Genomic DNA, 57,671 nt, shown 5'->3' with positions numbered 1-57,671 from the left:
GCATACTATTTCGTCTTTCATCATTATTATATTTCACAAAAAAGTATGCATCGTGTCCTTGAAAATAATGAGGTATCGTTGCTTCCAACAAAAAACCGAAAGAGAGCCATGTTGAAACATGCTCTCCCTTTCCTTTAATAATACATTTAGTGAAAGAATGTTCCTCTGCTAGTTCGTCAATTGTCTGTATAATACTTTCAACATTTCCTGTATAGTGATCTACCCGAATACGCTTATTAAAATAATCTAAAACGCCTTCTACTGTATAACAATTCGTCTGTTCTCTAAAAGATTCATAGTATTTCATTTTTTCACCTCACACCAATCTAGTAATGTACATGCAATAATTTTTGCGGCAGCTATCATTTTATCAACTTCTATATATTCGTTTGGATAGTGTGCTACTTTCGTCTCTCCTGGACCAAATACTATTGTTGGTACGTTTGCAATTTGTGTAAATAAACCTCCATCAGTCCCCCACGGAGATGCTTCAATAATTGGTTCGTTCCCTTCGATTTCAACAAAGTTGTGATGAAGTGTTGTAATGAGTTCATGATTCTCTTCTAATTCACCAGGAACCCATCTCGCTCCAAACCACTCTACTTCTACTGGATTTTCAACAAACCAATTGTCCACATCATTTAATTCAACAATCCAATTCTCAAACTCTTCTTTTGCCGCCTCTATAGTCTCATTCGGCGCAACACCGCATCTTCCTTCTAAAATTAATTCATCTGGAACAGAACTTGGCCAACTCCCTCCTTCAATTTTCCCAATGTTAATTGGAATTGGAATCGGAATCCCTTTAAATAACGGATCTGTAATTCGACTATTTCTTTTCTCCTCTAGCTTTCTTACATGTTCTATAACAAACATACTTTTTTCAATTGCACTAACCCCTTCATAACGCGTTCCACCGTGTGCAGCTTTCCCTTTTACACGTAAACGAAACCACATGGAACCTTGTTGTTTCGGGAAAAACTTCATATTAGTAGGCTCTGGAATAATGACACCATCTGCCTTATATCCTCGTAATATAGTTGCTAATGTCCCTGCTCCGCCACTTTCCTCTTCTATTACACTTTGAAAATAGATGTCTCCTTTTAATTCAATGCTAGATTCAATAATCGCTTCCATCGCAAGCATGAGTGCGACATTTCCACCTTTCATATCCGTCGTTCCACGGCCATATATACGATTTCCTATCTTCTCACCGCTATAAGGATGATGTTCCCACTGATTCACATCCCCTTCTGGAACTACATCAATATGCCCATTTAATATCATAGATTTCCCGTCGCCACTTCCTTTTAAAGTTGCTACAATATTTGGGCTATCTGAAAAACTTGTACGGGGTGATACAAAATAAGGATGATCTTTCATTTTAGAAAAAGAAGGCTCCCATATATCGAGGTCTAAACCTAATTCACGTAATTTTTCAATTACAATCGCCTGCGCACCGCTTTCATCACCAGATACGCTCTTTTCTTGAATTAATCGTTTTAAAAATTTCACACTTTCCTCTTCATGGCTCTCAATATAATCACAAACTTGCTTTTTTAATTGCTCCATATATTACATCTCCCTTCATTCAATTACTAGTAAGTTAGAACTAATTTGAAAATCAGCTTCTGTATGTCGTTTTATATCTTCTACTGTGTATGGGCTCATTAATTCTTGTAATATAAGTCCACTCGGAGTTACCTCCATGACCGCCATATCAGTAATAATTAAATCTACACATTTCTTTGAAGTTAATGGCAATGTACACTCTGAAATAATTTTTGCATTTCCGTACTTATCAACATGATTCATCACAACAACGACCCGCTTCGCTTTTTGTGCTAAATCCATTGCTCCACCAATACCTGGAACACGTTTTCCAGGTACAATCCAGTTTGCTAAATCACCGTTTTCACTTACTTGTAATGAACCAAGAATCGTTATGTCTAGCAAACCTTTTCGAATCATACCAAACGCTGTACAACTATCGAAATAACTCGCTCCTGTTATAAGAGAAGTTGGTAAACCTGCCGCGTTACACAAATTTTCGTCTTCATTCCCTTTACTTGGCGTTGGTCCCATACCGACGATTCCATTTTCCGCATGAAACATAACATTTATATCGTTAGGCAAATGATTTGGTACAAGCGATGGTATGCCAATACCTAAATTTACAATCATGCCATTTTGTATTTCTTTCGCCGCTCGCCTAGCAATCTTATCCCTCACTTCTACGCCCATACCCATTTCCAGTTCACTCCTTCCGACGGTACAATATAATTTACGAAAACACCTGGAACGACAATTTCCTCTGGATCTAAACTTCCAAGCGGGACTATTTCTTCTGCTTCTACTATTGTTATATCCCCAGCCATCGCTACGTGAGGATTCATATTTCGTGCACTTTTGTCAAATACAAGGTTACCAAACGGATCTGCCTTTTTCGCATATACAATTGAAACTTCAGCAGTTAATGCTGTTTCAACTAAGTAGGTCTTACCATTCATTTCAACTGTTCGTTTTCCCTCTTCCACAATCGTATCAACACCAACATCAACTAAAACACCACCAAGACCAACGCCACCAGCGCGAATGCGCTCTGCTAATGTTCCCTGCGGAGAAAACTCAATTTGTAATCTTCCCTCGTTTAGTTGCCTTCCTGCATTTGGGTTGGAGCCAATATGAGAAGTAATTAGTGATTTAACTCTTTCATTTGTAACAAGACGACCGATACCTACATCAGGGAATCCAGTGTCATTTCCAATCAAATTTAAATTTGTAACGCCTTTTTCTAAAATTGCCTGTATTAAAGATGGAGGGGATCCAATCCCTCCAAATCCCCCAAACATTAATGTCATATCATCATGGAACAAAGAAATTACTTCCTCAATTTCTTTTAATTTACCGAATGTATTTGTAATAGTTGTCATGCGATACTATGCCCTCCTTTTTGCATCATCTCTTCCACACTTTTAGAGAAAATTGAAAGTAATTCATCTAACTCGGAATATGTAGTTGTCATTGGCGGTGCTACAAGCAGTGCACTATCTTCTTTTCCTGCTTGCCCTGAAACTGCTTGGTATAAAAGTAGGCCATTTTTAGCTGCAACTGAAATAAGCTCCGACGCTTTTGTAAACGGTTGCAATTCTACTCCGATTAGCAACCCTTTTCCGCGCACATCAGCAATGATTGTCGATTGTTGCTGAACTTTCTGTAAGCCTTTTATTAAATACTCTCCCTTTTCTGCTGTTTTTTCAGGGAGATTATGTTTCTCCATATATTCAATAACAGCTAAAGCCGTTGCTGCAGACAATGGATTGGCACTTAACGTATGACCGCTCATTACTGAACGTGACCCACGTAATATTGGTTCCATAACACGATCACTTACAACTGTCGCTGCCATCGGTGTATATCCCGCTCCTAACCCTTTACCAAGTGTCATGATATCCGGTTCTACACCCCAATGCTCCATTGCAAACCATGCTCCAGTACGACCAAGCCCAGTCATCACTTCATCCGCAATAAATAAAATATCGTAATGGTCGCAAATATCTTTAATGACTTTATAATAGTCTTTCGGCGGAACAACCGCGCCTCCAGCTGCTCCGATAATCGGCTCAGCAATAAAAGCAGCAATATGCTCTGCACCAATTCTTTCAATTGATCTTTCTAGTTCAGTCGCACATGCCAGCTGACAAGTTGGATATACCTTTTGAACAGGGCATCTGAAACAATATGGAGCTGGTATAGTCGGATAATCTTCCAAAATAGATACGAAACGTTGTCTACGTAGTGGGTGACCAGACATCGATAACGCACCCATCGTAATACCGTGATAACTCATCCATCTTGATAATATTTTATGTTTCCCTTGAATACCTCGCTCTTGAAAATGCTGAATTGCAATTTTCATAGCTGTTTCATTTGCTTCCGTACCACTATTTACAAAGAAACTCCAGTTCAAATCTCCTACACTTAAATCACTTAACTTCTTTGCTAATTTTTCAGCTGGTTCACTCGTAAACTGTGATCTATAAACAAAAGCAATCTCCTCAGCTTGCTTTTTAATAACGTCTGCAATCTCCTTTACGCCATGCCCAATACCTGCCGTAATTGCTCCTGACGAACCATCAAAATATTTATTACCATTTTGATCATACAAATAAACACCTTTTCCATGTGAAATCATTGGATACGGCTGACCAACAAGTGGTTTAATTAAGTAATCGCGCATAGCGCTCCCCCATTTCTCCAATTTGTATATATATATGAAGAAAATTGACGTTTCTTTCATAAAAAAGAATCCTCTGCAAAAGCAGTGAATTTATCAAAAAACTATTATAAAATATACAAATGAGTGCTTAAAAATATTTATAAAACAGAAAATTCAGAACTCAAAGTGAAGACCAATCCTTTTCTATACGCCCAAATAACCCTCCCTTTTATATGAAATGACTACATCACCAAATGTTTTTATAGCATAATGCCAGCTGCCCTTAAATGCCGACATTCTGTACACTTCGACGGAACTCCCGTTAAACTCCTTCCTAATATCTTACTTTAAATTGCATATTTTAAAACAAATTTCGACACCCCACCTTACTAACCAATTCAAATTCATATTTAATATGTAAACTTTTCATTTTTAAACTATAAAAAAAGAACCGATTAACCACACTAATCAGTTCGTCATGACGCTCTCTTATGGGTTAATACTGTCAATTGCTAAAATAAATAGAAAAATCATGTTTACAAATTCATCCTACAGCCTATAAGACAAAACCTTTTCATAACTTCATTCACAATTACTATCGGGATATCCCTATCCCGAAGTGGCACCCCTTTCCTCAGATTCAAACTACCTTTCCTTTATAATTTATGTAGGACAATTATCACTTTGTATGTGTATTTGCCTATAATTAAAAAAAACTCTAGTTTTCTAGCGATTGCTGGACATGTATTCAATATGTTAATTGAAATGCAGTTTCAATTTGGCATTTATTTTACTTTCGTGCAGTCATATGTACTGCTTTACTCTGCCAAATACTCGTAAGCACCAGCACCTCTTTATGAAAACATATTTGTTGTCAATTTTTAATTTTCCCTTTATAAAATTATTTTTTTCGCATAACCGCTTTCTTGCTTCGCATATAGTTTTAATGATGACAAAGGAGGAATGTTCATGTCTCAATCTGAAATTGAAAAATATGGACAAGAAGTTACGCAATACGAACAGCTCGCACGTTACTATCAGTTTCGTAATCCTAAAAAATATATAGAATTATATATGAAATATTGCGATGCACTTTCAAAACTTGTACAGGCGCATGAGAAAAGGGATTCACAAGAAGCTGCTTTACCGTCACATATAAGAATTTTTCATGCCGATCCAAATATATCAGCGGTTGATATTTTAGTAAACGGACAAAAGGTTATTAAAAGTATTTCATTTAAGCAATTCAGCCCTTATTTATCATTAGTGCAAGGTAAATACCGTATAGATATTGTCCCTGTCGGAAATGAAACTCCAATCTTTTCAGCATTGGTACCAATAATGGGAAATCATACTTATACTCTTGCTGCAATAAATAGTGATAATCACCTACAATTACAACCTATACTTGATAATACACATTTACCAGCTGGTCAAGCTAAAATACGCTTTGCACATTTCTCTCCAGATACCCCTGTTGTAAATGTAGATTTAAAAGATGGAGATCATTTATTTGAAAATGTACTCTTTAAACAAATAACAGATTTTTTACAAGTTAGCCCTGGTACAGCAGATATTGAAATTTCACTCGCAGATAATAAAAACGTTTTATTGACTATTCCGAAATTCAATGTTGAACCAAATGTTATTTATACAATTTCAATAGTAGGTTATTCAACTAAAGATCCTAAATTAGAAGCCGTTATACTTACAAATTAAAACAGTCTACACCATTCATTTGGTGTAGACTGTTTATTTTTGAAATGCAATTTGAAATTCTGTCCAATCGTTATCTGATCGACACATAATGGATCCATTATGTTTTTCCACAATTTGTTTACATACAAATAATCCAATACCAGTTCCTAACTTTTTAGTAGTTACAAATGGTTCAAAAATCGTTTCTACATTTTCAGCTGGAATCATTGGTCCATTATTTTTTATCACAATTCGAATAGCTTGATCTTCTTCAAATACATCAATGATAATTTTTCGTTCTTCTTTCATTGATTCAAGAGCATCAATTGAATTCATTAATATGTTTAAAAATACTTGTCTCACTTCACTTCGATAACCAACAAGCGGAATTGGATACGGTAAATTCTTTTCAATCAAAACATTCGCATTGACCAAACTCGGATATAAGAATTGTATAATGTCTTGAAACAAGTCATTAAGCCAAAACCGTTCCGATTCATTCCACATTTCTTTTTTCGATACGAGTAAAAATTGCGAAATGCGAAAATTTAATTGATCTAATTCATGCGAAATAATATCTAAATACGATAAACTCGGATGATCTGCCTTTAATAATTTGACAAACCCCATAATGGAAGTAAGCGGATTACGAAATTCATGTACAAAACTAGCTGACATTTGTCCTAAAATCGTCAGCCTTTCTTTATGTGTTTCGTTAATATATTGCTGTTTTTCCTCTAAATTCTTCGATATAATTTCCGAGTATTTTAAAACAGTATAATAAATTAATTTGTCAAAACAAGTATGTATTTTTGCCATAATTGGTTTCAATTCACGAGCGCTAACATCTAATTCACACATCGCTTCGAAAAGTTCATTTCTTCCCACGTTTGCGTTATAAACAAAATCTCCAATATTCGCATCTGCTCCAGCACGTTCAATAGCAATTTTCTCGCATAACGGTTGAAGATAATTTATATCTTTATCTTCCATAGTAAGTTCGATAATTAACTCTAGTAAATCCTCTCCATTTTGAACTACTTCTAGTTTAAATGGATCTTTTTCGGAAATTATCATTTTGTTTTTCCAGTTCTCTACGAATTGGTGCCTATTGTTTTTCAAGTGTGAACAAAATATTTCTTTAATATCCTTATCGATTGGAAAAACCTCCATTCCCTCCATTTCCATACGACGAATACCCTTTATATTTTGAATATTAACACAAAAAATACGATTCGTTAATAGATTTTTGTCACATTTTGTTAATTTCTGTTGATAAAATTATTTTTTCTTTCTTATTTAACTAATTGTATGCAAATTCCCTTTTTCCTTCACATATTTTCATTATTTCCGTAGTCAAAACGACTTTTTTTTGCATCATTTTTAATTCTTGCGTACAATAGAAAATGAAAGGTGTGAAAAATATGGTAAATAAAAATGTGGAAGATTATCTCCAAGAAGGCATTTACGGCCAAAAGCAAAACAAACCAGAAGAACGTAATATGTATTTAACTACATTACGTGAGCGTGTAGAAATCGCTTTAACGATCGGTCAAGTAATGCAAAGTAATGTATACTCTGAAGTGGCAGGTAGCATGCGCTCTTCTCAATCATTACAACTCCTCCTAAATGGTAGCATTGCTTACCCACATTTATCAAAATACATTAAATTAGCAAACGAAAAAAATGTTCCTTTTACAATTGTTCAAAATAAAGATACAGAAACACCAATCGGTTTAGTATTAACACATGCTACTGCTGTAGATAAAGAACAAATTTATGTAGAAGATACTATTTTCAAACAAGAAATGAAGTAAAAGTTACACTTAATTAAATAGTTACTAAAAGCGTAAAAAAACGAGTATGGAATCGTAAACATTCCCTACTCGTTTTTTAGCGCAAATTTTAAGTTTTCTATTTTATTTTTTAATACATACTAATTTCATTTCTGTCATTTCTTCTATTGCATATTTAATTCCTTCGCGCCCCGTGCCACTTTCTTTCACACCACCATAAGGCATATGATCTACTCTGAACGTTGGAATATCATTAATCATGACACCACCAACCTCTAGCTCATCAATTGCACGCATTGCTTTAAATAAATTATTTGTAAATACTCCTGCCTGTAAGCCGTAACGCGAATTATTTACTTGCTCAATCGCTTCATCAAATTCTTTAAATGTATTTACTGTCATGAGTGGACCAAATACTTCTTGGCACTGCACAGATACATGATCTGGAACATTTGTTAATACAGTCGGTTCAAAAATTCTTGCATCCCGCTTCTTACCACCGCATAAAACAGTTGCTCCTTCCTTGATTGCTTCTTGAACCCACATATCAATTCGCTCTACATCTTTTTTTGAAATTAAAGCTGATACATCCGTTTCCTCAAGCAGTGGATCACCAACAACAACTGATTCCATCGCTTTCTTTAGCTTCGAGAGAAATTCATGCATTTTCGTTTCATGTACAAAAACACGTTGTACGGAAATACAAACTTGCCCATTATTAACAAATGCTCCCCATTTTACACGTTCAATTATTTCATCTGTTAACTCTACATCTTCATCAATAATAACAGCAGCATTTGAGCCTAGTTCTAACGTAACTCGTTTTAGCCCAGCCTTTTGTTTTATTCCGATTCCAACTTTTGGACTTCCGGTAAAAGTAATAGAAGCAACATAATCATTTTTGACGATTGCCTCACCAACCGTGGCGCCAGGGCCAGAAATGATATTTAAAGCTCCATTTGGCAATCCTGCCTCTTCAAATAACTCAACTAATGCATAAGATGATAATGGCGTTTGATCAGCTGGCTTTAATACAACTGTATTTCCAGCAGCAATTGCTGGTCCAACTTTATGCGCTACTAAATTTAACGGGAAATTAAATGGTGTAATAGCCCCTATAACCCCAATCGGCTTTCGGATTGTATATGCAATACGCCCATCCGCACCAGGTGCGGCGTCTAATGGCAATGTCTCACCATATATACGCTTCGCTTCTTCAGCTGCAAATTTGTACGTTTGAACAGTACGATCTACTTCTCCCCTTGCAGCACGTATTGGTTTTGCAGCTTCTTTTGCAATAATCTCTGCAAATTCTTCTCTTCTTTCATCCATTTTTTGTGCAACTTTCTCTAAAATAGTCGCACGATCATATGCAGATAATTTATTCATTTTTATCATTGCATTTTTTGCAGCAGTAACAGCCTCTTTTACATCTTCTTCCGTTCCTTGTGCAATTTCCGCTAATGTTTCTTCAGAATATGGTGCGTATAATGGCTTATACGTGTTTACAGATTTCCAATTTCCGTTTATATATAAATGCTTTTTCATACTTCTTCTCCTTCCAAATATATGTATACAACAATACTTCACCTAGTGAAAGGTTCAACTTATGTCATTGTATCATAGCCCTTATCCCTCAAAAAACATTATGCTCAAAAAAACTCTGCTATATAGCAGAGTTTACGAGCTAATTTGCTCTTGTAACGGAATTTGTTTTTCATCTTCTAAAATAACAATCGATTCTACTATCTTTGTAACTTCTAATCTTTTTATATAATGTCCATCTAATTCTTTCACACAAAACTTATAATTTTCAATTTCAATGGAATCCTCTTCAGCAATCTCTATATTCTTCGTTAAAATCCAACCACCGATTGTATCAACACCATCATCATCAATCCCTAAACCAAATAACGTATTCACTTCACTAACAAGTACTTTTCCCTCTAGTATCGTCTTCGTTTCACTAACTTGTTGAATTTCTGGTTGCTCATCCGTATCAAACTCATCCTGAATATCTCCAACAATTTCTTCCAAAATATCTTCAACAGTAACAAGTCCAGATGTCCCACCATATTCATCTATCAATATAGCAATATGTGTTCTTTCTTTTTGCATTTTTAAAAACAAATCATGAATTGGAATAGAATCGATAACTAAAATAATTGGTCTCATATATTGCTCTACTGTCTTCTTATTAACAGCTTTATGTTGTACAAACTCAGTAAAAATATCTTTAAAATTCACAAAACCTATTACGTGGTCTTTGTCGCCATCAACAACTGGATACCTTGTATATTTTTCGCGAGACATTTTTTGCAAAGCTTCTTCAGCAGGCATTTCTTTACTTATAATATTCATTTCAGTTCGAGGTACCATTATTTCTTTTGCAATCCGATCATCAAATTCAAAAATTTTATTTACATATTTATATTCAGATTGATTAATCTCACCATTTTTATAACTTTCTGAAACTAACAACCGTAATTCTTCTTCTGAATGAACCTCATCATGCCCCTTCGGCGGTTTCAGCCCTAGCAGCTTCGTAATGATTCGAGCTGAACCATTTAATAGCCAAATGAATGGGAATGCAATACGATAAAAGAAAATTAACGGCTTAGAAACAAGCAAACTCACTTGTTCAGATTTTTGAATTGCAAATGTTTTTGGGGCCAATTCCCCTATTACAACATGTAAAAAAGTAATTAACAAAAATACTAAAGTTACAGCAAAAATGTCTGCTAGTTGAGTAGAGATATTCCAATTTGCAAAAAGCGTATCAAACATTTGCTTTAACGCAGGTTTACCAAACCACCCAATTCCTAAAGCTGTAACAGTAATTCCTAACTGACAAGCAGATAAATATTCGTCTAAGTTTGTAATGACTGTTTTGACCGATGTTGCACGATTATTTCCTTCTGCAATTAAATAGTCAATTCGTGAACTTCTCACTTTAACAATTGCAAATTCTGCTGCAACGAAAAATGCCGTTAAGGCAATTAAAACAATCACTATACTTATACTATATATGTCCAAATACTTTTCCTTACTTACATTGTAAGCAAGGAAGCCACCTCCTACTTAATTTTATTCAAGTGAAGTAAGCATTCTAATACTCTAACAAAATTCTACATTAGCAACCACCTTTTTATATATTATATGCATACATAAAAAAGATATTTATCATTATGATAATCTAATTCATTTACACTCGTCAAATTATTCTAAATGTTACGATAAAACATTTTTATTTAAACTAACTATTCTTCTCAACTCAATTTCGTGAAAAAACACTTTCTTTGCCGATTCCACACTTCTTTTGTCGCACTAGAAGGGAACTTACTTCATAGCTCGAAATCATTTAACAGGATATATATAGGAGGGATTATTTTGGAATATAAAACACCATTTATCGCAAAAAAATTAGGTGTTAGCCCAAAGGCTGTTGTCCGGATCGCGCAACAATTAAATCTTACGATAGAAAAAAACAAATATGGCCACTTTATTTTTACACAAGATGATGTCGATCAAATGTTAGAACACCATCTATTTCAAATAGAGCAGTCTCAAAATCCTCAACCTACTCAAAAGACTTCCTCAAATGAGGTTGAAGAATTAAAAACTCAAGTCAATACAATTGTTCAAAACATATCATCGAATGATTTTGAACAATTAGCTGATCAATTAAACACTATTACGAGAAGACTCGATCGAATGGAAGAACAAATGCAAGATAAGGCAAATGATGTCGTCACGTACCAACTTTTACAACACCGTCGTGAAATGGAGGAAATGTTAGAACGAATTCAAAAGTTAGAAGCTGCCCTAACGAAAGAAGAACCCATTTATATTACTCCTGATTCAAAACCAACATACGAACGAGAAAAGAAACCGAAGCGCCGCAAAATGATTTTTAGTATATTTGGATTATAATTTTTAGACCCTTATTAAAATAATAAGGGTCTTTTTTTATGAAGAGTTATATCTTATAAAAATATTATTCTCTTTATTATACATATTCACTTCGTTTTATTTCGTTAACATAATATTTTTACTGTATTCTGCAATTAATGCCTGTGCATGAGCATTCCCTTGAATCACATCGCGAAATTCTTTTAAAGAATACAAATGCGTAACCCCTTTTCGAGCATGAATTCTTACTGGTACACCTTGTAAAGTATCATGAAACTGAAATGGATTATCTATCGGTTCAATTGGAAAACCGAGTGTAAGTAAATACATATACATTCTTTTTGTTACTGCTGCAATGTACCATTCAGCTTTTGTTTCTAACGCATGTATAAATAAAATAGCTGTTAGCCTTTTGAAATGTCCTCTCCCACGAGACGTTTTCGAAATACTTAACTTGCCTATTTCATACACATTCTTCAAATCTTTTACTAAATCATTTTTAGAAAACGGATAGAAAAACTCAGAATTTGATTGTTCAGGTACCGTATACTTAATACATTCTACTGTACCAATAGGATGTTCATCTTCTATTAATAAAAATCGTGATGGATTTAAATTACGTTCTACGAACATTAAGTTTCTTTCTTCACAAAAATCTCCCCATAGTTGCTCGAACCCAAAATGTTCTTCCTTTGTTTGAACACGCTGGAACATATTTAACCGCCTTTCCCATCGTCGCTCTGTTTTTGATAACGCTTTCACTATCTATCATATAAGAACAAATCTTCGTATGCAACTAAAAATATTTATTACTTATTATATTCTGCAAAATGAATTAGATTCCAATTTAATCGACTTTTATCCCGCGCTCACATTCCTTTTAATAACACATTTGTATCACTTTTCAAATCTAACTTACAATATGTTTCTTTCCATACAGCATATAATTCTTCTTAATCTAAAAAAATCCTTTATGAAAAAGGATTTCTTTTACTTCTCAATGCTTTTTAACCACTTTTCAAAAATTTGTACCATCCCATGTTTTCCAGCTAATTTCTCTTCCCCTTGTTTCGTCTTATATGGATATAACTGCAAGAAAACACCGCATCCAGACTCAATTTTTTTACTATGCATATGGCTTCCTGGATATACACAAATGACTTCATAAATTGACCTTCGATAATAGACTCGCTTTCCATCCTGTTCTTCTACATACTTTATAGACCAATACTTATACATTTGCTCAGTTGCTTTCGTATTTCCGACGTGCTGAAAAATATTGTACATTGGACTATACTTCACTTCAATAATAATAGAAGATTTATATACGTATTTCCCATCTTCTTTTACATAACAGTCTAAGCGAATATCTGGCTTCTTCGTATCCTCACCATTGTAAAAATTACTCCCTTTACTTAATGCAATAAGGGGATGTGTTTCAATTAAGTCATTAAATGCGACATGCACCTTTAAATCATCTCGTTGTAAAACTACTGTCGTTCCATCTTGTAATCCATCTACATAAAAATGTTCTTGTATTTGTTCACGAATGGAATTTCTAGCCTCAAAACCAATTTGCTCTAAAATTGAAATAACGATAAAAAAAGCGTAATATTCATACACTAAAAACGTTGGCTTATAAACAAATAATAAAGATGGAGATTGATCCGTATATTGCGGGAGTACTTCTAAATGATGTAGTAATTGTTGATGTGGTATCGGTAAATCATGTAAGTTCATGTTACTTGTTTCAGTAACTTCCCTCCAAAACGAGGAGTGCATTAACATTTGAAAGTATTGTACATTTTCATGAACAATGTGCGCCAATATTTTATATTCTTGTATTTTCATTGAGCTCTTTCGTAAATCGGCTTCTTTTAGTAAATGTATATTTTTATATTTTTGCTTCTCTCTATCGGTTACTGATCCATTACGCTCAATTGTTTGTATAATTGTTTTTACGGCTTGAAACTCTTCTGATTTTTTCTTTTTTTCTCTTTCTAATATTTCAATTGTTTGACGTAAAAAACTTTTAGCTTCAATTAAATAATGATAAAATTGCATCGATTTATATTTAAGAAATGCATTTTCCTTACTATTTTTTTGTTCCATAAACTTACGATTATAATGTTTTGCATAAGGTTTTCTTTCTGCCACTATGGTTCCTTTTCTTGTTGGCTTTCTCTCTTTTCCTTCCCATTTATATGCATTTATAAATTTTGAGCTTGATTCTATTTTCTTAAAGATTTGCTTTATCATCTTCATTTTTTGGGGTAACTTTCTAAGCAACACTAAATAAGAAGAATCCTCAATATCGCTAAGTGCAGAGAAAGTCTTTTTATAATAACCTCTATCCAAAATCAACTCATTTAAAATTGACTTCACATAGTCTTGAATCATTTCAAATTGATCATCAAAAAAGTTTTTCGGTACGATTTGAAAAGCACCATAATACGTTGTATCTTCTATACGAACTTCAAAATGGTATAAACCACAGCGCCATGGATAAAAGAATTCTGTTTTCCCATGTTCATATATTAATACTCTTTGTTTTTTTTCATTTATTTCATATTGAGCCTCTTTTATATTTTTCTGTCCCTCATATACTTTATTCCATATAAAAGTAATATTCATTGGGATTTCATAATTGTACTGCAATCTAATCGGTTTTAATTCTTGTACTTTATAAATGCATTGAACTAATGCTGTAGTAGATGTACAAAGACGATTTAATAAAATATAATCTCCTTTCCCCTCATTTCCAATGATTAACTTTAATACAAAAGGGAGCGTTTCATTCGTATCAACGATTTTTGTTTCGTAACGCCCTTCATTTTGCATATCCATACAGCTCCAGTTCCCTACGTTTTTCTCGTATATATGCTAAAGAGTGTTCAAATGTAGATACTCTGTTTGCAAGTGCAGATTGCAAAAGAGGTACTAAGGTCGCTCCCCTTTTTGCTTCTTCAGAAAGTAAAGAACCAACCATCATTTCGGTCCCTCTGATTTTCGTCAATACACGCTGCTTTATTTGTAAATCAAACCCTTCTTCTCTACTAATCATATAGGTATGGTTATTTTGGAACGGTATATTTTGCAAATAAGTCGCAATTGCGTTTGCACATCGGAAAGAAATTCCCTTAGACGCATCATGTGATGACAATACGACATGCAACTTATCTAATAGCTCTAATTCTTCTTCAGAAAACACTTCAATCATCGCTTTATTTCTCATCCAATTTATCCGAAATTCTCCCGCTGTTACTTTCAAAGGTGGGTGTAATACGACTTTCCCCAGTTCCATGCCCATCTCACAAAACGGAATTTTTTGTAACGTTATTAAGTTCGTTCGGTCTAATAATCGATCGGAGAGCTCTTTCGTTGTTTCATCAAAATTCACAGTACCTATAAATATAATATTTTCTCCAATTTCAATTGTTGATGGAATTGAATTCTCAATGTCCTGAACACCCTCATACAAGTTTAAAATACGATTTTTTGTTTCAAGTTGAAGAACAGATAAAAATGGAGTAAACCAATGCTCAATATGTGACATGTTCATTTCATCAAAAACGATTATATACAGTTGATTGGGATTTTCTTTCGCCTTCATTAACGTCCTAACTAACTTCGTTTCACTTTCAATAAAAGTACCATTTGGATGAAGGTAACCAAGTAAATCATGTGGTTCTTGATACGATGGTGAAATTGGAATCCAAACCAATTCTTCCCCATACTGTAATCCTAATGCTTCTGCATAAGTTTGCACAAAACGTGATTTCCCAACGCCCGGTATACCACCAAGAATCGTTAACATATTTGTTTTTACACTTATATGGAAATTATATATATCCGTTGCATCCAAATATAGCCCTTTATTATGCACCATACTTTGTACATACTGTAAAAAGGACGATTCACGCTCATCCCATTCCCATTCATCTTTTTGCACTTTTATATCCTCTACTTCAACTAGCTTACCTTCTTCATGCATTCGTTTTTTTAATTGCTCATACACATGATCACTTACAAAATATAATTGATCTTCTACCGCTATTTCTACATACTTCGTCCAGTCACTGCAGTTTATATATTTACATTCACGTTTCTGTTCAAAATATGCGATTGAGCTAATTGATGACTTTAAGGATATGTTTCCATACAGTCTTCCATCGTGCCACAATAATTCGGGAGGCTCAAAGTCCTTCGGAAATTTAGGCATAAGAAATGATAAATAACCGTTGCTAAGTTTTCGTTCTAAAGATTCTCTTTTTTTATTATTTGTAACTTTAGGTGCCGGAATCATTTTATAGCTGCTTGCTATTTCTTTCGGTTCTTCTGTACATATTAACTCCACGTATACATTTCCTCTTTCATAATAAAGACGAAACATCACTAATTGCTTTTCTAATTTCCTCTTCTTTAATTCCAAAAAGATTTTTTCATTCTTTTTATTACTACATAATCCTTCAAATACATAGGGTTCATTTGCAAATTGTTCCTGTAAAGTGAATGGTATTGGCGATACGCATTGTACAAAGAAATTCTCTCCACTCTTCTCTTTTTCAGCTTTTGTAAATTTCCCTAAAAATCTCATATAGTACATTCGTTTTATAAAACTTGGCTGAAGAGCTTTATGTAATTTCACCTTAGTCACCTTCTTTTTTCATACTATTCTTAGTGTATGAAAGAAACGAAAAACTAGAAATAAAAAACCTGACGTTATCCGCCAGGTTCAAAATTAAAACGTATATTAATGAGAAGGAAATGCTTTTTTCTCTTGTAAAATTGCATTATGAGCAATTTTCATTTTAGCAAGTACGTAACGTAATCGATCTTCAGCATTTTCATCTTTACTTTTTTGCAATTCCGCCAAATTTTCAACAGAACTTGCTAAATTCTCAATGACTCCTCTCAGCTCAGGATGATGATTAAAAAAAGATTCTTGCACTAATACTTTCCTTAACTCACTAGCTAAATCAATTATTCTAGACAGCTGTTCTTTTTCTTCCATTCTCATCCCTCCTGAATATCTTATGTAGTAAATATTCTCTAAACAAAGAAAAAAGCCCTTTAAATGAAAAGGACTTTTTACATTTTTATATTTCCAGTTAATAACATATACAGTGATGTGATAGCCGCAATAATAATTGCCCACATCACATATTTCTCTGCACCTGCAAAGCAACGGTTCCCTTGTTCTTTTCTTGCAAACGTGTAAACAATAATTCCAATTCCATACACAATTGAAACTAGTAGTAAATTCTTTAAACCAGCTGCATAAAGAAGCCATACAGAGTAAATAGAAGCAATTAAAGCTAACGCTCCATTTTTTAATTTAGCGTCTTTTAGCTCGTTTGTAATGACTAATTTAAATTGGAATAACGCTGATAATAAATATGGTAATAAAATTGATGTTGATGCAATGAAATACATAATTTGATATGTTGATTCTGAAAACAGAACGATGATAAATATAATTTGGGCAACACCATTTGAAATCCATAATGCCATGTGCGGTGTTTGCTTTTTATTTGTTTTCGTAAAGACTTTCGGAAATACGCCATCTTTTCCGGCTACATGAGAAATTTCAGAAACAAGTAAAAACCAGCCAATTAATGTACCGACAAGTGAAGCAACTAACCCAATGTTAATCGCAACTGCACCCCATGGACCAACAACATGCTCTAATACATGTCCCATTGACGGAGTTTCTAGCACAGAAAGTTCGCTTCTTGTCATCGCTCCCATTGACAGAACAGAAATTAAAATATATATGGACATTACTAAAATAAGTCCCATTACTGTTGCCTTACCAACATCTCGGCTATTCTTCGCTCTTCCGGATAATACAACCGCTCCTTCAACTCCAATGAAAACCCAAAGTGTTACAAGCATTGTATTTTTCACTTGACCAAGTATAGCGGAAAGTGAGAAGGTTCCTTCTCCCCAAAAATCATGTGTAAATGTGTCCCAGCGAAAGGCTGTTACCATTACAACAATAAATAAAACGATTGGAACTAACTTCCCTATTGTTGCGATAACATTCATAATAGAAGCTTCACGGATTCCAAATAAAATTAGAAAATGAAGTGTCCATAATAAAAGTGATGCCCCAACGATAGATGCAACATTATTTCCTCCTTTGAAAATTGGAAAGAAATAACCTAATGTACTAAACAGTAACATAATTGTTGCGACATTACCTAAGATTCCTGCTAGCCAATATCCCCAAGCACTATTAAATCCAATATATTCACCGAAACCAGCACGTGCATAACTATAAATTCCACCTTCAAGTTCCGGTTTTTGTCTTGCTAACGTTTGATATACGAGCGCAAGTGGAATCATTCCCATCGCTGTAATACACCAGCCAATTATTATTGCACCACTGTTTGCTCCTACTGCTAAATCATGCGGTAAACTAAAAACACCTCCACCAACCATTGTTCCAACTACTAATGCGATTAACGGAAAAAATCCTAACTTCTTTTCTATTTGTACCACCCCATCTGTCATTCTAGGTGTTATGTTCGTTCAACTATTAAAGTCACCTTTTTCTCTAATAGACGTTTCTCTTATATTTTTTCAGGAAAACATTACTTATTCTAAAAGAAAATGAACAAAAATGGAATACTTTTTTGAAAAAATGTATAAGTATGCACAAAAAAACCGCTCATTTTGTAATGAACGGTCATTTCAAACATATAAATTTGTATATTTCTTGTAAATTTAACGAAGTAAATTCTCTTTTTCTAAAAATTGTTTTGCGACTTCTTCACTACTTTTACCATTTACGTTAACTTCATAATTCATTTTTCGCATTTCTTCATCTGTAATCTTTCCAGATAATTTATTTAATACCTTTTCAAGTTCAGGATATTTCTGTAACGTTTCTTTTCTTAATAATGGTGCCCCTTGATAAGGTGGGAATAACCCTTTATCATCTTTTAGCACTTTCAGTCCGTATTGCTCCAATTCACTATCTGTTGAATATGCATCAATTACGTTAACATCTCCAGATTGAATTGCGCTATAACGCAGCTTCGGCTCCATCGTTTTAACATTCGAGAACTTATAGTTATATAATTTTTGCATTCCTTTATAACCATCTTCACGATCAGCAAATTCCAATGTAAACCCTACTTTGGCTTCCTGCGCAACATTCCCTAAATCAGAAATTGTATTTATATTCTTTTGATCTGCTATTTTTTTCGGCATGGCTAGTGCATATGTATTGTTATACTCCATTGGCTTCAACATAACCATATTATATTTCTTTTCCATTCCAATGCGAGCCTGATCATATACTTCATCACGATTTGTGCTCTTTGGTTCTTCTTTCACGAAAGTAGATAAAGCTGTTCCTGAAAATTCTGGGTATATATCTACTTCCCCGGATTTCAACGCTTCAAATACAAATGCTGTTTTTCCAAGACCTGGTTTTAATTGTACGTTTAAATCGGTATCTTGTTCAATAAGCTGCTTATACATTTGAATTAAAATTTCAGGTTCTGATCCAAGTTTGCCCGCAATAACAATATCTTTCTTTTCTGTACTCCAAAGAAATGGAGAAGCAATCATTACTACAACTATACATATCGTCAATATAACACGCTTAGAAGAGCGTTTCGGTCGTTCAAGTATGCGAAGTACTATATCAAAGAATAAAGCGAGTAACGCGGCTGGTACGGCCCCTAAAATGATAAGTGCATGATCATTTCGATCTATGCCTAATAAGATAAGCTTACCGAGCCCACCAGCACCAATGAGAGCTGCTAATGTAGCCGTTCCAACAATTAATACCATCGCTGTACGAATACCGGCCATAATGATAGGCAATGCAAGAGGAAGCTCTACCTTCCACAGCCTTCTCCAACTATTCATCCCCATAGCTCTCGCGGCTTCTATTAGTGATTCATCTAATTCCCTTATTCCTGTATATGTATTTCGTAAAATAGGTAATAGTGCATACACAACTAATGCAATAATCGCTGGAAGTTTTCCGATTCCTACTAACGGAATTAATAGTCCGAGTAATGCAAGTGATGGCACTGTCTGCATTACTGCAGAAGTTCCTATTATAAATTCAGCCATTCGTTCTTTTCTTGTTAATAAAATGCCAAGTGGCACCGCTATAATTACTGCAAAAAATAATGAAATAAGCGATATTTGTAAATGCTCACTTAATGCAGTTAGTAATTCTATTTTTCGTTCTTGGAACGTTTGTATAAAATTAGTCACTGTTTAGCCTCTTTCCTTCATTTGTTCAACAATATAATTGACGATATGACGACTTGTTAACGCTCCAATATATTGACCGTTTTCTTCAACTGGAACGATTTCCTCATCACGCACACGAACTAACGCTTCTTGTAAAGAAGAATGTAATGATAGTGCCTGCCCTTCTAATTGCACACTTTGATCAAGCGGCAATACATCTGCTACACTTTTCTCCTCATACCAAGTTCGTCCACGATTTCCAATGAACTCCTCTACAAATTCATTTTTCGGATTATGTATAATTCCTTCTGGTGTATCTAGTTGAACAACTTTTCCTTCTTTCATAATACAAATGCGATCTCCAAGTGATAATGCTTCTTGCATATCATGTGTTACGAACACGATTGTTTTTTGAATCTTTTTTTGCAACTGTACAATATCCTTCTGAAGCTGTTCCCTACTTAATGGATCTAACGCACTAAATGGTTCATCCATAAGAACGATTTTCGGGTTTGCGGCTAATGCTCGCACGACACCGACACGTTGTTTTTGTCCTCCTGACAATTCATCAGGCATACGATCTCGATATATATCCGGATCTAATCCAACCATATGTAACAAGTCATCGACGCGTGCTTTTATTTCCTTTTTGCTCCATTGCCTCATTTCAGGAACAACTGCAATATTTTCAGCGATTGTCATATGAGGAAACAAAGCGATTTGCTGCAACACGTATCCTATATCCCAACGTAATTCGTTTATATTATATTGTTGAATATCTTTTCCATCGATTAAAATCGATCCTTCAGTCGTTTCGATTAAACGATTAATCATCTTCATTGTCGTTGTTTTCCCGCAACCACTCGGACCGATGAGAACGAAAAATTCTCCCTTTTTAATTTCTAAATGCAATGAATCCACTGCTTTCGTGCCATCTTCATACGATTTTGACACATGATTAAATTGAATCACAAACACAACTCCTTTACTGTTGTTTCCTTTATTTTGATGGAATATGGCATTCATTTCAAATGATACGCTTTTAAATTAAAAAAGAGCTCGCATTTGAGCTCTAACGGTCGAACAATATTGTTTTCATAATAGCAGCATATTCGCGAACATACATTTTTCTCTTAGAACGAATTGGTGTTTCAGCAGCTAGCGCCTCCATCTTCATGCCTAAACGCTTTGCAATTATTTTCGTTCGATATAAATGATATGTATTACTTACAACTACCGCATGTTTCACATTATATAAATCCATACTAAATTTTAAGTTTTCATACGTATTTGTAGATTGATCTTCTATTAAAATACGACTCTCATCTATACCGTGTACCATTAAATAATTTCTCATGCTATGAGCTTCCGGTATATCTTCATCTTCTCCTTGACCACCTGAAACAATTACTTTCGCTTCAGGATGGGAAAATAAATACTCCAACGCTACATCCAAACGATTTTGAAGAGATAAAGACGGTCTATCTCCAAATAACTTTGCACCCAGTATAAGAACGTACGGAGAGTGATAGCTCAACTTTTCACGAGCAACTTTGTTCATTCGAAACGTCATATAAATGATGTATAGTGGCGGTAATAATAAAATTATAAGAAAGATCCATTTGTTCATAAATAAGTATTCACTCCCTTTCTTGTTATTATATAGAAAAAGAAAGGGAGGCAGAAGTGTTTTTTCAAACGATTGATTTATTAGAAACATGCGCCGCTACTTTACGTTGTGATAGTACATAATAAATAGCGATTCCTAATGAGAAGATCAATATGCAGCTTAGTACGTAAAACGGCAGCATGACTCCCACTTTAGATACACCCGCTGTAAACAACATTAATAATAAAATTCGTATTCCAGTACCAATTAGGCGAAATAAGCTGTCTACACGTCCCATTACTTCATTTGGAATTTCCTCCATCATCAATACATTTCTCGCCACTCTTGTCCCCGCATTTCCAATTGCATGAAAAATCGCTAGTCCATATAACAACATTACGGAAGGTTCAATACTCATTGCGGTAATTGAAATTACATAAATGAACATCGTCATAACGATTGAAACTTCTGTTTTGACATATTTCATTATGAGTGGAATACAAATTCCTGCAACAACCGCTCCGACACCGTACATCGTGCCCTCTACTGCGTATACAGAGGCATTGGCTTTGAGTATATCCGAAATATACACGGGTATTAAATAATTTGCCATCATGACACCTATAAACGGCATATAAGTAGCCAGTAAGAACCAAAAGAGCTTAGGACGTTTTTTCATAAAGTGAATTCCTTCAAACAATTGCTTCTTAAATGTTATTTTTCTTTTCACTTCTTTTTTCTTTACGTACGGTATACATAAGAAAAGAAAAAATGCTCCAGCAAAAGTTAACATGTCTACTAACAAAATCCACTTCAAAGATACAATTTCAATTAAGAAGCTCGCGGCCGCTCCAGAAATAACTTGTGTTAACTGTCCTTGTATTTCCATCGTTCCACTTAAACTTTTATAATGTTCCGCTTGAAATATCTCTTGGTTGAACGCAAATATTGTAGGATAAAATAATAAATAGTAGAATGATCCGGCTATATAAATAAGAATATAGTGAATAGAATGATAAGGTTGCCCAGCAAATCCCCATATAACCATTATTCCAATTACGGCAATTCCGATTCCTTCGTTACATAGCAATAAAGATTTTCTTGAAAAACGATCAATACTTTGCCCAATGAATGGTGTTAATAAAAACATAATGAGGGTTGCAATGATAGAAACATAACCAAACGTTGTCTCTCCTCCACTCTCTTTAATTAACAGCCACGGAATCGTTATCATAACAATTCCGGAACCAATAGCAGATAGACTATTGGCCCCTAGAATGTAATACAATCGAGAATCATGATAAAGTGAGGACATATCACTCCACTCCTAGTTGCTTTTTCACCTCTTTATATACGCTCATATATGCTTTTAATTCTTTAACTACATCATGAATTAATGGTTTGGCATCTTCCCCAAGTTCACCATCTTGCACATGTAATCCATCAAGCACAACTTGTTTTGGAATGGCATTTGCATAAACACCTCTAGCGACCGTTCGCATGCTGTTTAATGCATTTATTCCACCTTTACCGCCACCAGCAACCGCTAACAACGCAACTGGTTTATGAATAAATTCACTACTACTTAAGTAATCTAAAGAGTTTTTCAGCGCACCGCTCATCGCATTATGATATTCTGGTGTACATAATACAACCCCATCCGCAGCTTTCACTAACGTTTTCAATTTTTTTACTGCCTCTAAATCACGTTGTGACTCTTCTCCATTGTATAAAGGTAACTCCTCAATTGCTAAATCATATAATTCCCCTTCAAATTGATCCGCAATATATTTTGCCACCACGCGAGTTCTACCAAATTTTCTTGGTGTACCGTTAATAACGACTAGTTTCATGATTATTTCTCCCCTTTGTTTTCAAGTTCTACTTATATATTATCAGAAATTTCTATACAAAACACAATATAAAGAGTTAACTTGTTTCATAAAATAGTATGATAAACAAAAAAGAACTCATACTTTCGTATGAGTTTCGCACAATTACTTCGTTTCATCTCTCAGACTCAATGTACCTAAACTTTCATTTGCTTCAAAATGATTATATGCTTTTCCCGCTAATTTTTTCCGTTCTTCTGGTAATTCTATATATTTCATTACGTTTTCAATTATTTTTTCGTACGGAGTAAATACAATTCCCGGCCACTCTACCTCATCTTCTGGATTACTATTTTCAGAAATAATAAATTTCTTATTTGCGACTGCATAAGACACGCGAGGTGTTTCAAGAATTCCTGATAAGTAAAAATGAATATTTAATATAATTTTAGCTCTAGCAATCAATTCATTTCTAACAATTCCCCACGCATTATTTTTAAAAACTATATTTAAATTTGGGGCAATCGCTTTTAGATGATCAAAAATAGCTTGCCGCCTCGGATTAAGAGCACCTATAAACAGAATATCAATATCTTCAGTAATGTCATCTTCAAATGCATCTTTTTTTATTTCCAAAGTTGGAGCATAGTTCATTTTTACATGTTTTATTTCTTTTCCTACCCCTTTTTGTTTTAGCCATTCTATATTTTGTTTACTATAATCCCAAATCACTCTATCTTTTAATAATATTAAATAAAGGGGGTGTGCATATGGACTTCCTTCGTATAGCTGTTCTAAATTATAAATAATTGCATCTTTCGGAAGAAGATTCGGGTTATATGCGTATGTATGTGCTCCAAAAACAACTGTATTCTTTACATTTTCCAGTATTGTTTCTGATATAATTACTGTATTTCCCTCCTGCTCCAACCGCCACTTTAAAGCTCGCGCAACATCTATGAAACTACCGTATGTCTTTGGGCATATAAAAAGACAATAATCATATTCTTTATTCAAATAAGCTTCCATTAATTTTAAATTATTTTTATATAAATCTACATCCGGATGTTTAAGCACTAACTCATTTGCATGTTTTCTTGCTACTTTATATAATCCAGCATAATAAGCAGCGATGCATCTTCTTAATTCGATTCTTTCACGATGTTCATCTAATACATCCATGTTTAAAAGAAGATTTGCGATACAATACGCTTTTAAATGATCACGGTCATAATAATAGTCTAGTAGTGGCATCAATTCTTCATACGTATTTCCATGCACCGATTCTCCTAGTTCAATCGCCCATCGCATTAATTCCATGATTACTCCACTACTCCTTTAACCGAAAATGTATTTAATAAAATTTCGCATTATTCTCTACTACATTTGCTATATGAAATGGAATCTCTTCTTTAATCGATTCCAAATACTTTTGCGACACGGCCCCTAAATGTTTTTTATGAGGTATATAGAAAGCACTAATAGAAATTTCATAGTCAAATAAGTAATCATACACATGATAATCTACAAATAAAAGATCATCCTTTGGAAAAGGAATTTCCTTCCCTTGCAGAGCATACATCAAAGCAATATTGTTTTGAGATCGTAATCGATACAACCTTGCAAGTTGGTATAATGGTTCAGCCCGGGTTGGTCTATATTCCCACGCTTTTTGAAAATAAAAAACAGCTAATGCTAAATATTGCTCTTCTTGCCCTTTAACAGTTTCTTTTTCATCAGCATCTGTCACTTCATTTTGTTTATTTGCTGAACGATTTGCTAACTGCTCATAACAAAATCCTATTCGCAATAACGAATAGAATACCTCTTCAACCCACCCCCCTGCTTCCACTCGTTTTTTATACCATTTAATCGAATCTTCAAATTGACTTAAATGAAAATAAGTTTGGGCTAAATAAAATAAATATCTTATATGCAAATCTGGCGTTGTTTCTGGGTCATTTATTCCTTGTAACAACAACCTCTCATCTCTTTCAAATTTATCAGCTTTACTCCCGCCATCTCCGGGATCATTCACGACAAGAGTCTCTAACCGATCTACCCTCGTATTGTAATTCGCTCCAACTTTTGAACGATCTATATCCCAGTACTCATGAGTAACACCGACAGATTTCCATGGTAAAGAAGCTTTCAAAAGACGTGTAAGCCAATATTTAATATGAACATCATATTGCAATGTAAGATAATGATCTTCCGTTAAGCTCGTTTTATCGAAATTCGGATCAACCTCTAAAATCATATCCGCATCTAATATTAATAAATAATCTGCTTCTGGATATGTTTTTTGCGCTAATGAAACAGCTAAACTTCTGTTATAACCAAAGTTTTTAAACGGCTCATGATGAACCGTCCCGGGTATCTCATTTTCCTTACACCAATTTCCAATAATTTCAGGCGTATTATCCGTCGATCCAGTATCACAAATAGAAACATAATCTACAATTGATTTTGTTGCATTTAAACATCTTTCCATAATTCTAGACTCATTTTTGACAATCATACAAAGACATAACTTTTTTTCTTCCTTTACAGACTTCACTTGCTCATTTCCCATTTAACCACCTCATATTTTATTAACACGCTCTTCTCATATGTAACAACATTTTTTAGCTATACTGATGACATAAGCACCCTTTTACTATTTATGAAAACTTCATTTTATTTATTCTTACTTTTATGTTGGGACATATTTCATGCTTCGCTTTATATTTGATACAATCAATACAAAAAAACATAATACGGGAATCCGTACATTTCAAAGTCTAAGAGGAGGTTATATTTTGTTGGATTACATTTGGCTAGATGACAAATCACCAATTTTAGAACAACTACCAAGTAATTTTAAATCTGCAGCTATATTGCTACATCCATTTGTCCAAATGCCTTTAGGATGGGAAAAGTCTGTGAGAAAAAGACCATATGAGCACATCTATCCTAGCGCTGAAGAAATCATTCACAATGGGAAATCCGTTTCTTGGAAGGAAATGATGTCTTGTAGTGGATTACATTCATACGCAGACCTAGCAATGGCCATGTTGACTTCCATTAGTGCCTTTTCAGAAAAATATAAAAGAGAGGATTTAGCTGAAAAGCTACATTCAAACTTAAAAAAAGATCTTTATTATCCAACAGAAGATTATACGTCTATATTTTTATTACACAAATTACTTAAACTCCTCGGTTCTAAAGGTGCAAAAAATCTATATTTCTCTGAACCAATTCTTAATACAAACGGATTATTACAGGTAAATAATACTACTCCATTAGATATTTGGGACATTAGCAATAATGAGTTAATTATTACTGGAGAAGACAATGAGTATGCGTTTATGAGTATATACGATTCCTTTACAACCTTATTATTAGCTAAAGAAGAAAATATAGAATATATTGTTCAATCAATGAATGTTGAAGCTGTCATTTGTGACAAAAAAACGATGATTGATTGGTATTTTTAAATTAGTAATTTCTTAAACTATAAAAAAGAAACTTGCGCTTATGCACAAGTTTCTTTTCAAAAACATCCTTATTTTTTTACAACTTCATGTCCACCGAACTGATTACGTAGTGCTGAAACTACTTTTCCATGGAATGTATCATCTTCCTGAGAACGATAGCGCATAAATAATGACATCGCGATTACTGGTGCCGCTGCTTGTAACTCAAGCGCAGTTTCAACAGTCCATTTCCCTTCTCCTGAAGAGTTCATTACACCTTTAATGCCATCAAGTTTAGGATCATCTGCAAATGCTTTTTCAGTTAAGTCCATTAACCAACCGCGGATTACTGATCCGTTCGCCCATACTTTTGCAACATCTTCATAATTGAAATCAAAGTCACTCTTATCTAGTACTTCAAATCCTTCAGCAATTGCTTGCATCATGCCGTATTCAATACCGTTATGAACCATTTTTAAGAAATGACCACTACCAACGCGGCCAGCATAAGAATAGCCATTTTCTACTGCTAAATCTTTAAATAAAGGTTCTAATTGGTCGTAAATTTCTTTTTCTCCACCAACCATTAAACAAGCACCGTATCTAGCTCCTTCTACACCGCCAGATGTACCGATATCTACATAATGTAATCCGAAGCTTTTTGCTTCTTCAGCACGGCGTAACGTATCTTTATAGAATGAATTTCCACCTTCAATAACGATATCACCTTCATCTAATAACGGATACACATCTTTTAATACTGACTCTACAACTTCTCCTGCAGGCACCATTACCCAGATCGTACGAGGAGCTTCTAATTCAGCGATCATTTCTTTTAATGTATGACGTGCAGTAATTCCTAGTTTTCCTGCCTTTTCTACAAGCTCTTTATTTACATCGTATACAACTACTTCATGCTTGTCTTCATGTAAGTGTTCAGCTAATGGGAATCCCATTTTTCCTAATCCAATTAATCCTAGTTTCATATTAATCAATCTCCTATTCTATACAAATATATTTAATATCGAAATTAGCCCAAGTGCTACTACAGATAATATAGTCTCCATTGCAGTCCATGTTAATAACGTTTCTTTCACAGTCATTCCGAAATACTCTTTAATCATCCAAAATCCTGAATCATTCACGTGTGATAAAATTAATGACCCTGCACCTGTTGCAAGTGCTAATAATTCAACATTTACACCTGGTGTACTTGCTGCAATCGGCGCAACAATACCAGCTGCTGTCATCATAGAAACAGTTGCCGATCCTGTCGCAACTCGGATAAGTGCAGCAATTCCCCATCCAAGTAATATTGGTGAAATATGTGATTCTTTCGCCATTTCAGCAATTGTAGTACCAATTCCAGAATCTAATAATACCTTATTAAATGCACCACCAGCACCAATTACTAACAGTATGTTTGCAATTGGCCCAAGGCAATCATTTGTAAATTGTAATACTTTATCTTTAGAAAATCCTTTTGCATAACCAAGGCTAAAGAAAGAGTAAATGGTTGCAATTAATAAAGCCACAATCGGATCTCCAATAAAGTGTAATACTTTTGCTAGTTGACTCGTTTTATTTAATGCAACTTCTGCTATTGATGCACCAAGCATAAGAAATACTGGAAGTAAAATTGTAAACAATGTATTCCAAAAGCTAGGAAGCTCTTTTTTATTATCTTTTTCAACAAATTGCTCCGCTATATCTAATGGTACTTCCTTATGTATACGAGCACCAATCCATTTCCCGTAAAGTGGACCTGAAATAATTGCAGTTGGAAGTCCGACAATTAACGCATATAAAATTGTCTTCCCTACATCTGCTTTAAAAATACCAACTGCCGCCATTGCTGCTGGATGCGGTGGAACAAGTCCGTGTACGACTGACAGTCCTGCTACTAGCGGAATACCGATTGTAATAAGTGATACCCCAGTTTCTAACGCAATTGTAAATACTAACGGAATTAATAGTACAAATCCAACTTGGAAAAATACCGGAATCCCTACTAAAAATGCAACGAACATCATCGCCCAGTGAACTCGTTTCTTCCCAAAACGATTAATTAATGTGTTAGCGATACGTTCAGCACCACCAGATTCGGCCATCATTTTTCCAAGCATCGTTCCTAGTGCTAAAACTATTGCTAAAAATCCTAACGTATTACCAAGCCCTAGTTTAATAGAATCAATAATTCCTGGATCTTTTGGTGAAGTTCCAATTAAAGGCATTCCCATTGCTAACCCTACACCAATTGCTGTTAAAATTAATGCGACAAATGGATGCCATTTTACTACCGTAATAAGTAAAAGTAGTATGACAACTGCCGCTAGTACGATCCCAACTACCATTTCTCCCAATCCCCCTATTGTTTACGTTGGAAAGCAGCTATACAATCAAATTCTTCTTTCAAGCGATTGTAAAGTCGTTCATACATATAAAACATTTCTAAATATATAGCCGTATTTTCTTTATTCGGTACATGATGATGGACAATATCAATCCAATCCTTTACCTCTTCAAGAGAATCAATTTTTCCTACAGCATATAAAGCAACTGCCGCTGCCCCAAGCGCAGATGCTTCATGACTTTCAGGTACAAACAATTCTTTTCCCATCATATCGGACAACATTTGTCTCCAAAATGAAGATTTTGCAAACCCTCCTGAAACTCGTATTTCAGTAAGTGGCCCTGTACAATCCCTGATTGCGAGTGCTACTGAATATACACTCATACAAACACCTTCCATCACTGCACGTATAAAATGTTCTCGTTTATGTTGAAGATTGATTCCAAAGAATGTACCACGAGCGTTGGCATTCCAGTAAGGTGCGCGTTCTCCAGATAAGAAAGGTAAAAACAATAGCCCATCCGCTCCAGCTGGTACGCTTTCTGCATATTTAATTAATAAATCATAAGGATCAATGCCGAGCTTTCTTGCTACTTCTTGCTCTGGACTACCAAATTCATCACGTAACCATCTCAGTAATATTCCGCCGTTATTCGTTGGACCACCGATTACCCAGTGCTCATCTGTTAATGCGTAACAAAACGTTCTCCCTTTCTCATCTGTATTTATATTTGATGAGATTGTTCGAACCGCACCACTCGTTCCAATCGTAATTGCAGCCGCACCCGGTGATATCGCACCAACTCCTACATTTGCAAGAACCCCATCACTTGCTCCGATGACAATTGGTGTTTCTGCACTTATCCCCATCTTCTGTGCTAATTCTGGCTTCATACCTGATAAAATATATGTAGTGGGTACAGGGGTTGATAATTGTTCTGGTGACATATGTAACATAGTCAAAACATCTTCATCCCAGTTTAATGTTTCTAAATTAAATAACCCTGTAGCAGAAGCAATCGAATAATCAACTACGTAGCGTGAAAATAATTGGTAAATCACATACTCTTTAATGGAAATGAATTTATAGGCACTTGTATATAACTCTGGTTCCTCTTCTTTCATCCATAACAATTTAGAAAGTGGTGACATCGGATGAATCGGTGTACCTGTACGTCTATAAATTTCATGCCCATTCATTTGTTGTAATAATTTTTCTGATTGCTTCGTACTTCGATTATCTGCCCAAATGATAGAACGCGTTAATGGCGCACCATTTTCATCTACTGCAATTAATGCGTGCATAGCTGTACTAATACCGATTGAAGAAATATCTTCTGGTAATACATTACCTTTTTCAATGGCAACGCTTACACTTTTGTATACAGCGGCACATATTACATCAGGATCTTGCTCAGCCCATCCTACATTCGGTTGAATAATTGGGTAATCGATTGCATGTGATGCAATGACTTTTCCTTTTTCTGTGAACACAACCGTTTTTGTACTTGTGGTACCGATATCAATCCCGATTACTCTCCCCCTTGTTTCCATGCGAATCTTCCCTTCATTTCTAGCAAAATACGATTTAGTAAACCGTTTACATGAATTAGTATATAAAATATTTTTTCATTTATCAAGTTATAAAAAGAAAATTTTTTTCAAAACAAAAAGTAAATCCCCTCATTCCATTTCACTTATATACTAAATTTAGCTTTTCCGTGCGGTAAAATTACGTTATCTTCTTTACGCAATACACTCTTTCCTCTCATTAACAACACATACATAGTCCTCCATACGTTCTACTCATTTGCATGAAAAAGCGTTGAAAAGCAATATTCATTTTTAGGGATCACGTTACATAACCATCAAGCCAAGAAAAGTAACTACCCGCAGAATGAGAATTCTGTGCATTTTGCTCTTGTTTATTGTTTTAGTTTCACTAGTCTTTTATCTTGATAAACATAGAGCGCGGCCCCCTACTATCAATTTTTTATCTTGTAAATATATCTTGCATACTATAAAACCGAAAAGTATTTTTATTTTTCAGAAAAATAAAACAATAATATAGAATTTATTGTATAATGTTGTAAAAAGATGTCGGAGGGATTTAATGTTAAATAAAATATCTCAATTCACAATCAAGCTTTCATCAATTCTTTTATCACTCTTACTATTATTAAATTTACCTTATTTATTTATCACTCAACAAGGGTTTACCTTTCAACCAATTTATTTTTTTAATCAGATCGTTACCATGTTAAAACAGGTCTTCTCCCCTGAATCATTAGTGATTATAGGATCAGACCCGAAGTTTGGCCATTTCAAAAAAACACCATTATTTCCAACTGTTTTAGAACCTTACCTATATTCATTTACTATATTATTTTTAGCCTTTTTTCTTGCTCTCTTTCTATCATCTAGCATGGCATTTTTTTATTTTTTAGCGAAAGATTATATAAAAAAATGGATAAACCGAATTGTGTTCATATTAGAAGCTGTCCCTGATATGATGATGATGATTTGTTTGCAAATATTCTTCATATGGGTACTTCAAAAATTCGGGGAATCTCCTGTCACTATTATTTCTTTTAATGAAAATCGAGCTTATTTACTCCCTATTTTATCATTAGCTGTCTTACCTACATTACAAATGTTTCGGATGATGGTGTTATACATAAAAGAAGAAGAAGGAAAACATTACGTAGAGGTTGCATATGGAAAAGGCCTTTCATCAAGTTATATACTCTGCATTCATTTATTCAAAAATATATCTATCCACTTCTTTCACCATTTAAAAACGATTTTTGTTTTCTTACTTTCTAATTTATTCATTTTAGAATTTGTTTTTAATATGGAAGGCATTATTCAATTTCTATTTAATAAGGCGTTTGTTTCACCTCCCGCTGCATTTATCATACTTGTTATGATTATTTTACCGTTTTATGCCCTTTTCCACATAGTCTCATTCATGATGAATAGATGGAAAAAGCAATTGAAAGGAGTATCATTATGAAATCTATTTGGAAATCAAAACGATTTTTAATCGGCTTTACTTATCTATTCATACTTATTTCAGCTAGTTTTATTTATAGTTGGTTCTTTAAAGATAACATCCCAAAACCTCCTCAGTTACTTTACAATGACAATAACGAATTACTTGGAAAGGCCCCCTTTCCGCCTTCGTTAATTCCACCTTTTGGATCTGATCGTTTTGGAGAGTCTGTTTTCTTACAAATTGTAGAAGGAGCAAAATTCACTATTTTATTAGCCGTGGCAATTAGCTTCTTTCGAATTTTATGCGGAACATGTATAGGAATCCTCTTAAGTTTATTTGCTCCAAAACTCAAGAGATTTTTCCAGTCATGCTCAGAAGTTTTTTATTATATTCCAACTCTATTTATCGCATTCATACTCATCACGCCTGTTAATATTATAATCACATCAAATGCTGATGGGGTAGATCCAAATATTTCATTTACGTTTTATCAAGTACTCGTACTTATTTTCGTCGCTCTGCCTACACTTTCTTTATACATATCCTCAGAGGTTGATGAATTTATGAAACAAGATTACATCTTAAGTTCACAATTACTGGGGGCTAGTCGTTTTCATATTATAAAAAAACACTTACGAGTCTTATTACTTGACCGCTTATTTGTATTATTTATGGAACATATCGTCCAAACACTCATACTCGTTATCCATTTAGCGTTGCTTAACATTGTAATTGGCGGCATACAAATGCGTGAACTCTATGACGGAGTGCTCAAACCTGTTTCTCTATCTAATGATTGGGCAGGCCTTATTGGATTAAATCGTAATGAAATGAATCTTTCATGGTGGATTATTTTTTATACTCTCGCTTCATTCTTTATTACGATTCTATTTATTAAGCTTATGACCATCGGGATTCAAGATGCACTGAAAGCAAGAGATTCGCAAATTGTAGCAATTCAAAACGTTCCAGATCATAAAAAATTTGTTAAACATAAAGATTCTTTTTCGTTTGCAAATAAAGTAAACCTTTAATCATTTCTCATTAATCAAGTATTAATTGGCATCGATATTAGTAGAAAATAAAGAAGATGATCCCTATTAAATACAGGGATCATCTTCTTATGCTGTCTAACTTTTTTACATGTCCTTTGCTAGACTCATGCTTTTTATATTTAAAGTGAATTATTTGCAATCACAATTATGTTTTTTAAAATCAATTACCATACGCCCTTGAATTCTACCTTGTTCCATTTCTTCGAATACATTTTGTACTTTATCTAGCGAACAAGTTTGAACAACCGGCACTACTTTTCCTTCTGCCCCAAACATAAACGCCTCTTCCAAATCTTTACGAGTACCCACTAGAGAACCAACTACTTCAATTCCATCCAGTACAAGTCGCGGGATGTTTAAGTCCATTGTTTCTACTGGTAGCCCTACTGCAACTACTTTACCGCAAGCACGTACTGCATCAACCGCTGAGTTAAAGGCTACTTTAGAGACTGCTGTTACTACCGCAGCATAAGCGCCACCAAGCTCCTCTTGAACAATTTTATCAGCAGGACCTTGAGAAATTGGATTGATAGTCATATCAGCACCAACTTCTTTCGCTAAGGCTAATTTGTCGTCATTAATGTCTACTGCGATTACCTTTGCACCAAATACATTTTTAGCATATTGGATAGCTAAGTTACCTAATCCACCGCAGCCATAGATTACAATAGGTTGACCAGGTTTAATATCTGATACTTTAATAGCTTTATATGTAGTTACACCAGCACATGTAATTGATGATGCTTGAGCAGGATCTAATCCTTCTGGTACTTTTACCGCATAATCAGCTGTAACGATACATTGTTCAGCCATACCACCATCTACTGAATAACCTGCGTTTTTAACTTCACGGCAAAATGTTTCTCTACCAGTTACGCAATATTCACAACGTCCACAAGATTGGAACATCCATGCAATACTTACACGGTCACCTATCTTTAGCGAATTAACATCATCAGCTATTTTCGTAACAATACCTACACCCTCATGACCAAGAATACGGCCATCAGTGTTACCAAAATCATGATTCGCAACGTGTAAATCAGTGTGGCAAACTCCACAATACTCTACATCTACTAACGCTTCGCCTGAGCGTAACGGACGTAATTCTTTTTCAATCACTTCGATGTTTGCTTTGCTGTTTTTATTAACCACTACTGCTTTCATATGTGATCTCCCCTTTAGTGTTTTAGCGTTTTAATGAGTTTATCTCACAACTACTTTCCTCACTACTTTGGCTAGTTATTGTACCAAATTTAAGTGTTCAATCATCATTACATCTTCATCATAACATGACACTTCATAAACAAATTGTGAAATTATGAACAATATTTGAATTATTACACAAATCGGTCTTTATTTTAAATTTTTAAAAATGAAAGTTTATCACTGACTATAAGTAAGTCATACATTTCTAAAAGAAAATACAGTAACAAACTTCTCATCGATAAAAAAGCTCTTCACTCAATATTTTCTATATTTAAACACTTAGTTTCACAGTAATAGCCTTTACCGCCAACATAAACTTTTTCTATTTTATTTTTGCTATTGGTTGCTAATTTAACTAATATTTCAGAAGGCAAGTGTAATGAATAACCTTGTTCAAATACATAGACTTCTTTTTGCAAGTAGTGCTGTTCATAAAGGTAGCAAGCTAATGCACCGTTTGAAGTTCCAGTCGCTGCTTCTTCATTAATGTCGTATAGTGGAGCAAAATTTCTGCATATAATTCGATTGTCATTAAAAGTATATAGATGCATCCCGACAACATTATAATACTTGCTGATTTCTTTAATTTTTTCAAAATTAGGTTGTAGCGCATGTAATTGTGTTTCGCTTTTTATAGGAATTAAAATATCTTTTAAGCCCGTGGAGACAATTTGAATTGGGTAATTATTGTCTATATCTTTAATGTCAAAACAGTTGATGAACTCGTTTGGAGATACAACATCATAGAATATCGGTTTGTTTTGTTCCATGAATATGATGTCATCTTTTATAGTAATAGTAAGAACACCGCTGTTCGTTTCAATTGTATAGCGATTCTTGAAATTTTTATTTAAATGCATCAGTATCGTGAAAGAGCCAATTGTGGCATGACCACATAAATCAACTTCTTCTTTTGGTGTAAAATACTCAAATTTATAATCAGCAATTTCAGATTCTGATATAAATGCGGTTTCCGCATAACCCAGTTGTTTCGCTATTGTCATTTTTTGAGTAGTGGTCAATGTATTTGTATTCTCAATAAATACCACTCCTGCTTTATTTCCGCCTTTATGATCCTTGCTAAATGCACTTGCAACATAAACAGATATTTTCATAAGACACCTTCCTCGCCTATAGTAAATTCCAATATAATAATCACTATATATAAATATAATTGGATAAATTATCAATAAAACAAGAGACAAACTATTTTTTTTAGCATTTGAACTCTCCAAAAATAGTTTGTCTACAATCTGAAAGCTCTTCATTTGAAGAGCTTTTTTATATTCGCTTCATCGAAATCGTTTCACGTATACTTTGTAAATTTTTTAGTGTTTCTTCTTGTCGCTGCAACGACAACCCTACATACAAAGTATCTAATAAGCTTAACTGTGCTAATCGTGATGAACTTGCTTCTGTACGGAATTCAGTCTCACGTGTTGATGTATATAACGTTATATCAGCAAGCTGACTTAATGCTGATTTCTTATAGCTCGTAATCGCAATAATTTTGGCCCCTCTTGCTTTCGCTACTTCTAACGCTTCAAGTAACCCTTTATTGCTACCAGAATGAGAAATGCCAATAACAACTGAATTTTCCGAGAGTAAACCTGCTCCCATAATTTGAAAATGCGAATCAGTATGAGCGATACAAGAAATACCCGTTCTCATAAACTTATGATACGCATCCATCGCAATAATACCAGAGCCACCATTTCCATAAAACTCAATTCGACTGGCTTCTTGCAAGGCTCGTACAGCCTGCTCAAGTGCTGTTTCATTTAGCAAATGTAAAGTATCTTGCAGTCCTGTAATATGCGAATGAAAAACTTTTTTAGCAACAGTTACCATACTATCTTCTGCTGATACCTCTTCATGAATATTTTGCATCGGTGTATGTACAATTTCACGAGCTAATGTAATCTTTAAATCTTGAAAACCTTGCAAACCAAGGTGTTTACATAAGCGGAATATCGTCGCTTCGGAACTACTCGTAACTTCAGCTAATTCTGTAATAGATTTATGTACAACATCTTGTGGATGTTTCAAAATATGTTCGGCAATACTTCGCAATTTCGGTGATAAACCATTCAACGAAGCCTGAATCTTTCCAATCCCACTCCTTGTACCAGGCATAGCATATCCTCCTCTTCCATCGTAGCTTTATCCTGTAAAAACCGATTAGTTTAACTTTATTGTACCTAATTATTGAAAGAAGAAAAACCTATATTAGGGATTACTATAAATTTTAATTGCTCCTATGTATTCTATCATACGATGTAACAGAATTATTCATGCTTATGAATAATTCTCCCCATGTTTCACTGCGTATAATGCGGCTTGCGTACGATCATCCACTTCCAATTTAGCTAAAACGTTTGAAACGTGTGTTTTCACAGTTTGTTCTGTAATATGAAGTTCTGCTGCAATCTCCTTGTTGCTTCTTCCTTTCGCAATTTCGCGAAGTACCTCTTGCTCTCTTTTCGTTAACATTGAAAAAGGATTTTCTATTTCCTTCTTTACTGCGGTACGCCCCATTAATGCAGGTGTTACTTTCGGGTGAAAATTCGCATTTCCTTGATGTACTGCAATAATAGAAGCGACAAGTTGCTCAGGTTGTACTTCTTTTAATTGATAACCATCTGCTCCAGCTTCAAGTGCTGGTATAACATAATCTTGCTCTGAAAAACTACTTAATATAAGTACCTTTATCGTCTCATCGTATTGCTTTAGACGTTTTGTTGCCTCAATTCCATCCATTTTCGGCATCGATACATCCATTAGTACGACATCCGGTCTTTCTTTTTGCACGAAATGTAATGCCTCTTTGCCATTTTCTGCTTCCCCAATAATTTCAAATTCTTCTCTCGTTTTCAAAAAGAATACAAGTCCTCTTCGAACGATATGATGATCCTCAACTAGTAGCAATTTAATCTTCAATCTTATTCTCCCCTTCAAATCGGCAATTGAATTTCTATTTTTGTACCCTTTCTCAGCTCTGTTATAATTTGAAACGACCCCTTCATTAACTGAATACGTTCCTTCATACTTTTCAGGCCAAGTGCTGACTCCCTTACTTGCTCTTGTATAAATCCTATTCCATTATCTTCTATGTAAAAATGTAACTGGTTATTTTCTATTTTCAAAAGAACATGTACCTTTTCACACGAAGCATGCTTTTTACAATTATGTAGCGCCTCTTGGCTAATACGCCATAAAACTTCTTCTATTTCATCCCCAATTGAAACCATCCCATCAATTCGAACTTCCACTTGAACTCCTAATAACTTCCCGTAATTTTGAATTGCTTCTGCTAACCCTTTCTCTAATCCTTCAGGTCTTAATTGCCAAATTAATAGAGTCATCTCTTGTAATGCTTCTTGTGATAATTCTCCAATATAACTTAACGTCTCTTGCAATTCTCTATCTTGCGTCATATTCAGAGTACCTTTCGCTGTTAGCATAATAGAAAATAACAATTGTTTTACTGAATCATGTAAATCACGTGCAAGTCGATTTCTTTCCGCTACCACTACATATTTACGTTCTTTCTCAACTAACTGAATACGTTGTATTGTCGTTCCAATTTGAAATGCAATTGATTCTAATAATGCTAACTCTTCCTCTGAAAAATGAGTCTTATGAGGCGCAGCCACATTTAGTAGACCAAATTTTTCTGATCCAGACCTAAGCGGAATTGTCGCATGATGTGTAACATCTTCTGTCTCTCCCCAATTACATTCAATTGCATCTTCTATTCGCTTACATTCAATAATATTAGTCGCTTTTTCTAATCTCCCATTCACAAAACGTTCTACACACCAACAGTTTCCTTCACACATCGGCTTCTTCTCTTGCCACGTAAGAGCCTCTGGTAAATTTTCGTCTACAAGCATGCTATGCTTTCCACTTTCATCAATAAAGAATATCCACCCTGTTTGTAAATTCATTACTTGTAACAATGTATGCAACACTTTTTCTAACATATCCTGTAAGTTTGTTGCTTCATTTAATAATTCAGCAATTTCTTTTAATGCTTCTAAACGATGCATCTCTTTTTCTTCAAAGTTCATTCTCATCACCAACTACAATTATAACATTAAGAAATTTCTAAATTCTATAAATAAAAAAAGAACCGAATCTCTTCAGCCCTTTCTTTATATCAATCATTTTATTATTGTTATTCTATCCAATGTTGGAATCAGAATTTTTGTTAACAAACGATTCTACTTTAGCTGTCCGATAAAGATTTTCCACCATGGATATGCTGTAAATTTTCAGTAGTAACAACCATATTCGCTGCTGGCATTTGCACTTGATTCTTATGAAACATAGACATTAATTCAAATCTTACTTGTCTAGAAGTTTCAAAATAATCTTCTGGCTTTATTAAACCTGTAATACAAAATTCATAGCCAACATATTTCAAGTTAGGATTTAAGTCTGTAACACCGACGTATTTAAATGGCTCAACAGCGTCATCCTCTACTCTATAAAGAGTTTGATCCAATTTTTCATTGCATATAACACATACTTCTTCTAACAATTCCTTCACTCTTGTTGGATCTTCCTGATAACTTACCGTGATGCGTTCAATTACACGCATCCATCCTTTATTAAAATTTTGTATTGTTCTAATCTCTCCGTGCGGGATGGTAAGTAGTTTTCCTGACCATTCACGAATTTGCATAAAACGAATACTAATCTCTTCAATAGTTCCTGAATTTGTTCCGTTAAAAGTTACAAAATCACCAACTCGAAACTCTTTGTCCGCTAATCTTGCAAAGCCTAATATAACATCTTTTAGCATCTGTTGTGCTGCAAAACCGATGACAACTCCAGCTATCCCTGCACCTGCAATAATACTTTTTATATCTACAAATTGGCTAATTAAATATATGATAAGACTGATGATAATGATATATCTAAAAATAGATCGAATTACACTTTGAATCGTCTGCTCTACCTCTTCATCAAAAAAGCTTGATTTCCTAAAAAACCAATCAATAATCCGGTTTATTACAAACGAAATAATGATTAAAACTAAAGCAAATAGTAAAAATCTTAAAAGTAAAAACTCCCTTACATAATTAAAAAATTCTTCAGTATACGTTAATAAACTCATCCATCCACTTCCTTAACTAATAAAAATTCTATACAAAGCTGCTATATTTTTAAAATTCATTAGACATTCTTCTATAAATATACCCTTTTTCATAACCTAAAGGGAGCTAGCAATTGAATTTTTTTATGACTTCACTTTAAGACTACACAACCCATCCCAATAAAAGGAAAACATTTACATAATATCGAATAGTTCATTTGAAAATATTATTACTCACGAGGGTTACAAGCAATGGGATATATTGAAGAACTAAGAGAAGTTGTTGGATCAAGACCGCTTAATTTAGCAGGCGTTGCGGTAGCTGTTTTCAATGAACAAGGACAAATACTACTACAACAAAGGTGAAATGGCATGTGGGGCGTTCCAGGAGGTTTTGTAGAACTTGGTGAATCTATAGAAGCAGCTGGAAGACGAGAAGTACTTGAAGAAACCGGAATCGAAATTGGTACACTTCAGCTAGCAACTGTGTTTTCAGGTAAAGAATGTTTTGTGAAATTACCGAACGGAGATGAATTTTACCCTATAACAATCGCTTACCTTTGCAAAGATATTACAGGTGGCTTGCTAAAAGCTGATGGAGTCGAATCATTACATGTACAATTTTTTAATTTAAATGAGCTACCACAAAATATTAGCCCATTCATAAAAAAATTAATTGAACAAAATGTCGTCTCAGTTTAAACGCAAAAAAGAGACCTTTTTAAAGGCCTCTTTTTCATTTCACTTCTGCATGTAAACAAGATTTAAAATGTCCAAGTGCAAATTCATGCCCTTGCGCATTAAAAGATGCAACTGCCTTTTCATAAACAACAATTTTAAATCCTTTATTATAAGCGTCTACTGCTGTGTGAAGAACACAAATATCAGTACAAACACCTACAAGATGAACTTCTTCTATTCCTCTTTCTCTTAACTTCATTTCTAAGTCGGTTCCTGCAAATGCACTATATCGTGTTTTATCCATGTAATATACATTTTCAGCATTTTTATATGTTTCGTATACATCTTGTAATTCCCCAAACAAATCTCTTCCACTTGTACCAGCTATATTATGGGGTGGGAATAATTTTGATTCTGGATGATATACATCATTTTTTTCATGTTTATCAATCGCAAAGACAACGTAATCTCCATTTTCAATATATTGCGTCGTTATATGTACAATTTCCTTCTCAATTTCTTGACCTGGTTTTCCGCAAGTTAAAGCACCTTTTTCCGCTACAAAATCATATGTATAATCAATATTAATAAGAGCTCGTTTCATAACTACTATCTCTCCTTCTTCTGTTTCACAGTAAACAATAGAAAATTTGTTATTACGACATCGTATGTACTATTCGACATTTCAAATGAAATACCTACATTTTTCTTGTAAAACTTACCTTAATTCGAGTTTATCATAAAGTGAAACTTTAATCATTGGAGAGTTTGTTCATCTCCAATGATTATTAGTTAAACCAATCGGACAGTTGATCTCCCACCTAATCTCCTCACATATACCGATTTTTAAGGCGAGGTCTTACTGCCCATTAATGCGGGATATAATAGATACACAATGGTAAAACAACTAGCTCCTATTACTAAGTCATGAATTTGGTAATTAAACGTAATTTGAATCACCTCTTGTATCGTAAACCAAATTACTGCCATCATTATACTAATCAAGACGATACGAATACACCGATTCACATCTTCAACCTCTTTCTCTGTCATAGTAGTAGCAAGTGATTTCTTCCTATTTAATCGTATTAGAAAACGAAACAAGTTATTCACTCTTGCACACTCTAGTCCAAATAAAAAAGCACACTACTTTTTTGAGTAATGTACTTTTTATTCTTATTAAGACGCAGGCTTTGTCTCAAATGTTGCTTGATTAAAACTAATAACCTTTCCTTTCGGGTCATTGTTTTCATACTGAACTGCAGTAATCGTATGACTACCTGTTTCAAGCGTCTTTTCTTTTAATTGTACTGTTGTCTGCGTTGTACTAGTTACTTGATGTCTATCTGTATACATTTGATCTACAAATATGAAGGTTTCTTTATCACTTTGAAAATTAGAAAGTTCTAATTCAACTTGCTGAATTAAAGTATCCTTTTTTATGAATACAGTCGGTATATTGCCATTTTCAGAAGTACCATCTGGAGTAATAACTTTTACTTTCCCTTCTCCAATTGACATTGCACCTTCAGGAAATACAACCATATTCTCATCACTTGCGTTTACAACTTGTTCTTCCTGTTTTGATTGCGCGTCCTCTTTTTCCTGTGGAGCACCGCAACCTACTAATAACAATACAGACAATCCAGTGATTATGAATTTTTTCAAAATTCATCCCCCCTGTCATTTGATTATAATTTATTATACAAAAATAACTTTTAAATTTTAAGACAACTTTTAAAACTTTTATGAACATATAGAAGCTTGCTCACGATTAATGTATCATACTTTCCTTAATAGAACATTAATTTTTTTTATGAAATAAATAGTAATTCCTTCTTATTTATCATTTTAGCCCAACAAATCGATATAATACCCGCTCAAAAATAAAAAGACATTGATATGTCCAATGTCTTTTCTATGTAGCACTTTAAAAAACAAATGTTGTGATTTCTTCTACTTCTTTTCTTGGAAGTTTTTTTGGCTTATCTTTCGGAAATCCTAGTGAAATAACCATATTTATTTGTTTTTCAGGCTCAATTTGTAAATATTGGCGCAGTTCATCTTGAGCTAGCAATACTGGCCCTGTCATTGGACAAGTACCAAGTCCCTTTGCATGTGCAGCTAACATTAAGTTTTGTGCCGCTAAACAGCTACTCTTAATCCCTTCTTCTTCCCAAACTGAATCTGGAACAAAAGCAATTGGATCAAATATCTTTTCACGGAACTTTGATTCATATGGTGTTGCCAAACATACGATTAATACTGGTGCCTCCGAGAAAGCTGTTGCATATGGTCCGAAAGAACGTGTAAGTAATTTCCCTGCTTTCTCTTCTCCATTTTCTGCTGCTTTTGCCGCAAGTTTATGTAATGCATCCCATGTCATTTGTTCAATTTCTTTGATCTTCTCTCGATTCATGATAACTAAGAATTCCCACGTTTGCGAATTCGTATCACTCGGTGCGTAACGCGCACAATCAATTATTTCTTTTATATCATTAGTAGATACTTCTTGATCTGTAAACTTTCTAACACTTCGTCTTCCGTGAATTACTTCTTTAAAATCTTCATAATTCATATATTAAATCCCCTTTTTACAGCGTTTTCAAAACTTGTCCTATGCTTGAATTATATCATGAAAAAAAGCCGGAAGAATACCAGCTTTTTTCTTCATGATTAATTTGTCACTTTAAACAAACGAATACTCTCTTCATATGCAGCTTGTAATTTTTTCGTAATTGGTCCTCTTTCACCAGCTCCAAACTGTTCATCACCAATTTGAACGACTGGGAATATTTCAAGTGGCGTCGCTGTAAAGAAGCACTCATCAGCTTCATATACTTCTTGTAATGAAAACTCTCGTTCTTCTACTTCAATATGTAACTCTGTCGCTAATGTAATCACGTAGTGACGTGTAATACCATGTAAAATAAAATGATCCGCTGGATGTGTAATTAACTTATTATTTTTCACGATAAAGAAATTGGAATGACACCCTTCAGTCACAATGCCATCCCGTACTAATATTGCTTCTTGATACCCTTGTTCATTTATTTTGTTTTTGATCATGATATTAGGAAGCAAATTTAAAGATTTTATATGGCAAAACTTCCACCTGATGTCCTCTTCTACTGTTACCTTAATCCCTGCCTCCATTGAAGCAACTGGTCTTGGGAACGAAACAAGATTTGCAAAATATGTCGGTTGTAAATCTGATTCATATACATGATTGCGCGGTTGTGCACCTCTTGATATTTGTAAATATACATTCCCATCTTCTTGAAATTGATTTTTTTCAATCATTTGATATAACTCTTCTACTAATTCTTCCTTCGTAAATGGTGGAATTAGTTTTATTTCTGCCATAGAGTTAAAGAATCGTTCTAAATGTAAATCTAATAAATGAGGCTTGCCATCGTATAGTCTAAATACTTCATAAATACCATCACCAAATTGGAAACCGCGCTCTTCTAATGCGACCATCGGCTGTTCTTCCTTCGTATTAATCATTCTCCCATTAAACAAGATCCAATCTTTATGAGTAGCTTTCATTCTTCCCCACTCCTTTATCACATGATTGATTTTATTGTACAACTTATGTCACCCCGAAAGAAGGAATTTTCTGTATTTTCACAAACAAAAAAATACATCACTTCGTAAAAGTGATGTATTTTATCATTTATTTAAGGAAATATTTTTCAATATCATCTAACATAAGGTTCGCAGCTTTAATACCGCCTGCTGTATTCCAGATTACCTCATCTACTTGGAATACTTTATTATTTTTAGAAGCCTGTAGTTGCTTAAAGAGTGGATCTTCTGTCCATTCCTTTGCTAACGAATTTCCTTCATTATTCTTATCTGCATCTTTATCAGACGTGAAATAGAATAAGTAGTCTCCGTCCATATTTGGAATTTGCTCTTTTGTAATTCCTTTTATCGCAAAATCATCTTTATCTTGTAATGGTGGTCGTTTAAATCCAATATCATTTAAAACAACTCCCGAGAATGAGTTTTTTTGATAAATACGAACATCACCTGGCACGAAACGAATAATAGAAACTTTAGAATTCAATTTATCGCCTAACTTCTCTTTCATTCCTTCAATACGTTTTTTATAATCATCAAGAGCTTTTTGCCCTTCTTTTTCTTTATTTACAGCTTTTGTATAAAGCGTAAAGTTTTCTTTCCAATCACCGCGTAATGTTTCTGCATAAACAGTTGGTGCGATTTCTTTTAGCTGATTATATATTTTTTCGTGACGCATTTTATTTCCGATAATTAAATCTGGCTTAAGCTTCATTACTGCTTCTAAATTAATATCACGTTCAGTTCCTACAACTTCCGTATTTTTTAACTCTTTCGCTACATGAGGATACCATTCATCACCAGCACGTGGTTTCGTAGTCCCCACTGGCGTTACGCCCACAGCTAGAAGAGCCTCTGCACCTTCATTTGTTAAAACAACAACTTTTTTAGGTGTACCATTTACTGTCGTTTCGCCCATTGCATGCTTTACCGTATATGAATCTTTTGCTTTCGCTGATATATCATTTTCCTTTTTCTCTTCTTTACTACATCCTGCAATTACAACCATGAGTGTCATAATGCAGAACATAATTAGTTTTTTAGTATGTATCATATGTCCTCCCTAGATGAAATCGATTATCATTAACAATTAAAGATTAATGTATCCTACATACATTGTCAATGTATATCAGAAAACTTTTTTAATATATACTATTTAGATTCTATCCGCTTTTCTAATGTTTCTTTTTAAAACATAGTGCATAAGTATGAAAATAAATGTTGTTATTAAAATGCGTACCCTTGTTATACATAACAAAGATACGCATCCATATTGCATTATCATTTTAATTGCTAATATTGAGTATACTTAATATACGATGGATCATTATATACCCACTGCTTTCCACCAAGGTTTAACCAACCATTTTCATTTATATATACTAAATAAGATTCTGGAGAATTTAATTGGCGGATAACTGCAGATGTAGTTGATGGACCACTTCTTAAATTTACATTCATCCCTTGTATATATGCAACCCCAATCGGACTTCCATCACTATTACTTGTCTTTACAAAATTAATGTAAGAAGGATCATTATACACCCATTGTCCATTCCCCAAATCTAACCATCCGTTACTTTCCTGATATACAACGTAAGATTCTGGAGAATTTAATTGACGAATAACTGAGGAAGAAGTTGATGGACCATTTCTTAAATTTACATTTTTCCCAAGGATATAAGCGATTCCCTTCGTTTGAGGTGTCGGTTGTGGGTTAGGAGGTTGTGGATTTGGAGCTACTCCAAAAATAGCCGCTATTCCATTCGCATACGCTTGACTTAGATCTTCAATAAATTGTGGATTTTTTAATAAATTTGCATCAAACGTTGTATCAATAAAGGCAGTCTCAGTTAAAATTGCATCCATTGTGGTTTCTCTTAATACCGCATAATTTTCTTTTTTTGCTCCTCGATCACGAAGACCGTATTTTGTTAATACAGGATTTACTGCTGTATGCATCTTTTGTTGCTTTGCATATGCAGTGCTGCTGTTGGATAACGCATTATAAATATAGCTTTCAAAACCTGTCCCCCCGCCGCTATTAATATGAAATGAAATAAAATAATCCGCACCAAAAGCATTGGCAATATTAGCACGTTCCGATAAAGAAATAAACACATCACTATCACGTGTCATTTTAATTGTAATTGGGTAATTTACCGTTAAAATGTCTCGAACGCGTCTCGCAATTTGAAGTGTTAAGTTTTTTTCTACTAAACCATTACCAACAGCACCAGAATCATATCCACCGTGCCCTGCGTCTATAACAAGTTTCATTTTATTGCCCCGCCCCTTTCTTGTAATATGTTTGCATTGCTACTCGTCCTATTTTATGTGAAATGTACAAGTTCTGTTACAATTACAAATAAAAAAAACGCCTTATGTAAGGCGTTTTCTATCATCTTGCTTTAACCAATTTAAAATAAATATATACGATTGATAGTGAACATAACGTATGCAAAATAAAATAAATAAAAGTGTTATTCCAGCACCACTATAAAGTAAACCGAACTTTAAAAAAACATTCACAAGTGGTGGAAAGTTCATTAGATTTTGTAATGTACTAAGCATACAAAACATAATGAAAAAGACAGGGACGTATTGTAATTCATACGGCTTTTTTTTCTTACTCATTCTTTTCCGAATGAGTATATGACATAATTCTGCTACTATAAAGCACCCTCCAATTAATACAAGACCAGAAGTCATCGTCATACATCCACCTGCCTTATATTTATTTTATCGCATAAGTAATCATCGTTATATTTTCTTTACATACTCTTCATCTTCTGAAGTAAAACCAAAACTCTCTATGAAAGACTTCGCCTTTTCTGTTAATTCCTCTTGTAGCACTTTTATTTCTTTCACATTTCTTTGTTTCATCATTTCTTCAAATGTAAAATACGTATTTGCACCATAACCGTAACCTTGGTAATCAAAATGAATAATTAGCTGTGATAAAACAGCTCGTTCCTCTTGAACACTATAATCTATTACACCAATATATGTATCATCAACTTTCACACAGTACTGTACCTTTTTCTCACCTAAACTATGCGATTTAAACATTTCTTTAACAACGCTTTCATTTTCTACAGTAACTTTCTCAAACGTAATCATATGTCGTCCATCCTTTTACTATTATTGTATCAATAATATTTCCTATTTATGAAAAAAACCTTAAGACCGTATGCGATCTTAAGGTTTTTCTAATTAAACTAAGCTATACGCACGTTTTGTTTCTTCATGGAACTTATTCGTATCGTATTTATGCTCAACATAAATTTGGTGCCATACCATAAACGCAAGGACAGTCCAAATTTTACGGCTATAATCGCCTTTATCTGCACAATGTGCTTCCAGTAAGTTTAATACATACTGTTTGTCGATTAAATGCTCTGTTTTACTCTCGTTTATAATATTGATAGCCCAATCATGCATTTCGTCTTTTAACCAGTGACGAATTGGTACTGGGAATCCAAGTTTTTTACGATCTAATACGTGATCTGGAACGATTCCGCGTGCTGCTTCACGTAAAATAGCTTTCGTAGTTCCGTTAGCAATCTTAAATTCAGTTGGAATTTTAGATGCAACATCGAATACTTCTTTATCTAAGAACGGTACACGAAGTTCTAATGAGTTTGCCATTGTCATTTTATCAGCTTTTAATAAAATGTCACCACGTAACCATGTGAACATGTCAATGTACTGCATTTTGCTTACATCATCATAATCTTTAATCTCGTTATACAATGGTTTCGTGATATCCATATAGTTAACACTTTCATTGTAATACTTCATTAATTCAACTTTCTCTTCTTCACGGAAGATTTTCGCGTTTCCATAGTAACGCTCTTCAATTGGCGTACATCCACGCTCTAGGAAGCTCTTACCTTTAAATCCTTCTTTAAGAGCACCACTTAATGCTTTTAGAACGCTCTTACCTGGGCTAGGAATGTAAGAGAACATTTTTAGTGAGTTTGGCTCACGATAAATGTTATAACCACCAAATAGCTCGTCTGCACCTTCACCTGAAAGAACAACTGTTACATGCTTACGTGCTTCTTTTGCAACGAAGTACAATGGTACAGCTGCTGGATCTGCTAAAGGATCATCCATATGCCAAATGATTTTTGGGAACTCATCCATAAACTCTTTCGCTGAAATGAATACGTTATGGTTTTTAACGCCTAATTTCTCAGCAGTTTCTTTGGCAACATCAACTTCACTGAAACCACGTTGTTCAAAACCAATAGAGAATGTTAAAAGATTTGGATTCATTTCTCTTGCGATAGAAGCGATAATAGATGAATCGATACCACCAGATAAGAATGAACCTACTGGTACATCACTGCGCATATGCACTTTTACTGAATCGTATAACACATCACGAATTGCTTGGATATGCTCCTCTTTCGTTGCGCTTGAAGCATTGAAATAAGGTTTCCAGTAGCGATGGATCTCCATCTCTTTACCGATTTCTTTTACGAAATAATGACCAGGCTCAATTTTATTAACATCAATTGTTAATGTTTCTGGCTCTGGACCATATTGGTACGTAAAGTAATGTTGTAGTGACGTTGGATTAACTCCTTTATCTTCCATCACATGCATAATACTTTTCTTCTCAGATGCGAAGAATGTAGTATCACCTTGTTGTGCGACGTATAAAGGTTTAATACCGAAGTGGTCACGTGCACCGAAAAGTTTCTTCTCTTCACGATCCCAAATCATAAATGCAAACATACCACGAAGATAGTCTACACATTTTTCTTTCATATGTGCATACAATGCAATGATAACTTCTGTATCAGATTGTGTTGCAAACGTTGCACCTTTTTCAAGTAACATTTCACGTAATTCTACATAGTTGTAAATTTCACCATTAAAAATAATTACATATCGATCATTTTCATAAGTTAGCGGCTGATGTCCTGCCTCTAAGTCAATGATACTTAAACGGCGGAAGCCAAATTGTACATGTTCATCACGAAAATATCCTTCGTCATCTGGACCACGGTGGAAAATCATCGTGTTCATATTTTCAAATTGATGTTTTTCTGTTTCTGAAAACTCTCTAGGGTTTTCACATAAACATCCTACAAAACCACACATACTTCTTACCCTCTTTCGGTTTTCATTCTGTTTCTATACTACTATATCAACCCTATTTATACTAGCATAATCAACTGAATATGGCGACCAAAAACTATAAAAAAATCACTCCATTTCACATTTTTAACAATTTTTTATGAAAACATGAAAACTAGGCACTCACCTTTCTCCGCTTTTGTCATATGATATTGCAAATTGATTTCTAGGAGGGAATACCATGAGTGAAGAAAAAAAAGATTCTTCTCGCCCACCGGTTCGTAATTACTTAAAGCAAATTGATGATTTCTTCGAGCAAACACCTCTTCGCAATGTAATCGCTGATTTAAATCATTTTTTCCAAAAAGGAAACCGTTTATTAACATTCCCTGTAGATTTATATGAAGTTGGTGAAGAACTCGTTGTTACAGCTGAACTACCAGGTATACAAAAAGAGCAAATTCAAATTGAAATACAAAGTGAATACTTAAAAGTCTCTGTAAAAGAAGAGATACTCGAAGAAGAAGAAGAAACATCCCATAACTATTATCGCCGGGAACGTTCCATTTCAGAAGCATCAAGATTGATTAAGTTGCCGTATTCAATTAATAAAAAAGCAGCAAAAGCTTCTTATCAAAACGGCGTATTAGAAATTCGGGCGCCGAAACTTCCCCAACAACATGACATTTTATCCATAGACTAATGCAAAAAAATAAGGGTGCATAGCACCCTTATTTTTAATCCACTAATCGCTTCATATCACGTATAATGTCTTCATATGGCGTATTACTAATTCCACTATACTTTTTCATTACTTTTCCGTTTTGATCAATTAAATAAAATGATGTACCATGCATGACCTGACCATTCTCCGGCTTATCTACAAGTGATTGGAAATTATCTTTTGAAAACTTCGTAATATCTTCTAACGAATATCCCGTTAATAAATTCCAGTTACTAGTATCCTCTGTAAACTTTTGAATAAAAGCTTTCAGATTTTCCGGCTTATCAAGGTCTGGATCTACACTAAATGAAACAAACTGAACGTCTATCTTCTCTTCTTTTGCCATCTTTTGCAGCTTGGCCATATTTGCAGTCATTGGTGGACAAACTGTTTGACAATTTGTGAACATAAAATCTGCAACCCAAACTTTCCCTTTTAAATCTTTTGTACCAAATTGCTTTCCATCTTGATTTGTAAATTGGAAAGTTTCTAAATCCCAATTTAATGGTTTACGAAGCTTTGAACCTGATTCACTACATCCAGCAAGTACAAAGAGACAAAATACAACCATAAGACCAATTATTTTTTGATAACGCTTCATTTATAAACCTCTTTTCTCTATCCTAAATTTAAATAGGTTATGTTTATAATAACAAAAGTTAACACTACGAGAAAATTGTTTACTACATTTGTTCACGAAATCGTACGAATTTACGTATGTTACTTCTTTATTTCAAGCGAATTACTAGACAAAATATATTTTTTTACTATTATTTCTATAAATAGAATTGATAAAACTAATTTTATTGTTACTTTTGTAAATACCTCTCCCTATTTTTTAACAATTCCTTAAACATTAATCCATGTTTTACACTGTATTCCTTAACAACATTTCGGTACAATACAAATACAACGATTGTAAATGAGGTGATGTTCATGGCAAAGCGCTATGAAAATATGGATAATGTTAGTACAAAAAAATCAATTCGCTCTTTTTTACGCTGGCGTAAAGAACGAAAGCAAAACAAAAAAGATTTTTCTTTCTTAGTAGAACAATCACCCGTTAAACAAAGTGCATTTTTGCAAAGTAATGTAAAAAAAACGACTGTCACATGGATTGGGCATTCTACTTTTCTTATCCAAACGAATGGACTTAATATATTAACAGATCCAGTATGGGCCAATAAATTAAAGCTAGTTACAAGACTTACAGAACCTGGACTCTCTATAGAAGCACTGCCTAAAATTGATATTGTCCTTATTTCACATGGTCATTATGATCATTTAGATTTTTCAACTCTTCGTCAGTTGAATGATGATGTTCTATATCTTGTACCTATCGGATTGAAAAAATTATTTACTCGTAAGAAATTTAAACATGTAGAAGAGTATAAATGGTGGGAAAGTACGATAATTAACGAAGTTTCTTTTCACTTCGTACCTGCTCAGCACTGGACGAGAAGATTCTTATTTGATATGAATACGTCTCACTGGGGCGGATGGATTATTGATAATGAAACGACTATGGAAACCATATATTTTTGTGGCGACAGTGGCTATTTCCAAGGTTTCAAAGAAATCGGTGAACGCTTTTTAATTGATATTGCTCTTATGCCCATTGGCGCTTATGAACCAGAATGGTTTATGAAAGTATCTCATGTTTCACCTGAAGAAGCTGTGCAAGCTTATTTAGATTTAAACGCTACGCATTTTATACCGATGCATTACGGAGCTTTTGCACTCGCCGATGAAACACCTCGTGAAGCAATAACTAGACTTCGAAATAATTGGAATTTGCGCATGTTACCATGGGAACAACTGCATGTGCTCTTTTTAGGCCAAACTTTTATTTATAGTAACGCAACAAATGATAAGCAAGTAAATGAAAAAATTGAAACTTTACATGTGTAACGTAACGACTGATTTTCTATATCCAACATATAATATAGAAAATCCTATAATGAAATTTTAATCAGTGGGAGTTTCTTTATCCCCACTGATTATTAACCTTCACCAATCGGGCTTTTACGGACAGCCCGCCACCTAACCTCTTTGCTCCAGCTAAATTTTGAGGTGGGAGTTTTACTGTCCGCAAATAGCAGGATAAAGGGTGTTATCTATGAATGAATATTTACAGACTCGCTATATCATTAGCGGTAGTGCCTGTATAGCTCTTCTTATTTCTTACTTTCTATTTACATAAAAAAGCTACTTGAAATATATTTTCAAGTAGCTTTTTTATTACTCTGCTAAATACATAAATCCGATTGCACCTGGACCTGTATGAGTACTAATTATAGGCGTTGTATAGAAAATTTCTGATTGAGCAAACCCACTCACTTTTTCAACCGCCGCTTTCATACTTTCAGCTAAAGGAATTGCTTTCGCATGCGGAATTGCAACAGCCTTTACAACTTTTCCAGCTGTATCTTGCTCAAATAACTTAGCTAATGTTTTTACAATTTGGCCTTGGCTACGAACTTTCGTTACAGGATTATAAACACCATCTTCAAGACTAGCAATTGGCTTTATATTAAGCAGCGAACCGATAAACGCCTTTCCTTTACCGATACGTCCACCCTTCACTAAGTTTTCTAATGTATCTACTACTACATATAAACGAGTATTCTTTCTTACTTCATCTACACGTTTTAAAATTTCTTCTAGTGAGCGTCCTTCATTTGCCATTTTTGCAGCTTCAATCACTTGATATGCTAAAGCATGTGTAATAAATTGAGAATCAACAACTGTTACTTTTGTATCAGTCATTGATGCAGCACTATTTGCAGTTGCTACAGTACCACTCATTCCACTTGTCATATGAATGGAAAGTACTTCACTTCCATCTTCACCTAACTTGTCGTACATTTCTACAAATGTACCCATTGCAGGTTGTGATGTTTTTGGTAGTTCCTCTGATTTAATCATTTCTTCAATAAATTCATCTGGTTGTAGATCAACGCGATCTAAATATGTTTGTCCATTTACAGAGATTGATAATGGTAGAACATGAATGTCATACTTCTCGATTACCTCTTGTGATAAATCTGCCGTTGAATCTGTTACAATTTTAATTTTTTGCATATTATATTCTTCCCTTTCCAATACGCTCTCCTTGTTATTATACTAGTATTCCCACTGCTTTCAACAATTTGGAACGAAATTTCATCAAATTAATTATATTTTTATATCTAAAATGAAAAAGACAGAGCTCCTAACCCTGTCTCTACTCTATATCATGCATTTTTTTCAAGAGTATTTGTTTTATATACATTTAAATAATCATTCCACTTCAAACAATTTTGTAAATATTCACGGAAAGAATATGAAAATCTTGGATGTTTTTGTTTTTGAATTTTTGCAATAAATAATTGAAGACGAGACTGAATTAGAAACGATAATGGATGCTGTGCCTGTAGGACAGGGATTTCGAATATTTTAATACAATCCCCTGTTGAATGAGTGAAATAAAAACTTTTCGTAATCACAATATCAATCCTCTTTTTCATTGGATTTTTGAACTTCCTCTACTTTGCGCTGTAAGACGTGGTTTAAAGTGGAGTAAAATCAGACTTATATGATTTCTGTAGTCCTTATGGCTAGAAGATTTATACTCTATTCATCTCCACCTAATCCATCTTCCCGTCCTAAATATCTCTGAGACGGGAATCTCATTATCCATCAATTGTTTAATACATTTAGTATAAGCTTATAAAAGCGCAAAGTTTGTCTAAATTTTGGAGATTCTATAATTTTTTTCTTCTATATATTGTATACGTTTATAGCTATAGTATAACAAATAAATAAAAAAGTGCCTTTATAACGAGGCACTTTTCGACTGCATTTCTTCTCTTTTCTTTTTCCTCTTACTTACAACCTTTGATAAAGCAATACTTACTTCATAAATACAAATAAGCGGCACCGCAACTAAACTATGAGATAAAAAGTCAGGCGGTGATATACAAGATGCAATGATAATTAATGCTACGTAAGCATACCTTCTTATTTTTATTAAAAATTCCGCCGTAAGTATTCCAATACTAGTTAAAAACATTACAACGACTGGCAATTCAAAAATCACAGCAAATGGAACTGTTAAATTAAGTACAAAATGAAAATACTTTTCTGTCGTAAACATCGTATTAAACATTTCATTACCTATCGTAGTTAAAAAGTGAAATAGAAACGGCATTACAATAAAGTATCCAAAACATAAACCTGCGATAAATAATATAGACAATACCGGTATATACATTATTGTCATCTTTTGTTCATTTGGATGTAAACCCGGTTTTACAAATAACCAAATTTGTATAGCAGCAAAAGGAATTGTACAAACGATAGCAAATACTGTAGCAATCGAGAAAAAAATCCACAATACATCACTTGGACCGAGAACAGTTAATTTCATTGGTAAATCTTTTACAAGCCAAAAATAAATATCCTTTGTAAAAGTAAATCCAATAATTAAAAATAGTACAAAGGATAACACTGTATATATTACTCTTTTTCGAAGTTCAACAATATGTTCTACTACGCTCATTTCCCGATCTTCCATCTCGTTCACCACACTTTATTTATCCATTACAAGGAAAATACATTACAGTTTTTCTTTCTTTTCCTTTTCTTGAAATGCGTCATCTGTCAATTCTTTCGTTGATTTTTTAAACTCTTTTAACGTTTCCCCTAAAGCCTTCCCGATTTCCGGCAATTTTTTAGGTCCAAATAAAATGAGTACTGCTACTAAAATTAAAATTAACCCTGGAAAGCCAATATTTGAAAACATTTCCCCATCCCCTTTATTAGTAGTTTCCTTGTCCTACTATTACATAATTTTATTTTGTCAAAAAAGTTTGAAAACGTCAACAAATCCATTGCCTTTTGTCAAAAAAATTCAAAAATATAATCAATTATACAAATTTCATTTTCTATTGCTCTTGTGTATGATATGGTAAGGGAAATGACATATTATTTTATGATAGTAGAAAGGATTTGCATTATGACTAAAAAAATGACACGAATGACCCAATTTGTAAAAGAAGAAATTGCAAATGCAATTACACATGGTATCGGTGCCATTTTAAGCATCCCTGCCTTAATCATATTGATTATTCATGCTTCTAAGCACGGTACCGCATCAGCTGTAGTCGCATTTACTGTTTATGGTGTAAGCATGTTCTTACTGTACTTGTTTTCAACATTGCTACATAGCATTCATCATCCTAAAGTAGAAAAAATATTTACTATTTTAGATCATTCAGCCATTTACTTATTGATTGCTGGCACGTATACTCCTTTTCTACTTATTACACTTCGTGGCCCATTAGGATGGACGTTGCTTGCTATAATTTGGACACTTGCAATCGGAGGTATCGTCTTCAAAATCTTCTTTGTACGTCGCTTTATAAAGGCATCAACTTTATGTTACATCATTATGGGCTGGCTCATAATCGTTGCCATTAAACCACTTTATGAAAATCTAACTGGACATGGTTTTTCACTACTTTTAGCAGGTGGAATTTTATATTCTGTCGGAGCTATATTCTTCCTTTGGGAAAAGCTACCTTTCAACCATGCCATATGGCACCTGTTCGTTTTAGGTGGTAGTACGATGATGTTCTTCTGTGTACTCTTTTACGTCTTACCTACAGCATAATAAAAAAGGTTTCAGCTTACTATAAGCTGAAACCTTTTTTATTACTTATGTAATTGTGATGCGATAACTTCCTGTGTATGCTTCGTTAATTCTTTAATATCCATATTCGCATACTCTTCAGGTGTAATCGGCTTAGAAATTGTTACTGTTGCATGAGCTGACTTCATACGATTTCCATTCGCTTCAAACATCTTATATGTACCATCTAACGTTACAGGTAAAATTGCTACACCTGATTTTACTGCAAGATGGAAACTACCAGCCTTAAACTCTCCAACTTCGCCACCTTTACTTCTCGTTCCTTCTGGGAAAATTACGATAGAATGTCCATTCTTTAATAGTTCGATTCCATCTTTAATTGCTTTAAGAGATTGACGACGATCGCTACGATCCATAAATACACAATTCATAAGTTCCATCCAAGTTGGTACAACTGGGAACTTTTTAATCTCTGCCTTTGACACGAATCCAATTGGTTTATTTAAGTAACCTAGTAAAACAGGGATATCCATATTACTTTGGTGATTACTTACAACTAGTACCGGCTTGTCTTTCGGAACATTTTCAAGCCCTTTCACTTCTACTGTCCCTCCAGCTACACGTACCATTTTCTTACCAAACCAATTTGTCGTTTTATACACAGCATTATCTTTTTCTTTTGGCGCCATCGTATTTACTTGTCTTTTAAGACGCCACATTCTCGGTGTAATCGCAATTACAATTAAAATTAAATAAAAGATTTTAAAAAACGTTTGAATCATACAGAACCCCCACCTATTATCATTCCGACCTTCATTATACTAGACAAACGAAGGAAAAAGAAGAAAAAAAGTCCAAACAGCAAGTGTTTGGACTTTTTAAGCATTCTATATTAGAAACGTTTTGCTAATTCACGAGCATTAGCAATTGCCGCTTCTTTAATTTCTTGTGCTTTTTCAGGGTTTGCATTCATACCCTCAACTGCAATATAATCAGTATCATTTACACCGACAAATCCTAATACAGTTTTTAAATGATTGCGTCCGAAGTCTACAGCTGCGTATGCTCCTTCAGAATATACGCCACCTGTTGCTTGAATGTGAAGTGCTTTTTTACCTTCTAATAAGCCGACTGGACCATTTTCAGTATATTTGAATGTTTTACCTGCGATTGCTACGTTATCTAAGTATGCTTTTACTACTGGTGGATAGCTAAAGTTCCACATTGGAGTTACGAATACATAACGATCTGCATGCATAAATGTTTCTAAGTTTGTGTTCATTGCTGCTACTTTTTGTTGTTGAGCTTCCGTTAAAGTTTCAAAGCCTTCACCTGCTGCAAATTTACCCCAAGCAGCAAATACATCTGCATCGATTGCTGGTACAGTAGTATTGAATAGATCAATTGTTACAACTTCGTCTTGTGGATGCTCGTTTTTATAAGCCTCGATGAAAGCTTCCCCTACTGCCATTCCGAAAGAACCTTCTGCTGAATTTGGATTTGCTGTGATAAATAGTACTTTTGTCATTGTATTCTCTCCCTTTTTTCTCTTTATCTTCAATTCAAGATTTGTTTTTTAAAAGTTAATAACTTACCTTATGTAAGTATGATACAAAAAGTTTTATTCAATGTCAATAAAAAATAGCTACTTTTTTTTCGTAAGTTAATGATTTATTTTGTTTCTCTAAAATTTAGTATACAGATATTAAGACTTCTCATACAAAAAGGCTACCTCTATAAATTATAGAGATAGCCTTTTATTACATATTATTTTTGAAAAACATGTTTTACTTTTTCAGCTGGAATGTTACTTCCACCTCTACCTTTTACATCTTCAATCATCATTGTAATGACCATATCTGGCGCATTCAAATCAAATGCAGCGAACCAGCCTAGTTCTTTTCCTTCGGCTTCTTTAGATACTTTTAATTCCGCTGTACCTGTTTTTCCAGCAAGAGTCATTCCATCAATCTTAGCAATTTTCCCTGTACCATCCGGATCATTAATTACTTTCGTCATAGCAGTTTTTAATATATCCTGATTTCCTTTAGAAATTACATTTTCTTTCCAAGCTTTTGGTTGTTTATCTGTTTTAATAATATACGGTGATGGAATCGTTCCATCATTTACAATTGGCGCATACGTTAAAGCTAAATGAAGAGGAGTCATTAATACTTGTCCTTGTCCATATCCTGTATCTGCCATTTGAATATCATTTTTAATACCGTCATTTGCAATTTTAGAAGCAGGGAATCCATATTCAATTGGTAGTTTCTCATCGAATCCGAATTTTTTCGCTTCACTCATAAACTTGTCTTTTCCGATTTTCAAAGCTTCTTGTGCGAAGTAAATATTATCCGAGTATTTCATCGCCTTATCAAAATCAATCGGATTTGCATCTTTCACACGCGTTACATAATAATTACCCCAAGAAGAATCTTTTGTCCATTTTAATCCTTCAATTTTCAACTCTTCTTTTGGAT

The 57,671-nt window shown here is 34.1% G+C and carries 56 protein-coding genes and 1 pseudogene (2 of these 57 only partly in view); 10 read left to right on the top strand and 47 right to left on the bottom strand.

Annotation, left to right across the window (positions count from 1 at the left end; translation table 11 throughout):
* The 5 genes in view from ablB to AC1Q51_RS02480 are tightly spaced (at most 15 nt apart) and all read right to left on the bottom strand, a layout consistent with a single transcriptional unit that may run on beyond the window.
* On the bottom strand, positions 1-307 hold the 5' end (the start) of the coding sequence (gene ablB, locus AC1Q51_RS02500; protein ID WP_000878589.1) for a putative beta-lysine N-acetyltransferase. 593 nt of this gene lie to the left of the window's left edge; the window shows 307 of its 900 coding nt (coding positions 1-307); the start codon lies at positions 305-307; its stop codon lies off the left edge, out of view.
* Positions 304-1,572 (bottom strand): peptidase, encoded by a 1,269-nt coding sequence (locus tag AC1Q51_RS02495; protein ID WP_000436691.1) that lies wholly within the window; start codon positions 1,570-1,572, stop codon positions 304-306. The genes ablB and AC1Q51_RS02495 overlap by 4 nt, the downstream gene beginning before the upstream one ends.
* A gap of 15 nt (positions 1,573-1,587) precedes the next feature.
* A complete protein-coding gene (locus AC1Q51_RS02490) occupies positions 1,588-2,250 on the bottom strand; it encodes a CoA transferase subunit B (RefSeq protein WP_053564592.1) in 663 nt (220 codons plus the stop codon).
* Positions 2,235-2,933: an acetate CoA-transferase subunit alpha gene (atoD, locus tag AC1Q51_RS02485; RefSeq protein ID WP_000208107.1), complete on the bottom strand. Its 699-nt coding sequence runs from the start codon at positions 2,931-2,933 to the stop codon at positions 2,235-2,237. Before atoD ends, AC1Q51_RS02490 begins: the two co-directional genes overlap by 16 nt.
* Positions 2,930-4,240 (bottom strand): aspartate aminotransferase family protein, encoded by a 1,311-nt coding sequence (locus AC1Q51_RS02480; protein WP_001205877.1) that lies wholly within the window; start codon positions 4,238-4,240, stop codon positions 2,930-2,932. Before AC1Q51_RS02480 ends, atoD begins: the two co-directional genes overlap by 4 nt.
* Positions 4,241-5,188: 948 nt before the next feature.
* On the opposite strand from AC1Q51_RS02480, the gene AC1Q51_RS02475 reads away from it, so the two are divergent.
* A complete protein-coding gene (locus tag AC1Q51_RS02475) occupies positions 5,189-5,938 on the top strand; it encodes a DUF4397 domain-containing protein (RefSeq protein ID WP_000083276.1) in 750 nt (249 codons plus the stop codon).
* 33 nt (positions 5,939-5,971) lie between these two features.
* Here the strand turns inward: AC1Q51_RS02475 and AC1Q51_RS02470 are convergent, their stop codons facing one another.
* A complete protein-coding gene (locus AC1Q51_RS02470; protein WP_000425086.1) occupies positions 5,972-7,105 on the bottom strand; it encodes a BA2291 family sporulation histidine kinase in 1,134 nt (377 codons plus the stop codon).
* 236 nt (positions 7,106-7,341) lie between these two features.
* Between AC1Q51_RS02470 and AC1Q51_RS02465 the strand changes: the two genes are divergently transcribed.
* Positions 7,342-7,734, top strand: a complete 393-nt coding sequence (locus AC1Q51_RS02465) for a YueI family protein (RefSeq protein WP_000247562.1) — start codon at positions 7,342-7,344, stop codon at positions 7,732-7,734.
* Positions 7,735-7,836: 102 nt separating this feature from the next.
* Here the strand turns inward: AC1Q51_RS02465 and AC1Q51_RS02460 are convergent, their stop codons facing one another.
* Both AC1Q51_RS02460 and AC1Q51_RS02455 read right to left on the bottom strand, forming a co-directional pair.
* On the bottom strand, positions 7,837-9,261 hold the full coding sequence (locus AC1Q51_RS02460; RefSeq protein ID WP_000716480.1) for an aldehyde dehydrogenase family protein: 1,425 nt from the start codon (positions 9,259-9,261) through the stop codon (positions 7,837-7,839).
* Between the two features lie 132 nt (positions 9,262-9,393).
* The gene (locus tag AC1Q51_RS02455; RefSeq protein ID WP_069355536.1) at positions 9,394-10,749 is read right to left on the bottom strand and encodes a hemolysin family protein; all 1,356 of its coding nucleotides are present in this window, start codon (positions 10,747-10,749) and stop codon (positions 9,394-9,396) included.
* A gap of 354 nt (positions 10,750-11,103) precedes the next feature.
* On the opposite strand from AC1Q51_RS02455, the gene racA reads away from it, so the two are divergent.
* A complete protein-coding gene (gene racA, locus AC1Q51_RS02450) occupies positions 11,104-11,646 on the top strand; it encodes a chromosome-anchoring protein RacA (RefSeq protein ID WP_000456013.1) in 543 nt (180 codons plus the stop codon).
* Between the two features lie 96 nt (positions 11,647-11,742).
* On the opposite strand, the gene AC1Q51_RS02445 is transcribed toward racA, so the two are convergent.
* The 12 genes from AC1Q51_RS02445 to AC1Q51_RS02390 all read right to left on the bottom strand — a co-directional run bounded on the left by AC1Q51_RS02445 (position 11,743) and on the right by AC1Q51_RS02390 (position 25,864).
* The gene (locus tag AC1Q51_RS02445) at positions 11,743-12,339 is read right to left on the bottom strand and encodes a hypothetical protein (RefSeq protein ID WP_000487795.1); all 597 of its coding nucleotides are present in this window, start codon (positions 12,337-12,339) and stop codon (positions 11,743-11,745) included.
* Positions 12,340-12,615: 276 nt separating this feature from the next.
* The gene (locus tag AC1Q51_RS02440; protein ID WP_001178725.1) at positions 12,616-14,466 is read right to left on the bottom strand and encodes a hypothetical protein; all 1,851 of its coding nucleotides are present in this window, start codon (positions 14,464-14,466) and stop codon (positions 12,616-12,618) included.
* Complete coding sequence (locus AC1Q51_RS02435) at positions 14,456-16,273, bottom strand: DUF8727 domain-containing protein (protein ID WP_492331343.1); 1,818 nt, start codon at positions 16,271-16,273, stop codon at positions 14,456-14,458. Before AC1Q51_RS02435 ends, AC1Q51_RS02440 begins: the two co-directional genes overlap by 11 nt.
* Before the next feature lie 105 nt (positions 16,274-16,378).
* Positions 16,379-16,639, bottom strand: coding sequence for a hypothetical protein (locus AC1Q51_RS02430; protein ID WP_000391447.1), 261 nt, complete (start codon positions 16,637-16,639; stop codon positions 16,379-16,381).
* 77 nt (positions 16,640-16,716) lie between these two features.
* Positions 16,717-18,144 (bottom strand): basic amino acid/polyamine antiporter, encoded by a 1,428-nt coding sequence (locus AC1Q51_RS02425; protein ID WP_000129441.1) that lies wholly within the window; start codon positions 18,142-18,144, stop codon positions 16,717-16,719.
* A 213-nt stretch (positions 18,145-18,357) separates the two neighbouring features.
* The gene (locus tag AC1Q51_RS02420) at positions 18,358-19,869 is read right to left on the bottom strand and encodes an ABC transporter permease/substrate-binding protein (RefSeq protein ID WP_000181022.1); all 1,512 of its coding nucleotides are present in this window, start codon (positions 19,867-19,869) and stop codon (positions 18,358-18,360) included.
* 3 nt (positions 19,870-19,872) lie between these two features.
* Complete coding sequence (locus AC1Q51_RS02415; protein ID WP_000614076.1) at positions 19,873-20,820, bottom strand: ABC transporter ATP-binding protein; 948 nt, start codon at positions 20,818-20,820, stop codon at positions 19,873-19,875.
* A gap of 100 nt (positions 20,821-20,920) precedes the next feature.
* The gene (locus AC1Q51_RS02410; protein WP_001045713.1) at positions 20,921-21,478 is read right to left on the bottom strand and encodes a YdcF family protein; all 558 of its coding nucleotides are present in this window, start codon (positions 21,476-21,478) and stop codon (positions 20,921-20,923) included.
* Between the two features lie 64 nt (positions 21,479-21,542).
* The gene (locus tag AC1Q51_RS02405; protein WP_000097170.1) at positions 21,543-22,772 is read right to left on the bottom strand and encodes an MFS transporter; all 1,230 of its coding nucleotides are present in this window, start codon (positions 22,770-22,772) and stop codon (positions 21,543-21,545) included.
* Position 22,773: 1 nt separating this feature from the next.
* Positions 22,774-23,310 carry an NADPH-dependent FMN reductase gene (locus AC1Q51_RS02400; RefSeq protein WP_000780355.1) on the bottom strand — a complete coding sequence of 179 codons (537 nt, stop codon included), beginning with the start codon at positions 23,308-23,310 and terminating at the stop codon, positions 22,774-22,776.
* A 144-nt stretch (positions 23,311-23,454) separates the two neighbouring features.
* On the bottom strand, positions 23,455-24,609 hold the full coding sequence (locus AC1Q51_RS02395) for a CgeB family protein (protein WP_000422334.1): 1,155 nt from the start codon (positions 24,607-24,609) through the stop codon (positions 23,455-23,457).
* Between the two features lie 34 nt (positions 24,610-24,643).
* Entirely contained in the window at positions 24,644-25,864 is a 1,221-nt protein-coding gene (locus tag AC1Q51_RS02390; protein ID WP_492331342.1) for a glycosyltransferase, read from the bottom strand.
* 139 nt (positions 25,865-26,003) lie between these two features.
* Between AC1Q51_RS02390 and AC1Q51_RS02385 the strand changes: the two genes are divergently transcribed.
* Positions 26,004-26,768 carry a DUF2711 domain-containing protein gene (locus tag AC1Q51_RS02385; RefSeq protein ID WP_492331341.1) on the top strand — a complete coding sequence of 255 codons (765 nt, stop codon included), beginning with the start codon at positions 26,004-26,006 and terminating at the stop codon, positions 26,766-26,768.
* A 68-nt stretch (positions 26,769-26,836) separates the two neighbouring features.
* Here AC1Q51_RS02385 and gnd read toward each other — a convergent pair whose 3' ends face one another.
* Genes gnd through gntK form a run of 3 tightly spaced genes read right to left on the bottom strand, consistent with a single transcriptional unit; the run spans position 26,837 to position 30,654 of the window.
* Entirely contained in the window at positions 26,837-27,733 is an 897-nt protein-coding gene (gene gnd / locus AC1Q51_RS02380; protein WP_000765981.1) for a phosphogluconate dehydrogenase (NAD(+)-dependent, decarboxylating), read from the bottom strand.
* Positions 27,734-27,751: 18 nt separating this feature from the next.
* Positions 27,752-29,101, bottom strand: coding sequence for a GntP family permease (locus tag AC1Q51_RS02375; protein ID WP_492331340.1), 1,350 nt, complete (start codon positions 29,099-29,101; stop codon positions 27,752-27,754).
* A gap of 14 nt (positions 29,102-29,115) precedes the next feature.
* Positions 29,116-30,654 (bottom strand): gluconokinase, encoded by a 1,539-nt coding sequence (gene gntK / locus AC1Q51_RS02370; RefSeq protein WP_097821713.1) that lies wholly within the window; start codon positions 30,652-30,654, stop codon positions 29,116-29,118.
* Positions 30,655-31,213: 559 nt separating this feature from the next.
* On the opposite strand from gntK, the gene AC1Q51_RS02365 reads away from it, so the two are divergent.
* Both AC1Q51_RS02365 and AC1Q51_RS02360 read left to right on the top strand, forming a co-directional pair.
* Complete coding sequence (locus tag AC1Q51_RS02365; RefSeq protein WP_090976463.1) at positions 31,214-32,116, top strand: ABC transporter permease subunit; 903 nt, start codon at positions 31,214-31,216, stop codon at positions 32,114-32,116.
* The gene (locus AC1Q51_RS02360; protein ID WP_000836567.1) at positions 32,113-33,132 is read left to right on the top strand and encodes an ABC transporter permease; all 1,020 of its coding nucleotides are present in this window, start codon (positions 32,113-32,115) and stop codon (positions 33,130-33,132) included. Before AC1Q51_RS02365 ends, AC1Q51_RS02360 begins: the two co-directional genes overlap by 4 nt.
* A gap of 150 nt (positions 33,133-33,282) precedes the next feature.
* Here the strand turns inward: AC1Q51_RS02360 and adhP are convergent, their stop codons facing one another.
* From adhP to AC1Q51_RS02330, 6 genes are all read right to left on the bottom strand, one after another.
* Entirely contained in the window at positions 33,283-34,320 is a 1,038-nt protein-coding gene (gene adhP, locus AC1Q51_RS02355) for an alcohol dehydrogenase AdhP (protein WP_000649129.1), read from the bottom strand.
* 293 nt (positions 34,321-34,613) lie between these two features.
* Positions 34,614-35,477 (bottom strand): PhzF family phenazine biosynthesis protein, encoded by an 864-nt coding sequence (locus AC1Q51_RS02350; RefSeq protein WP_075720258.1) that lies wholly within the window; start codon positions 35,475-35,477, stop codon positions 34,614-34,616.
* Positions 35,478-35,643: 166 nt separating this feature from the next.
* Complete coding sequence (locus AC1Q51_RS02345; RefSeq protein ID WP_001119652.1) at positions 35,644-36,498, bottom strand: MurR/RpiR family transcriptional regulator; 855 nt, start codon at positions 36,496-36,498, stop codon at positions 35,644-35,646.
* Between the two features lie 162 nt (positions 36,499-36,660).
* On the bottom strand, positions 36,661-37,302 hold the full coding sequence (gene casR / locus AC1Q51_RS02340) for a two-component system response regulator CasR (RefSeq protein WP_492331339.1): 642 nt from the start codon (positions 37,300-37,302) through the stop codon (positions 36,661-36,663).
* Between the two features lie 14 nt (positions 37,303-37,316).
* On the bottom strand, positions 37,317-38,435 hold the full coding sequence (casK, locus tag AC1Q51_RS02335) for a two-component system sensor histidine kinase CasK (RefSeq protein WP_075720254.1): 1,119 nt from the start codon (positions 38,433-38,435) through the stop codon (positions 37,317-37,319).
* A gap of 158 nt (positions 38,436-38,593) precedes the next feature.
* Positions 38,594-39,487 (bottom strand): mechanosensitive ion channel family protein, encoded by an 894-nt coding sequence (locus tag AC1Q51_RS02330; RefSeq protein ID WP_069355526.1) that lies wholly within the window; start codon positions 39,485-39,487, stop codon positions 38,594-38,596.
* Between the two features lie 231 nt (positions 39,488-39,718).
* Here AC1Q51_RS02330 and AC1Q51_RS02325 point away from each other — a divergent pair.
* Positions 39,719-40,168: pseudogene (locus tag AC1Q51_RS02325) on the top strand (NUDIX hydrolase).
* Between the two features lie 34 nt (positions 40,169-40,202).
* Here the strand turns inward: AC1Q51_RS02325 and AC1Q51_RS02320 are convergent.
* From AC1Q51_RS02320 to asnB, 10 genes are all read right to left on the bottom strand, one after another.
* A complete protein-coding gene (locus tag AC1Q51_RS02320; RefSeq protein ID WP_000816771.1) occupies positions 40,203-40,751 on the bottom strand; it encodes a cysteine hydrolase family protein in 549 nt (182 codons plus the stop codon).
* A gap of 242 nt (positions 40,752-40,993) precedes the next feature.
* On the bottom strand, positions 40,994-41,260 hold the full coding sequence (locus tag AC1Q51_RS02315) for a hypothetical protein (RefSeq protein WP_033667345.1): 267 nt from the start codon (positions 41,258-41,260) through the stop codon (positions 40,994-40,996).
* A gap of 66 nt (positions 41,261-41,326) precedes the next feature.
* Positions 41,327-41,815: a putative periplasmic lipoprotein gene (locus AC1Q51_RS02310; protein WP_000713495.1), complete on the bottom strand. Its 489-nt coding sequence runs from the start codon at positions 41,813-41,815 to the stop codon at positions 41,327-41,329.
* Positions 41,816-42,077: 262 nt separating this feature from the next.
* Positions 42,078-42,725 (bottom strand): nitroreductase family protein, encoded by a 648-nt coding sequence (locus AC1Q51_RS02305; RefSeq protein ID WP_053564602.1) that lies wholly within the window; start codon positions 42,723-42,725, stop codon positions 42,078-42,080.
* Positions 42,726-42,823: 98 nt separating this feature from the next.
* Positions 42,824-43,699 (bottom strand): D-amino-acid transaminase, encoded by an 876-nt coding sequence (dat, locus tag AC1Q51_RS02300; protein ID WP_023521836.1) that lies wholly within the window; start codon positions 43,697-43,699, stop codon positions 42,824-42,826.
* 127 nt (positions 43,700-43,826) lie between these two features.
* A complete protein-coding gene (locus AC1Q51_RS02295) occupies positions 43,827-44,789 on the bottom strand; it encodes an ABC transporter substrate-binding protein (RefSeq protein WP_090976457.1) in 963 nt (320 codons plus the stop codon).
* Between the two features lie 239 nt (positions 44,790-45,028).
* Positions 45,029-46,015: an N-acetylmuramoyl-L-alanine amidase gene (locus AC1Q51_RS02290; RefSeq protein ID WP_000779888.1), complete on the bottom strand. Its 987-nt coding sequence runs from the start codon at positions 46,013-46,015 to the stop codon at positions 45,029-45,031.
* A 102-nt stretch (positions 46,016-46,117) separates the two neighbouring features.
* Positions 46,118-46,447, bottom strand: coding sequence for a hypothetical protein (locus AC1Q51_RS02285; protein WP_000200465.1), 330 nt, complete (start codon positions 46,445-46,447; stop codon positions 46,118-46,120).
* A gap of 51 nt (positions 46,448-46,498) precedes the next feature.
* Positions 46,499-46,858, bottom strand: coding sequence for a GNAT family N-acetyltransferase (locus AC1Q51_RS02280; RefSeq protein ID WP_000627519.1), 360 nt, complete (start codon positions 46,856-46,858; stop codon positions 46,499-46,501).
* A 93-nt stretch (positions 46,859-46,951) separates the two neighbouring features.
* Positions 46,952-48,853: an asparagine synthase (glutamine-hydrolyzing) gene (gene asnB / locus AC1Q51_RS02275; RefSeq protein WP_000333826.1), complete on the bottom strand. Its 1,902-nt coding sequence runs from the start codon at positions 48,851-48,853 to the stop codon at positions 46,952-46,954.
* Between the two features lie 217 nt (positions 48,854-49,070).
* Between asnB and AC1Q51_RS02270 the strand changes: the two genes are divergently transcribed.
* On the top strand, positions 49,071-49,532 hold the full coding sequence (locus tag AC1Q51_RS02270) for an Hsp20/alpha crystallin family protein (RefSeq protein ID WP_001288086.1): 462 nt from the start codon (positions 49,071-49,073) through the stop codon (positions 49,530-49,532).
* A 34-nt stretch (positions 49,533-49,566) separates the two neighbouring features.
* Here AC1Q51_RS02270 and AC1Q51_RS02265 read toward each other — a convergent pair whose 3' ends face one another.
* Positions 49,567-50,154 carry an SCO family protein gene (locus AC1Q51_RS02265; protein WP_000833332.1) on the bottom strand — a complete coding sequence of 196 codons (588 nt, stop codon included), beginning with the start codon at positions 50,152-50,154 and terminating at the stop codon, positions 49,567-49,569.
* Between the two features lie 335 nt (positions 50,155-50,489).
* Between AC1Q51_RS02265 and AC1Q51_RS02260 the strand changes: the two genes are divergently transcribed.
* Positions 50,490-51,464 carry an MBL fold metallo-hydrolase gene (locus tag AC1Q51_RS02260; RefSeq protein WP_001129640.1) on the top strand — a complete coding sequence of 325 codons (975 nt, stop codon included), beginning with the start codon at positions 50,490-50,492 and terminating at the stop codon, positions 51,462-51,464.
* A gap of 330 nt (positions 51,465-51,794) precedes the next feature.
* Here AC1Q51_RS02260 and AC1Q51_RS02255 read toward each other — a convergent pair whose 3' ends face one another.
* The 4 genes from AC1Q51_RS02255 to AC1Q51_RS02240 form a co-directional block, all read right to left on the bottom strand.
* Complete coding sequence (locus tag AC1Q51_RS02255; RefSeq protein ID WP_029948540.1) at positions 51,795-52,637, bottom strand: DegV family protein; 843 nt, start codon at positions 52,635-52,637, stop codon at positions 51,795-51,797.
* Between the two features lie 152 nt (positions 52,638-52,789).
* Entirely contained in the window at positions 52,790-53,041 is a 252-nt protein-coding gene (locus tag AC1Q51_RS02250) for a DUF2535 family protein (RefSeq protein WP_000629012.1), read from the bottom strand.
* Between the two features lie 329 nt (positions 53,042-53,370).
* Positions 53,371-54,111 (bottom strand): twin-arginine translocase subunit TatC, encoded by a 741-nt coding sequence (gene tatC, locus AC1Q51_RS02245; protein WP_000390119.1) that lies wholly within the window; start codon positions 54,109-54,111, stop codon positions 53,371-53,373.
* Positions 54,112-54,153: 42 nt separating this feature from the next.
* Positions 54,154-54,339, bottom strand: coding sequence for a twin-arginine translocase TatA/TatE family subunit (locus AC1Q51_RS02240; RefSeq protein ID WP_000492442.1), 186 nt, complete (start codon positions 54,337-54,339; stop codon positions 54,154-54,156).
* A 213-nt stretch (positions 54,340-54,552) separates the two neighbouring features.
* On the opposite strand from AC1Q51_RS02240, the gene trhA reads away from it, so the two are divergent.
* Positions 54,553-55,209, top strand: a complete 657-nt coding sequence (trhA, locus tag AC1Q51_RS02235; protein WP_090976453.1) for a PAQR family membrane homeostasis protein TrhA — start codon at positions 54,553-54,555, stop codon at positions 55,207-55,209.
* Positions 55,210-55,250: 41 nt separating this feature from the next.
* Here trhA and AC1Q51_RS02230 read toward each other — a convergent pair whose 3' ends face one another.
* From AC1Q51_RS02230 to pbpC, 3 genes are all read right to left on the bottom strand, one after another.
* On the bottom strand, positions 55,251-55,970 hold the full coding sequence (locus tag AC1Q51_RS02230; protein ID WP_000616582.1) for a lysophospholipid acyltransferase family protein: 720 nt from the start codon (positions 55,968-55,970) through the stop codon (positions 55,251-55,253).
* Positions 55,971-56,080: 110 nt separating this feature from the next.
* Positions 56,081-56,716, bottom strand: a complete 636-nt coding sequence (locus tag AC1Q51_RS02225) for an FMN-dependent NADH-azoreductase (protein ID WP_000170028.1) — start codon at positions 56,714-56,716, stop codon at positions 56,081-56,083.
* 239 nt (positions 56,717-56,955) lie between these two features.
* Positions 56,956-57,671: the 3' end of a penicillin-binding protein 3 gene (gene pbpC, locus AC1Q51_RS02220; RefSeq protein ID WP_090976451.1), read on the bottom strand. Its footprint extends 1,270 nt past the window's final position; the window shows 716 of its 1,986 coding nt (coding positions 1,271-1,986); its start codon lies beyond the right edge, outside the window; the stop codon is at positions 56,956-56,958.

This window comes from Bacillus sp. MT94, assembly GCF_058792475.1.
This window is presented reverse-complemented; position numbering and strand designations above follow the sequence as displayed.

Excerpts from the sequence above, each read along its gene's own strand:
- AC1Q51_RS02290 (WP_000779888.1), bottom strand. The coding sequence starts at position 46,015 with ATGAAACTTGTTATAGACGCAGGGCACGGTGGATATGATTCTGGTGCT.
- gntK (WP_097821713.1), bottom strand. The coding sequence starts at position 30,654 with ATGGAAACAAGGGGGAGAGTAATCGGGATTGATATCGGTACCACAAGT.
- gnd (WP_000765981.1), bottom strand. The coding sequence starts at position 27,733 with ATGAAACTAGGATTAATTGGATTAGGAAAAATGGGATTCCCATTAGCT.
- AC1Q51_RS02440 (WP_001178725.1), bottom strand. The coding sequence starts at position 14,466 with ATGCAAAATGAAGGGCGTTACGAAACAAAAATCGTTGATACGAATGAA.
- AC1Q51_RS02465 (WP_000247562.1), top strand. The coding sequence starts at position 7,342 with ATGGTAAATAAAAATGTGGAAGATTATCTCCAAGAAGGCATTTACGGC.
- AC1Q51_RS02405 (WP_000097170.1), bottom strand. The coding sequence starts at position 22,772 with ATGTCCTCACTTTATCATGATTCTCGATTGTATTACATTCTAGGGGCC.
- AC1Q51_RS02305 (WP_053564602.1), bottom strand. The coding sequence starts at position 42,725 with ATGAATTATGAAGATTTTAAAGAAGTAATTCACGGAAGACGAAGTGTT.
- AC1Q51_RS02330 (WP_069355526.1), bottom strand. The coding sequence starts at position 39,487 with ATGAGTTTATTAACGTATACTGAAGAATTTTTTAATTATGTAAGGGAG.
- AC1Q51_RS02410 (WP_001045713.1), bottom strand. The coding sequence starts at position 21,478 with ATGAACAAATGGATCTTTCTTATAATTTTATTATTACCGCCACTATAC.
- AC1Q51_RS02460 (WP_000716480.1), bottom strand. The coding sequence starts at position 9,261 with ATGAAAAAGCATTTATATATAAACGGAAATTGGAAATCTGTAAACACG.
- trhA (WP_090976453.1), top strand. The coding sequence starts at position 54,553 with ATGACTAAAAAAATGACACGAATGACCCAATTTGTAAAAGAAGAAATT.
- AC1Q51_RS02400 (WP_000780355.1), bottom strand. The coding sequence starts at position 23,310 with ATGAAACTAGTCGTTATTAACGGTACACCAAGAAAATTTGGTAGAACT.
- atoD (WP_000208107.1), bottom strand. The coding sequence starts at position 2,933 with ATGACAACTATTACAAATACATTCGGTAAATTAAAAGAAATTGAGGAA.
- AC1Q51_RS02390 (WP_492331342.1), bottom strand. The coding sequence starts at position 25,864 with ATGGGAAATGAGCAAGTGAAGTCTGTAAAGGAAGAAAAAAAGTTATGT.
- AC1Q51_RS02285 (WP_000200465.1), bottom strand. The coding sequence starts at position 46,447 with ATGACTTCTGGTCTTGTATTAATTGGAGGGTGCTTTATAGTAGCAGAA.
- AC1Q51_RS02365 (WP_090976463.1), top strand. The coding sequence starts at position 31,214 with ATGTTAAATAAAATATCTCAATTCACAATCAAGCTTTCATCAATTCTT.
- AC1Q51_RS02490 (WP_053564592.1), bottom strand. The coding sequence starts at position 2,250 with ATGGGTATGGGCGTAGAAGTGAGGGATAAGATTGCTAGGCGAGCGGCG.
- AC1Q51_RS02345 (WP_001119652.1), bottom strand. The coding sequence starts at position 36,498 with ATGCCTGGTACAAGGAGTGGGATTGGAAAGATTCAGGCTTCGTTGAAT.
- AC1Q51_RS02265 (WP_000833332.1), bottom strand. The coding sequence starts at position 50,154 with ATGAAGCGTTATCAAAAAATAATTGGTCTTATGGTTGTATTTTGTCTC.
- AC1Q51_RS02255 (WP_029948540.1), bottom strand. The coding sequence starts at position 52,637 with ATGCAAAAAATTAAAATTGTAACAGATTCAACGGCAGATTTATCACAA.
- AC1Q51_RS02225 (WP_000170028.1), bottom strand. The coding sequence starts at position 56,716 with ATGACAAAAGTACTATTTATCACAGCAAATCCAAATTCAGCAGAAGGT.
- tatC (WP_000390119.1), bottom strand. The coding sequence starts at position 54,111 with ATGGAAGATCGGGAAATGAGCGTAGTAGAACATATTGTTGAACTTCGA.
- AC1Q51_RS02385 (WP_492331341.1), top strand. The coding sequence starts at position 26,004 with ATGCTTCGCTTTATATTTGATACAATCAATACAAAAAAACATAATACG.
- AC1Q51_RS02320 (WP_000816771.1), bottom strand. The coding sequence starts at position 40,751 with ATGAAACGAGCTCTTATTAATATTGATTATACATATGATTTTGTAGCG.
- AC1Q51_RS02395 (WP_000422334.1), bottom strand. The coding sequence starts at position 24,609 with ATGGAATTAATGCGATGGGCGATTGAACTAGGAGAATCGGTGCATGGA.
- AC1Q51_RS02230 (WP_000616582.1), bottom strand. The coding sequence starts at position 55,970 with ATGATTCAAACGTTTTTTAAAATCTTTTATTTAATTTTAATTGTAATT.
- AC1Q51_RS02295 (WP_090976457.1), bottom strand. The coding sequence starts at position 44,789 with ATGATACATACTAAAAAACTAATTATGTTCTGCATTATGACACTCATG.
- AC1Q51_RS02480 (WP_001205877.1), bottom strand. The coding sequence starts at position 4,240 with ATGCGCGATTACTTAATTAAACCACTTGTTGGTCAGCCGTATCCAATG.
- AC1Q51_RS02280 (WP_000627519.1), bottom strand. The coding sequence starts at position 46,858 with ATGATTACGTTTGAGAAAGTTACTGTAGAAAATGAAAGCGTTGTTAAA.
- AC1Q51_RS02425 (WP_000129441.1), bottom strand. The coding sequence starts at position 18,144 with ATGACAGATGGGGTGGTACAAATAGAAAAGAAGTTAGGATTTTTTCCG.
- AC1Q51_RS02470 (WP_000425086.1), bottom strand. The coding sequence starts at position 7,105 with ATGGAAATGGAGGGAATGGAGGTTTTTCCAATCGATAAGGATATTAAA.
- AC1Q51_RS02445 (WP_000487795.1), bottom strand. The coding sequence starts at position 12,339 with ATGTTCCAGCGTGTTCAAACAAAGGAAGAACATTTTGGGTTCGAGCAA.
- AC1Q51_RS02495 (WP_000436691.1), bottom strand. The coding sequence starts at position 1,572 with ATGGAGCAATTAAAAAAGCAAGTTTGTGATTATATTGAGAGCCATGAA.
- AC1Q51_RS02375 (WP_492331340.1), bottom strand. The coding sequence starts at position 29,101 with ATGGTAGTTGGGATCGTACTAGCGGCAGTTGTCATACTACTTTTACTT.
- adhP (WP_000649129.1), bottom strand. The coding sequence starts at position 34,320 with ATGAAAGCAGTAGTGGTTAATAAAAACAGCAAAGCAAACATCGAAGTG.
- AC1Q51_RS02475 (WP_000083276.1), top strand. The coding sequence starts at position 5,189 with ATGTCTCAATCTGAAATTGAAAAATATGGACAAGAAGTTACGCAATAC.
- dat (WP_023521836.1), bottom strand. The coding sequence starts at position 43,699 with ATGAAAGCTACTCATAAAGATTGGATCTTGTTTAATGGGAGAATGATT.
- casK (WP_075720254.1), bottom strand. The coding sequence starts at position 38,435 with ATGAACTTTGAAGAAAAAGAGATGCATCGTTTAGAAGCATTAAAAGAA.
- AC1Q51_RS02260 (WP_001129640.1), top strand. The coding sequence starts at position 50,490 with ATGGCAAAGCGCTATGAAAATATGGATAATGTTAGTACAAAAAAATCA.
- asnB (WP_000333826.1), bottom strand. The coding sequence starts at position 48,853 with ATGTGTGGTTTTGTAGGATGTTTATGTGAAAACCCTAGAGAGTTTTCA.
- AC1Q51_RS02360 (WP_000836567.1), top strand. The coding sequence starts at position 32,113 with ATGAAATCTATTTGGAAATCAAAACGATTTTTAATCGGCTTTACTTAT.
- AC1Q51_RS02430 (WP_000391447.1), bottom strand. The coding sequence starts at position 16,639 with ATGGAAGAAAAAGAACAGCTGTCTAGAATAATTGATTTAGCTAGTGAG.
- AC1Q51_RS02270 (WP_001288086.1), top strand. The coding sequence starts at position 49,071 with ATGAGTGAAGAAAAAAAAGATTCTTCTCGCCCACCGGTTCGTAATTAC.
- AC1Q51_RS02240 (WP_000492442.1), bottom strand. The coding sequence starts at position 54,339 with ATGTTTTCAAATATTGGCTTTCCAGGGTTAATTTTAATTTTAGTAGCA.
- AC1Q51_RS02350 (WP_075720258.1), bottom strand. The coding sequence starts at position 35,477 with ATGAAAATATCTGTTTATGTTGCAAGTGCATTTAGCAAGGATCATAAA.